This window comes from Pseudomonas sp. SMN11 (genome assembly GCF_052041945.1).
Taxonomy (GTDB): Bacteria; Pseudomonadota; Gammaproteobacteria; order Pseudomonadales; family Pseudomonadaceae; genus Aquipseudomonas.
Genome location: NZ_JBKGGW010000002.1, coordinates 333,395 through 388,978 on the forward strand (window position 1 = coordinate 333,395; position 55,584 = coordinate 388,978).

Consider the following 55,584-nt stretch of genomic DNA (forward strand, 5'->3'; position numbering starts at 1 on the left):
GGACCGTGCTGCGCTGGCCGGCAATAGTCATCCTTATGATGGTCGCGGTGGCCTTGATCTATTACGTGATGCCGGACGTGAAGCAGAAGTTTCGCTTCATTACCCCCGGTTCGGTACTGGCGGTAGTAGTATGGATCATCGCCTCCCTGGGCTTTGCCTACTACGTCAAGACCTTTGCCGACTACAACGCCATGTATGGCAGCATCGGTGCGATCATCGTGCTACTGCTGTACTTCTATATTTCTGCCGCCGTGCTGTTGCTGGGGGCGGAAATGAATGCGGTGATCGAGCACATGTCGAGCGAGGGCAAGAACCCGGGCGAGAAGGATTTCGAGGGTGCCAAACCTCAGGAAACCATCACCGTGCTCGGCCATGAACACCCGGCCGAGCCTGAACCGACCGAGCCGAACCCGCGATGATCCGTGACATTCTCAAGATGGGCGACGAGCGCCTGCTGCGCATCGCGCCACCGGTGCCTGAACATCTGATCGGCAGCAGCGAACTGCAGCAGTTGATCGACGACATGTTCGAAACCATGCACCACGTGGGTGGCGTGGGGCTGGCCGCGCCGCAGATCGGCATCGACCTGCAGCTGGTGATCTTCGGCTTCGAGCGCAGCGAGCGCTACCCGGATGCCGAGCCGGTACCGCAGACGATCCTGCTCAACCCGGTAATCACCCCACTGACCACGGAAGTCGAGGACGGTTGGGAGGGCTGCCTGTCGGTGCCCGGCCTGCGTGGAGTGGTGCCGCGCTTCAAGCACATCAGCTACGAAGGCATCGACCCGCAGGGTAATCCGATCAACCGCTTTGCCGATGGCTTTCATGCGCGGGTGGTGCAGCACGAGTGCGACCACCTGATCGGCCGCTTGTACCCCTCGCGTATCCAGGACTTTGCCAGGTTCGGCTACACCGATGTGCTGTTCCCCGGGCTGGATGAAAGCGACGACTGAGCCCGCACCATGGCCAGCAGGCTTTTGCTGCGCTGGTAGCGTTGCAGGCGCGAGGCCAGGGCTTCTGGCAGACGCTCGGTGATGCTGAAGCCGAGGCGCTGGTAGTAGGTTATGAGGTCGGGGTGGCAGAACAGCCAGGTCGGGCCGCTGTGCCCGGCCAGTGCCGCCTCGACCAACTGCGCGGCCACGCCACGTTTGCGTTGCAATGGGGCGACGAACAGCCCGGTGAGCCAGTGCCCGTCAGCGACGGCACTGAGGCAAAGGCCGGCAACGATCCCGTCGCCGCGCGCCACCCACGATTCACCATCATTGGCTGCGCGCATGCGCGAACCTTGCTGTTTGTAGAAGTGTTCGAGCAATCGACGCTCGGGGCCCGTGAGCAGGGCACAGTGCAGGGCAGTCATGGGGTATACCTGGAACGGATGGCTCTAGCCCGGTGATTCCAGGCCATCGAGCCGTTTGGCTTTGTCGCAGATTGTTGCAAATCCTGCAAGGGTGAATGTCCGAGTTCAGGGTTCAACTATTCCCGGTCAGGAGTAGAATTTTACCTATTCCCACTGGCAGTAGACGAAGCGGGATCGGTACTTCGTGTCATCTTCACAGTCGATGACAACTTCTCCGCGCCATTGATGGCATCAGAAGTCACGCGATCAGCTGGATTGCTTTAAAGGCCAAACCCCATGAAACCATTACTGATTCTTGCACTGGTCGGTATGTCCTCGTTCGCCCTCGCCGATGAGGCCAAGCCGGTCTCCAGCGAGCCTGTGGCCCAGCAGTACGACTATTCCATGAACCTCGACATCAAACGGGTGATCAACCTGTCGACCATCCCCAATGTCTGCGAAGTGGTGCCTGCGACCATGACCTATGAAGACCATCATGGCCAGGTGCATACCATTCAGTACCGGGCAATGGGCGAAGGTTGCCAGCAGGGTTGATCGTCCTGCGTCAGCGGCCTCTTCGCGTTGAGCCGTAGCGAAGAAGCTGCTTTCGTCCCTGGTTCATCGGCCCGATAGTACCTTTTGTACCACCTCCAGGCCTTGTTTCAGTTCAGCTCGGCTCCCTGCCGCCGACAGGCTGATGCGCACGGCCTGCACCTCGATCGCGCCAATGGCAAACACACTGGCCGGGACGATTTCCACACCTTGCTCACGACATTGCCTGACCACCGCCTCGGCCCCCTGCGGCGTGCCCAGCCACGCGTGGGGCGAAGGTTGCCCGGTATTGTGCAGCCCATCACCCAGCAGTCTGCGTGCCAGGCGCCATCGTTCGGTAATTTCCGTTTTCTGCCAGGCTAGCCGCCGCGCAGCGGTGCCGTCTTCGATCCATTGGCAAGCGATATCCAGGCTCAATGGCGACACCGACCAGTGGCTGGCCTGGGCATGCGGGTCAACCTGCGCCAGCAGCTTCGGGCTGGCCGCTATCCATCCCAATCGCAGGCCAGCGGCCACCGTCTTGGACAGGCTATTGATGTAAATCCCTTGATCGCCCAGTAGTGGATAGAGCGGCGCTTGGTCACTGAGTGCGCCATACACATCATCCTCGATCAGCAACAGCCCCAGGCGTTTGACTACCTCGGCAATGGCCGCGCGGCGAGTATCCGTCATGCAGGCGCCCGTGGGGTTGTGCAGGGTCGGCGTGGTCACCAGCACGCGGGCACCGCTGGCGCGCGCCACTCGATCCAGATCATCGGGCCGCAGGCCTTGGTCGTCCAGTGCCACACCATGCACGGGCAGGCGCAGTTGCCGACAGGCCGCCTTGATGCCCGGTGCGGTCAGGGCCTCGAGCATGACCGGCTCGCCAGCCTGGCAGAACGATTGCAGCACCAGTGTCAGCGCTTGCTGGGCTGCGCCACACAGCAACAGCTCGTCCGCTGAAAGGGCCAGGCCGCGGTTTGTCATCCACTGGGCGCCGCGAATCCGCCCTAGCAGCAGCTGCTCGGGGCCCAGGTAATGATCGAGCAAGTTGCTATCGGGGCCTTTCAGCAGGCTGCGCAAGCTGTCTTGCAAGTCATGGTTGTGCGGATCGGCTACCGGGACGTTGGTCGACAGGTCGATCAGCGGTCGTTGCCCGTCGTGGTGCTTGATGCGAAACAAGGTCGCTTCCTTGCTGCCCGCCAGCACGTAAGTGCCGCGGCCCACTTCGCCAGCCACCAGGTGGCGCGCGGCAGCTTCGCGGTAGGCCTGCTGGGTGGTACTGGGGTTGAGGCCAAGTTTCCAGGCCAGCCGGCGTTGCGGGGGCAGGCGGTCACCCACCTTGAGGGTGCCGCTTTCGATGGCGTGGGCAATCGCATCGACCAAGGCGAGATATCGGGGTTGGTCATCGTCGACCAGCTGCGGGATCCACACGAAATTGCTACCCATGCAATATAAGGTTGTACCCATACAATGCCCGGCGCTTAGGATCGGATCAACCACCTACCGAAGAGGGATGATCGCCATGTTCGACCTTGTTGCCCTGCGCGAAGCCGCCGATTTCGTTCACCAGCACGTTCCGCCGACACCTCAGCGCGCCTGGCCGCTGCTGGCCGAGCGGGTGGGTTGCACGCTGTGGGTCAAGCACGAAAACCACGCCCCCACCGGCGCCTTCAAGGTACGCGGCGGGTTGGTGTATGTGCGCTCGCTGCTGGCTGCCGGCAAGCCACCGCGGGGCCTGGTTACCGCCACCCGTGGCAACCACGGCCAGAGCATGGCGCTGGCCGCGACCCAGGCCGGCGTGCCGCTGGTGATCGTGGTGCCCGAGGGCAACTCGAAAGAGAAGAACGCCGCCATGCGCGCACTGGGCGCCGAGCTGGTGGAGCACGGTGTCGACTTCGACGTGGCCCGCGAAGAGGCGGCCCGCCTGGCAGACCAGTTGGGCTACGACATGGTGCCGTCGTTCCACCCTGAGCTGGTGCGCGGCGTGGCCACCTACGCCCTGGAGCTGTTCGAAGCCGTGGCCGACCTGGATTGCGTGTACGTGCCGATCGGCATGGGCTCGGGCATATGCGGGTTGATCCAGGCGCGCAACCTGCTGGGGCTGAAAACCGAAATCGTCGGCGTGGTGTCCAGTGCGGCCGATGCCTATGCGCAGAGTTTCGAGCAGGGCCGCATCGTCACCACGGCCACCGCCGATACCTTTGCCGATGGCATGGCTTGCCGGGTGCCGCACCCGGATGCCTTTGCCCTTGTTCGCGAGCATGCTGCACGTATCGTGCGGGTCACCGACAGCGAAGTGGCAGCGGCCATGCGCATCTATCACGAAACCACCCACAACACCGCTGAAGGTGCCGGTGCTGCGGCACTGGCGGCGTTGCTGCAGGAGCGCGAGCATCAGGCCGGCAAGCGCGTGGCCGTGGTGCTGAGCGGAGCCAATGTGGATCGCGAGCGTTATGCGCAGGTGCTGGCGGGTACTGAAAAATCCTGAATGGATATCGGGGAAAAAGTGCTATCTTAATTTGATAGCATTTTCCGATGAACACTCGATACCGAAAAATCTACGACGCTATCTTCAGGACGCCCACCACGGCCTCATTGGCGTTTGCCGAGGTTGAAGCGCTGGTGCTCCACCTCGGCGGGCAAGTGCTGGAGCGGCAAGGCTCCAGGGTCAAGCTGGTGCTAGGCGGCCGCTGGAGGTGCCATCGCCCCCATCCCGGCAAGGAAGCCAAACGGTATCAGATTGAAGAGCCCGCGAATTCTTGCTGCGGGCAGGAGTCAGCCTATGAGTTGCATGCGCTACAAGGGCTATGCCGCCCGTATCGAATACGATGAGCGTGACGACATTTTTGTGGGTCGCGTGCTGGGCATGCGCGACATCATCAGTTTTCACGCAAGCTCGGTGCCCGAACTTCATGAGGCCTTCCGTGGGGCGCTGGAGGATTACCTGGCCGATTGCGCCGAGCAGGGCATCACCCCGGAGAAACCCGCGTCAGGCAAGGTCATGCTGCGTATTCGCCCAGAGGTGCATGCGGCTGCCAGTGTTGCCGCCCGCACTGCCGGCAAAAGCCTTAACCAGTGGGCCGATGAGGTATTCGAGCAGGCGGCTCTGGCTTGATCGAACACCCTTCCATCCCATGACCGCTCGTGGCAGGCTCTACGGCGCCTGATTGCCCTGACATCGAGTCTTCAATGCCATTTTCCAACGGTTTCCTCCTCAGCCTGTCGTTGTGCCTCGATATCGGCGTGGCCAACATCGCCATGATCACCCTGGCCATGCAGCGTGGCTTTTTCCAGGGTTTCTGGCTCGGCCTCGGGACCTGCGTGGGCGACCTGATCTATGCCATTGCGGCGCTCGCCGGCATGACCGTGCTGCTGCAGTTCGACAGCGTGCGCTGGACCTTGTGGCTTGGCGGTTCGGTGTTGCTGGTGTGGTTCGCCATCAAGATGCTGCTGGCTGCCTGGCGTGGCGGGCATATGGAGGCCAGTGCGCAGGTGGTGGTGGAGTCGGGCTGGCGCGAGTTTCTGCGGGGCATCTTTCTGGCCATGTCGTCGCCCAGCGCCATCCTTTGGTTCGCCGCGGTCGGCGGCGTACTGATAGCCCGCTCCGGCGGTGGCAGCCTGCTGGACGCTGGGCTGTTTCTTGGGGGCTTCTTCGCTGCCGGGATGGTCTGGTGCATGGGCATTTGTGGCATCGCCAGCCATGGCGGGCGTTTGCTGGGGGACCGCCTGCTGACCTGGTCGTACCTGCTGTCGGCGGCGATTTTCTGCTATTTCGCGGTGTATGTGATCATCTCGGGCTACCGTGAATTCATTCTCGCCAGCCCACCGCTTACCTGAGGCAACGGACATGACGCTGCAACCCATCTCCCCAGCGCGCTACGAAGACGGCCGTCAGCTGAACCTGGCCGGTTTTGCCGAACGTTTCAGCATGAGCGACCTGAGCGGGTTGCCATTGCTCTGGCAACGCTTCGCACCGCACCTTGGGCATGTGCCCGGGCAGCGCGATCATGACAGTTATGGGGTCTGCTACAACCCCGACGAGCAGGGCGGGTTCGACTACCTGGCAGCTGTGGAAGTCAATGCCGGCCAAGCCATGCCCGACGGGTTCAGTACCTTGACGCTGGCCCCGCAGCATTACGCAGTGTTCGAGCATCATGGCAGCTTGCAATGCCTGAAGGCGACCTTTGATGGCATCTTCCAGTGGCTGCCACAGTCAGGTGAACAGCAGGCCGATGCGGCCCTGTTCGAGCGCTACCCGGCCGGGTTCGATCCAGCCGACCCTCAGGCAGTCATGGAGATCTGGATTCCCCTGCTGCGGAAATAATTACGGCAGCCTGTCGATCTTGGCGACTACCGTTCGACCATGAGCTGAAGGTACAAGACATCCTTGTGCCGAAACGCTCATGAACGATCGGAGGAACACCCGATGAACACGGCAGCCGAAAACGAAATCCGTCAGCTTATCGAACGCTGGATGCAGGCCGTGCGTGACCGTGACATCCCCGCCATCACCGCGCCCTACGCCGACGACATCGTCGCCTTCGATGCCATCCAGTCATTGCAGTTCAAAGGCAAGGCCGCCTACCAGGCCCATTGGGAAATGTGCATGAGCCTGTGTCCCGGGCCCATGGTCTTCGAGCTTGCCCAACTGACCGTGCACGCTGACGGTGACCTGGGCCTGGCTCACTGGCTGAATCGCTGCGGCCCAGGGGATGACGAGAGCCAGTGCGGCTTCATGCGTGCCACCGTCGGTTACCGCAAGGTTGGCGGCCAGTGGCAGGTGATCCACGAACACTGGTCCGCGCCGTTCGACATGGAAACCCAGAAAGCACTGTTCGATCTCAAGCCTTGATCGGCTATCGCCAAATGCACGTTGCCAACGCCTGGAGACGACCATGAAATACCTGTGCCTGGTCTATTGTGACGAAGGGCTGTTGCAGCCTGCCCGACAGCCCGGAAGACGCCGAATGCACGGCCTACGCCGAATCGCTGCAGAGCTCCGGGCGCATCATCGCGGCCGAGGCGCTGAAAACCGTGCAGACCGCCACCACCGTGCGCATGCGCGCTGGGCGAATGAGCATCACCGATGGCCCGTTCGCCGAAACCAAAGAGCAGCTCGCCGGCTTTTACCTGGTCGATGCCCGTGACCTCAACGAGGCGCTGAACATCGCCAAGGGCATTCCGGCGGCGCGGGTCGGCAGTGTGGAAGTGCGGCCGGTGCGCGAACTGCAACCCTGACAGCAACGGAGAACAACAAGCATGACCCTTGCCCAACCCGCGTCTGCGCAGCACGAGCTGTCCATCAGCCGCTTGATCGATGCCCCGCCTGCCAAGGTGTTCCGTGCCTGGACCGAGCCCGAATGGCTGATGCAGTGGTGGGGGCCGCACGGTATGACCACCCCGGAATGCGAGATGCAGCTCTGGGTCGGCGGCCTTTTCCGTACCCTCATGCGCGCCCCGGATGGCTCCGAGTACCCGACCCAGGGTGTGTTCCTGGAAATTGCCGCCCCGCGCCGGCTGGTGTTCACCGATGCCTTCGGGCCGGGTTGGGTGCCATCGGACAAAGCCTTCATGACGGCGGTGATCAGCTTTGACGAAGAATACGGCAAGACCCGCTACACCGCCCGTGCCTGGCATTGGAATGCAGCCGACAGCCGCGCCCATGAAGAAATGGGTTTCCATCAGGGCTGGGGAGAGAGCCTGGACCGCCTGGTGGAGGTCGTGACCCAGCGGATGCCTGACTGATGGCGGAGCTGGCGCAGGTACGTGGTGAAGTCGAAGCGGTGTACCGACGAGATTCGCGGCGCATCCTGGCCACGCTGATCCGCCTGCTGGGGGATTTCGACCTGGCCGAGGAGGCCATGCACGATGCCTTCTTCATTGCAGTCGAGCGCTGGCAGCGCGATGGCATCCCGGACAACCCGCGGGCCTGGCTGGTCTCGACCGGGCGTTTCAAGGCCATTGACGCATTGCGCCGGCGTGTCCGCTTCGACCGCTCCCAGGCCGACCTGATCATGCTGATCGAGGGCCAGGGGCAGGACCCCAGCGAAGAGGAGCTACTGGCCGATGACCGCCTGCGGCTGATCTTCACCTGTTGCCACCCGGCCCTGGCGGCGGATGCCCAGGTGCCACTGACCCTGCGCGAAGTCTGCGACCTGACCACCGAGCAGATCGCCCGGGCCTTCCTGCAAAGCCCCGCGACCATCGCCCAGCGCATCGTCCGCGCCAAGGCCAAGATTCGCGATGCCGGCATTCCTTATCAGGTCCCGGAGCTGCATGAGCTGCCCGAGCGCCTTGAGAGCGTGCTGCGGGTGATCTATCTGGTGTTCAACGAAGGCTATTCGGCGTCCTCGGGCGAGGCGTTGCTGCAGCAGGAACTGAGTGACGAGGCAATCCGCCTCGGGCGCCTGCTGGTGCAACTGCTGCCAGACGCCGAGGCGGTGGGTTTGTTGGCGCTGATGCTGCTGCAGGCATCGCGGCAACGCGCGCGCAGCGATGCCGAGGGCAACCTGGTGCTGCTGGACCAGCAGGACCGTAGCCTGTGGGACCGTGAGCAGATCGCCGAAGGCTGCGAGCTGGTGCGCCTGGCCTTGGCCAGCCGGGCCTTTGGTGCCTATACCGTGCAGGCGGCGATCGCGGCCGTGCATGCCGAGGCGGTGACGGCTGAAGAGACTGATTGGGCGGAAATTGTCGGGCTGTACGATGTACTGCAACGGCACTGGCCGTCAGCCGTGGTGGCGCTCAATCGGGCAGTGGCACTGGCCAAGCGTGACGGGGCGCAGGCGGGGTTGGCCGCAGTGGAGGCGATTCTGGCAGCGGGGGAGTTGCGCGATTATCACCTGGCCCATGCGGCGCGGGCGGAGCTGCACCAGCAATTGGGGAATGTCGCAGAGGCGCGGGCAGCTTGGCAGCAGGCGCTGGAGTTGACCAGGCAGGCGCCGGAGCGGCGGCATATCGAGCGGCGTTTGGGCGAACTGATGTGAGTGCCTTGCTGGCCTCTTCGCGGGACAAGTCGGATCGCCGCACCGCCGCTCCTACAGGTAAAGCATCCGGGCGGTTGCTGTAGGAGCGGGCTTGCCCCGCGAAGCATCCATCACCGATATCAGCTGGCGACGAAGTTCGGCGGTGACACCAGCTCGACAGTCTGTTGCTTGCGCGGTGCCAGGATCTCGGCCACGCCTTCGACCACCAGTTCATCGTTCTGGTTGTACACGTTGGTGGCGATACGCACTTTGAACTTCGGCAGTTTCTCGAGGATTTCCAGGCGCACGGTCAGGGTGTCGCCGATCTTCACCGGCTTCTGGAAGCTCATCTGCTGGCCCAGGTAGATGGTGCCAGGGCCAGGCAGGGTGCAGGCCACTGCGGCGCTGATCAGGGCACCGCTGAACATGCCGTGGGCGATGCGCTCTTTGAACATGCTCTTGGCGGCGAATTCGGCATCCAGATGCACCGGGTTGTGGTCACCGGACATGGCGGCGAACAGCTGGATGTCACGTTCTTCGACGGACTTCTCGTAGGTGGCCTTCTGGCCGACTTCAAGGGCTTCGTAAGGCGTGTTGCTGACCTGGGTCATTGGGTTTCCTTAAGGGGCGGGCGAGGGCGCCTATCATTCACTGCGGGCAGGGCGGCCAAGGGCCAGCGCCTGCGCTAACCAAGCGAGGATATCAGCGGTGACCTCGTCGCGGTTGAGTTCGTTGAGTACTTCGTGCCGCGCCTCAGGATAGACGCGCAGCTGTATATGTCGATTGCCGGTCGCACGCAGGGCGTCGGCCAGATGGGTGAGACGCTTGCCGGCACTCACCGGATCACATTCGCCGCCAATCACCAGCATGGGCAGGTTCGGGTCGATCTGCGCGAGGTTGCGCGCCTGGCTGATCTGCGCCAGCCCATGTAGCAGGTCGAGCCACAGCTGGTTGCTGCAGCGAAAGCCGCACAGCGGATCGTTGACGTACTTGTCCACTTCCGCCGGGTCACGGCTAAGCCAGTCGAACGCCGTCCGGGTCGGCTTGAAGGCGTTGTTGAAAGAGCCGAACGACAGCCACTCGATCAGTGCGCTCTTGCCCTCTGGCCCCTGGCGCCAGGCTTCCAGCCGCGCAATCAGGCGCGCCGCCCGATACAACGTGGCGGGCTGGAAGTTGGAGCCGCTGAGGATTGCCCCGTGCAGGCTGGCGCTGTGGTGGGTGAGGTAGGCTTGGGCAATGTAGCTGCCCATGCTGTGGCCGAACAGGAACAGCGGCGTGCAAGGGAACTGCTGGCCGCTGTGCTGGGCCAGCAGGCCAAGGTCGTTGACCACGGCATTCCAGCCATGTTGCCGGGCGAACAGGCCGAGGCTGCCCTGCTCGGCGGTGCGCCCGTGGCCGCGCAGGTCCGGTGCCAGCAGGGCGTAGCCGGCATCGCAAAGGGCCTGGCCAAGCCGCTGGTAGCGCCCGCCATGCTCGGCCATGCCATGTGCCAGCAGCACCACGGCCTTGACCGGTGTGGCCGGCAGCCACTGGTGCACGTACAGCCTGCAATGCTCGCTGGCAGGCAGCCAGAAGGCGTCATGGGGCATGGCGAATCCTTTGCGCGAAGGTGACCCGCACAGTGTATGCACAACCGGCCGAATTGCAGGAAGGGCACAAATAAGATTCACAATGTTAATGGCGGCACTTGGCGTATATGCCACCTCGGGCTTACCTGCTAACGTCGGATCAACGCCTTTTTGCCATCAGGCATATGGGGTAAGGAATCCGTACGGGCTCAGGCAGAGGAACAATAATAAATGCAAGCCGACTTCTGGAATGACAAACGCCCCGAGGGCGTGCCTTCCACCATCGACCTTCACGCGTACGCTTCGGTCGTCGAGGTGTTCGAACGCTCCAGCAAGCGCTTTGCCGAGCGCCCGGCGTTCAGCAACCTGGGCTTGACCCTGAGCTACGCCGAGCTCGAACGCCATTCGGCAGCGTTCGCCGCCTGGCTGCAGCAGCACACCGACCTCAAACCGGGTGACCGCATCGCAGTGCAGATGCCCAACGTCCTGCAGTACCCCATCGCCGTGTTCGGCGCCCTGCGCGCCGGGCTGATCGTGGTCAACACCAACCCGCTGTACACCGAGCGCGAAATGCGTCACCAGTTCAAGGACGCTGGGGCCCGGGCGCTGGTCTACCTGAACATGTTCGGCAAGCGCGTGCAGGAGGTGCTGCCCGACACCGGCATCGAGTACCTGATCGAGGCGAAGATGGGCGACCTGCTGCCTGTGGCCAAGGGTTGGCTGGTCAATACCGTGGTCGACAAGGTCAAGAAGATGGTCCCGGCCTATCATCTGCCCCAGGCCATTTCGTTCAAGCAGATACTGCGCGAAGGCCGCGGCTTGGCGCACAAGCCGGTGCCGCTGTCGCTCGATGACATTGCCGTGCTGCAGTACACCGGCGGTACCACGGGCCTGGCCAAGGGGGCCATGCTCACCCACGGCAATCTGGTGGCCAACATGCTCCAGGTGCTGGCCTGCTTCTCCCAGCATGGCCCGGACGGGCAGCGGCTGATCAAGGAAGGCCAGGAGGTGATGATTGCACCGCTGCCGCTGTACCACATCTATGCCTTCACCGCGAACTGCATGTGCATGATGGTGACCGGCAACCACAACGTGCTCATCACCAACCCGCGTGATATCCCCGGCTTCATCAAGGAGCTGGGCAAGTGGCGTTTTTCGGCGCTTCTGGGGTTGAACACCTTGTTCGTCGCGCTGATGGACCATCCGGGGTTCCGCCAGCTGGACTTCTCCGCCTTGAAAGTCACCAACTCCGGGGGCACCGCGCTGGTCAAAGCCACCGCAGAACGCTGGGAAGAGCTCACGGGCTGCCGCATCGTCGAGGGCTATGGCCTGACCGAAACCTCGCCGGTGGCCAGCACCAACCCCTACGGCCAGCTGGCGCGGCTGGGTACCGTGGGCATTCCGGTGGCGGGCACGGCATTCAAGGTCATCGACGATGACGGCAATGAACTGCCGCTGGGTGAGCGCGGCGAGCTGTGCATCAAGGGCCCGCAAGTGATGAAGGGCTACTGGCAGCAACCGGAGGCCACGGCGCAGGCGCTGGATGCCGAGGGCTGGTTCAAGACCGGCGATATCGCGGTGATCGACCCGGACGGCTTCACCCGCATCGTCGACCGCAAGAAGGACATGATCATCGTCTCCGGCTTTAATGTGTACCCGAACGAGATCGAAGATGTGGTGATGGGCCATCCGCAGGTGGCCAACTGCGCGGCCATCGGCGTGCCGGACGAGCGTTCGGGCGAGGCGGTGAAGCTATTCGTGGTTGCGCGGGAGGGTGGGGTGAGTGTCGAAGACCTGAAAGCTTACTGCAAGGCCAACTTCACCGGCTACAAGGTGCCCAAGCACATCGTGGTGCGCGAGTCGCTACCGATGACACCGGTGGGCAAGATCCTGCGCAGGGAGTTACGCGACATCGCTTGATACCGGCGTTACCCGGCGAAGGCTGTAAGGTGCTCTGGCATGCGCCTTACAGCCCGATTTGCGACATTTTGGTCAATTACTCTAAAAATGACTTGTATCGTTCATTGAGTCATTTTTGTGACCGCGAGGCCGGTCTTGGCCCCTAGGCGACCCCAATCAAAGCTGTTACTCTCGGCGCGCTTTCAGATGATTCGGTTTGCAACGAACCGCCATCGCATATCAATAATAAGCGCATCGACGCGCGAATCGAACTTCGCTGTTGCTGAAGGAGTGGGCTTCCATGATCGAAAATTTTTGGAAGGATAAATACCCAGCCGGGATTACGGCGGAAATCAATCCTGACGAATTCCCCAATATCCAGGCGGTACTCAAACAATCCTGCCAACGCTTTGCCAATAAACCGGCCTTTAGCAACTTGGGCAAGACCATCACCTACGGCGAGCTCTACGCGCTGTCAGGCGCTTTCGCGGCCTGGCTGCAGCAGCACACCGACCTCAAGCCGGGTGACCGCATTGCCGTCCAGCTGCCCAATGTCCTGCAATACCCGGTAGCGGTATTCGGTGCCATGCGCGCCGGCCTGATCGTGGTCAACACCAACCCGCTGTACACAGTGCGGGAAATGGAGCACCAGTTCAACGACTCCGGTGCCAAGGCCCTGGTGTGCCTGGCCAACATGGCGCACCTGGCCGAAAAGGTGGTGCCCAAGACCCAGGTCAAGCACGTCATCGTCACCGAAGTGGCCGACCTGCTACCGCCGCTCAAGCGCCTGCTGATCAACAGTGTGATCAAGTACGTGAAGAAGATGGTGCCGGCCTACAACCTGCCGAATGCCGTACGCTTCAACGATACCCTGGCGTTGGGCAAGGGCCAGCCGGTCACCGAAGCCAACCCGCAAGCCAACGACGTGGCGGTGCTGCAGTATACCGGCGGTACCACCGGCGTGGCCAAGGGCGCGATGCTGACCCACCGCAATCTGGTGGCCAACATGCTGCAGTGCCGGGCGCTGATGGGCTCCAACCTGCACGAAGGCTGCGAGATCCTCATCACCCCGCTGCCGCTTTACCACATCTATGCCTTTACCTTCCACTGCATGGCGATGATGCTGATCGGCAACCACAACGTGCTGATCAGCAACCCCCGCGACCTGCCAGCCATGGTCAAGGAGCTGGGCAAGTGGAAGTTCAGCGGTTTCGTCGGCCTCAACACGCTGTTCGTTGCTTTGTGCAACAACGAGGCATTTCGCGCCCTGGACTTCTCGGCACTGAAGATCACCCTGTCCGGGGGCATGGCCCTGCAACTGAGCGTGGCCGAGCGCTGGAAGAGCGTCACCGGCTGCGCCATCTGTGAAGGCTACGGCATGACCGAAACCAGCCCGGTGGCGGCGGTGAACCCGGCCGAGGCCAACCAGGTGGGCACCATCGGCATCCCGGTGCCATCGACGCTGTGCAAGGTCATCGACGACGCCGGCAACGAGCTGCCACTGGGTGAAACCGGCGAGCTGTGCGTCAAGGGCCCGCAGGTCATGAAGGGCTACTGGCAGCGCGAAGACGCCACCACCGAGATCCTCGACAGCGAAGGCTGGCTGAAGACCGGCGACATCGCGCTGATCCAGCCGGATGGCTACATGCGCATCGTCGATCGCAAGAAGGACATGATCCTGGTCTCGGGCTTCAACGTGTACCCCAACGAGCTGGAAGACGTGCTCGCCGCCTTGCCGGGCGTGCTGCAGTGCGCGGCCATCGGTGTGCCGGACGAGAAGTCGGGTGAAGTGATCAAGGTGTTCATCGTGGTCAAGCCTGGCATGACCGTGACCAAGGAGCAGGTGATGGAGCACATGCGCGCCAACGTCACCGGCTACAAGGTGCCGCGTTACATCGAGTTCCGCGATGCGTTGCCGACCACCAACGTCGGCAAGATTCTGCGTCGTGAACTGCGTGATGAAGAGCTGAAGAAGCAGGGCTTGAAGAAGATCGCCTGAACCTCAGGTTTGCACTGTCGTTGTAGGAGCGGCCTCGTGTCGCGAAAGGCCGCTCCTACAGAAACCGCGCAATCAGCGCAGTTTCTCAAGCATCTGGTAGTACCACATCCCCGCCGCCAGCAGCGGATTGCCCAGCAAGTCCCCCATTGGCACTCGCACGTGCTTGCACTGCGCGAAGGTGTCGAACTTCTCCAGCGTTCCAGTCAGTGCCTCGGCCATGATCTCGCCCATGATGTGGCTGGTGGCGATGCCGTGCCCGGAATAGCCCTGGCAGTACCATACGTTGTCCGACAGCTTGCCCAGTTGCGGGATACGGTTGACCACGATGCCCATCGCGCAACTCCACTGGAACTCGATCGGCACGCCCTTGAGCGCCGGGAAGGTGCGCTCGATGCACGGGCGCAGCTCGCCTTCGATATCACGCGAATCCTTGCCCGAATAGTTGGCGCCGCCGCCGAACAGCAAGCGCTTGTCGGCCGTCAGGCGGTAGTAGTCGAGGACGAAGCGGCAGTCGTATACCGCCAGGTCCTGTGGGTTGATCTGCTCCGCCAGTTCGCCCAGCGGGGCAGTGGTGACGATGCCGCCCATGGCCGGGAAGATCTTGCCCTTGAGCTGGCGCTTTTCCAGCTTGTGGTAGACGTCACCGGCGAGCATCACCTGGCGTGCTTCGACCCGGCCGTGGGCGGTGACGACTGCCGGGCGCGGGCCATGGACGATGTCCAGCACTTCGGAGTTCTCGAAGATCAGCGCGCCCAGGCTGTGGGCGGCACGGGCTTCGCCCAGGCACAGGTTGAGCGGGTGCAGGTGCAGGTTGCGCAGGTTTTTCAGCGCGCCCAGGTACAGCGGGCTCTGCAGGTGCTCGGCGACACCCTTGCGGTCGAGCAACTGTACCTGGTCGCCCATGCCACGGCGTTCGGCTTCGGCCTGGAGGCTGCGTAGCTCCTCCATGTGCGAAGGTTTCATCGCCGCGTGCAGGTGACCGCGCTTGAGGTCGCAGTCGATGCCGTAGCGAGCGACCCGCTGCTCGATCACCTGGTGGCCACGCCAGCGCAGGTGCCAGATGAAATCATCGACCTCGGTGCCCAGGTGGTTGCGCATCTGCGTGCGCATGGCCTCGTCACCCGACAGGCTGCCGGTGACCTGGCCGCCATTGCGTCCGCTGGCACCCCAGCCGATACGGTTGGTCTCGACGATCGCCACCTTCAGGCCGCGTTCGGCCAACTCCACCGCAGTGGCCACGCCGGTGAAGCCACCGCCGATGATCGCCACGTCGACCTGCACCGTGCCCTTGAGCTGCGGGTACTCGGTGTGATCGTTCAGCGAGGCGCTGTAATAGGACGGCGCGCGCTGGGCCGGGCCGTTGTTCAATGCTGCGTTCATGGGTGTTCCTTGTTCTGAATAGGGTAAGGCTCAGGCCTGGTGCAGGTACCAGCGCCAGTCCTGTTCACTGACTTCGGCCATGAACTGGCGGTACTCGGCGCGCTTGACCTTCAGGTAGACGCCGAGGAACGCCTCGCCGAGCGCTTCCCGCGCCCAATGCGAGCGCTCCAGTGCGTCGAGTGCGGTCAGCCAGTCGGTGGGCAGGTGCTCGGTGGCCTGGGCATAGCCGTTGCCTTCGACCGGCGCACCGGGGTCCAGCTGCTCGCGGATGCCACGATGGCAGGCGGCCAGAATGGCGGCGGCCGCCAGGTACGGGTTGGCATCGGCGCCACAGATGCGGTGCTCGACATGCCGGCTGTTGGCCGGGCCACCGGGCACGCGCAGGCTCACGGTACGGTTGTCCACGCCCCAGGTCGGCGCCAGCGGGGCATAGCTGTTGGCCTGGAAGCGGCGGAACGAGTTGGCGTTGGGGCAGAACAGCAACAGCGAGTCACGCAGGTGACGGAGCATACCGGCCACCGCCTGGCGCAGCAGTGGCGTGCCGGCTTTGTCTTCGCTGGCGAACAGGTTGTTGCCGGCGCTGTCGGCCAGGCTCAGGTGCATGTGCATGCCGGTGCCGGCCAGTTGCGCGAACGGCTTGGCCATGAAGCAAGCCTGCATGCCGTGGGCATGGGCCACGCCCTTGACCAGGCGTTTGTAGCGCACGGCCTGGTCCATTGCTTCGAGGGCATCGCCATGCTCCAGGGTGATTTCCACCTGGCCCGGAGCGTACTCCGAGATCGCCGTGCGCGCCGGAATGCCCTGGGCCTTGCAGGCGGCATACAGGTCGGCGAGGAAAGGTTCGATCTGTTCCAGTTCGCGCAGGCCGTAGACCTGGGTCGTGCGCGGCCGGCCACCGTCATTGTCCAATGCCGGTTGCGGGCGGCCCTGGGCATCGCGTTGCTGGTCGAGTAGGTAGAACTCCAGCTCGCAGGCCATTACCGGGTGGTAACCGTCAGCCTTGAGCGCTTCGATGGTGCGCAGCAATACATGGCGCGGGTCGGCGACACTGGCGGGCAGGCCTTCGCTCGGGTGCATGCTGACCTGCACCGCGGCAGTCGGCACACGGCGCCAGGGCAGGCGCACCAGGCTGCCTTCCAGCGGGTAGGCGCGGCAGTCGATATCGCCGACATCCCAGACCAGGCCGGAGTTTTCCACGTCGTCGCCATTGAGCGTCAGGCCGAGGATGGTGCTGGGTAGCGGACGGCCGCTTTGGTACACCGCCAGCAGTTCCTCGCGGTGCAGCAGCTTGCCGCGTGGTACACCGTTGGCGTCGAGGATGAACAGCTCGAACAGTTCGATATCAGGGTTTTCTGCCAGGAAACGGCTGGCGTGCTCTACAGGTGCAAAGTGCATGATGGATTCGCTCACAGGCGCACGGGACCGGCGCAGAGGCGCGGTCCAGCTGAGACAGACGGCCGTACGGCGGCCGGGTTTGGTCACAAAGGCGTGAGCGAAGCATCCGGTGGGCGTGCGTGGCGGCAATGCCACAGGGCCCAGAAGGCGAGAATGATGTGGACCAGCGGATTTTCACCGGCGCGGGACCGGGCCTTCGCTAGCGAAGGGCAGGACGACGGTGGGGCGATGGTCTGGACGGGAGTCATGCCTTTGATACTCACATGCGGCGTAAGGTTGATTAAAGCAGTGAATAGCAACCTTTACATCGCACTTGGCTAAACATTCGTCCAGCCAGCAGAGAACCCGCAAATCTGCGACAATCGCGCATCTTTCGAATGCCGATCATGAAAAAGCAGGCCCACCTGCATCACTAAAAAGCCCCATGACTGACCAAGCCATCGACAAACTGCTGCAAAACCTCGACCACGCCATGATTGCCGAGCGCCATCGCCTGCGCCGGCAACTGCATGAGCTGCGCAAGCGCCCTGACGAGGCGAAGCTGGCGCAATGGGTGGAAAAGGTCCAGGCATCCTGTGCCCAGGTCACCGCACGCCAGAACAGCGTGCCGCAGATCCGCTACGACGACAGCCTGCCGATCGCCGCCAAGCGTGACGAGATCAAGAAAGCCCTGGCCGAAAACCAGGTACTGGTGATCGCCGGCGAAACCGGTTCGGGCAAGACCACTCAGTTGCCGAAGATCTGCCTGGAACTGGGCCGCGGCAGCCATGGCCTGATCGCCCATACCCAGCCACGGCGAATCGCCGCCCGCAGCGTCGCCGCCCGGGTTGCCGAAGAACTCGGCACGCCGCTGGGCGGGCTGGTCGGTTACCAGGTGCGTTTCGAAGACCAGAGCGATGCCAACACCCTGGTCAAGCTGATGACCGACGGCATCCTGCTGGCCGAAACCCAGCACGACCGCTTCCTCGAACGCTACGATACGATCATCGTCGACGAAGCCCACGAGCGCAGCCTGAACATCGATTTCCTGCTCGGCTACCTGAAGACCCTGCTGCACCGCCGCCCGGACCTGAAGCTGATCATCACCTCGGCGACCATCGACCTGGAGCGCTTTTCCAAGCACTTCGACAATGCGCCGATCATCGAGGTCTCCGGGCGTACCTTCCCGGTGGAAACCTGGTACCGCCCGCTGACCAGCGAGCAGGACGAGGAGGGCAACCAAGTCGAGGATGACCTGACCGTCGACCAGGCGATCCTCGCCTCCCTCGACGAGATCGCCCAGCATGAGCGCAGCGTAGGCAAAGGCCCCGGCGATGTGCTGGTGTTCCTCCCGGGCGAGCGGGAAATCCGCGATGCCGCGGAGATCCTGCGCAAGGCGCAACTGCGTCACACCGAGATCCTGCCGCTGTATGCGCGCCTGTCGCCGGCCGAACAGCAGCGCATCTTCCAGTCGCACACGGGGCGCCGCGTGGTGCTCGCCACCAACGTTGCGGAAACCTCGCTGACCGTACCGGGCATCCGTTATGTGATCGACACCGGTACCGCGCGCATCAGCCGTTACAGCTACCGCGCCAAGGTCCAGCGCCTGCCGATCGAAGCCGTGTCCCAGGCCAGTGCCAATCAGCGCAAGGGCCGCTGCGGCCGGGTCGAGCCGGGTATCTGCATTCGGCTGTACAGCGAAGAAGACTTCAATGGCCGCCCGGCCTTCACCGACCCTGAGATCCTGCGCACCAACCTGGCGGCGGTGATCCTGCAGATGCTGCATCTGCGCCTGGGCTCGATCGACGCCTTCCCGTTCATCGAGCCGCCGGATGGCAAAGCCATCAGCGACGGCTTCAACCTGTTGCAGGAACTCTCGGCGGTCAACCGTGAGAACCAGCTGACGCCGATCGGCCGCCAGCTGGCGCGCCTGCCGATCGACCCGCGGCTGGGCCGCATGCTGCTCGAGGGCGCCCGCCAGGGCAGCCTGCAGGAGGTGCTGATCGTCACCAGTGCGCTGTCGGTGCAGGACCCACGCGAGCGCCCGCCGGAGCGCCAGCAGGCCGCCGACCAGGCCCATGCGCAGTGGAAGGATGCCGATACCGACTTCGCCGCGCTGGTCAACCTGTGGCGGGGCTTCGAAGAGCAGCGCCAGGCGCTGACGGCCAGCCCGCTGCGCAACTGGTGTCGCAAGAATTTCCTGAACTACCTTCGCCTGCGCGAGTGGCGCGATGCCCATCGCCAGTTGTCGCTGATCTGCCGCGAGCTGCAACTGACGGTCAACAAAGAGCCGTCCGACTATCAGAAAGTGCACAAGGCAATCCTCAGCGGCCTGCTCAGCCAGATCGGCCAGAAGACCGAGGAAGGCGATTACCAGGGGGCCCGCCAGCGACGCTTCTGGGTGCATCCCTCTTCGGGCATTGGCCGCAAGCGCCCGCAGTGGGTGATGGCCGCGGAGTTGGTGGAAACCACCAAGCTGTATGCGCGCATGGTCGCCAAGATCGAGCCTGACTGGATCGAGCCGCTGGCGACCCACCTGATCAAGAAGAACCACTTCGAGCCGCACTGGGAGAAGAAGCGCGGACAAGTGGTGGCCTATGAGCAGATCACCCTGTACGGCCTGATCCTGGTTGGCCGCCGCCCGGTGCACTTTGGCCCGATCGACCCGGTCACCTCGCGTGAGCTGTTCATTCGCGAAGGCCTGGTCGGCGGTGAAATCCAGTCGCGGGCCAAGTGCCTGGCCGCGAACAAGCGCCTGCTCGAAGAGCTCGACGAACTGGAGGCCAAGGCCCGTCGGCGCGACATTCTCGCTGATGAAGAAACCCTGTACGCCTTCTACGAAGCACGCTTGCCGGCGGAGATCCATCAGACCGCGACCTTCGACGCCTGGTACCGAATGACCAGCCAGAAGGACCCGAACCTGCTGATCATGCGCGAGGAAGACGTGTTGGCCCGCGAAGCCAACGAAGTCACTGCCGCGCAGTACCCGGACAGCATGCAGGTAGGTGAACTGCGCCTGCCGCTGACCTACCACTTCGAACCGGGCCACCCGCGTGACGGCGTGACCGTGCGGGTGCCGGCGCCGCTGTTGCCAAACCTGCCTGGCGAGCGCCTGGAATGGCTGGTGCCGGGCCTGCTGGAGGCCAAGTGCGTAGCCCTGGTACGCAACCTGCCCAAGGCGCTGCGCAAGAACTTCGTGCCGGTGCCGGACTTCGTCAAGGCCTCGCTGGCGCGCATGACCTTCGGCCAGGGCGCGCTGCCCCAGGCCCTGGGCCAAGAGTTGCTGCGCATGACCGGCGCGCGGGTTTCCGATGAGGCCTGGGCCGAGTCGGTCAACCTGGTCGAAGGCCACCTGCGCATGAACATCGAAGTGGTCGATGGCCAGGGCAAGTTTCTCGGCGAAGGCCGCGACCTGGCCGAGCTGACTGCCCGCTTTGCCGCTGCCAGCCAGGCGGCGTTGGCCGTGCCGCGCACCGAGAAGAGCGAGCAGCCGGTGCAGGCCAAGGCCTTCAGCGAGATCAAGCAGACTGCCCAGCAGAAGATCGCTGGCCTGTCGATGACCGTGTACCCGGCGCTGGTGGAAGAAAACGGCACCGTGCGCGAAGGGCGTTTCTCGACCCAGGCCGAAGCCGAGTTCCAGCACCGTCGCGCCTTGCAGCGCCTGTTGCTGCAGCAGTTGGCGGAGCCCGCCAAGTTCCTGCGTGGCAAGCTGCCGGGCTTGACCGAGCTGGGCCTGCTGTACCGCGAGCTGGGCCGGATCGAAGCACTGGTCGAGGACATCCTGCTGGCCAGCCTGGACAGCTGCATCCTCGACGGCGAAGCCACGTTGCCGCGTGACGGTGCAGCCCTGGCCGGGTTGGCCGAGCGCAAGCGTGGCAGCTGGGCCGAGCATGCCGAACGTCTGGCCCGCCAGACCCTGGAAGTGCTGAAGCTGTGGCACGGTCTGCAGAAGCGCTTCAAGGGCAAGATCGACCTGAGCCAGGCGGTGGCGCTGAACGACGTCAAGCAGCAGCTGGCCAACCTGGTCTATCCGGGCTTCGTGCGCGAAACCCCTGCCGTGTGGTTCAAGGAGTTGCCACGCTACCTCAAGGCGGTGGAGTTGCGCCTCGAGAAGCTGGGCGCCCAAGTGCAGAAGGACCGTGTGTGGAGCGGCGAGCTGGGCAACCTGTGGGCGCAGTACAAGGCGCGGGCCGACAAGCATGCCCAGGAAGGCAAGCGCGATGAGCAGCTGACCTTGTACCGCTGGTTGCTGGAGGAGTATCGGGTGTCGCTGTTTGCCCAGCAGTTGGGCACCAAGATGCCGATTTCCGACAAGAGATTGAGCAAGCAGTGGAGCCAGGTGGAAGGATAAACTTCCGCAGATGTGGCAATATTGATGCAATTTGGGCCGCTTTGCGGCCCATCGCGGGTAAACCCGCTCCTACAGGGATTGCGCACGCCTGTGGGAGCGGGTTTAGCCGCGATCGAGGGCACAGCCCTCGCCGTGAAGTTGGTACTAAAGTGCCATTATTCTGTCATATTCCCAGCCAGCGCCCCGTAGCGATGGCCTTTGAGCAGAGGATCGATCGTGCATAACGTCGTGATCAGCGGCACCGGCCTGTATACCCCGGCCCAGAGCATTTCCAACGAAGAACTGGTGGCCTCCTTCAACGCCTGGTCACAGCAGTACAACCAGGACAACGCCGCCGCCATCGAGCGTGGCGAGCTCGAGGCGGCACCGTTGTCCGACGCCGCCTTCATCGAAAAGGCCTCGGGCATCAAGAGCCGCTTCGTCATGGACAAGGCCGGCATCCTCGACCCGCAGCGCATGAAGCCGCGCCTGCCCGAGCGTTCCAACGACGAGCCGTCGATCCTCTGCGAAATGGGCGTTGCCGCTGCGCGCCAGGCGCTGGAACGCGCCGGTCGTACCCCGGCGGATGTCGACGGGGTGATCGTCGCCTGCTCCAACCTGCAACGCCCTTACCCGGCCATCGCCATCGAAGTGCAGCAGGCGCTGGGTATCGACGGCTTCGCCTTCGACATGAACGTGGCCTGTTCGTCGGCCACCTTCGGCATCCAGACCGCTGCCAACAGCGTGCAACTGGGGCAGGCCCGTGCACTGCTGGTGGTTAGCCCGGAAATCTGCACCGGGCACCTGAATTTCCGCGATCGCGACAGCCACTTCATCTTTGGTGACGCCGCCACGGCGGTACTGGTCGAGCGAGCCGACAAAGCCACGTCGGCGCACCAGTTCGACATCGTCGGCACCAAGTTGCAGACCGCGTTCTCCAACAACATCCGCAACAATTTCGGCTTCCTCAACCGCGCGGCGGAAGAGGGGATCGGCGCGCCGGACAAACTGTTCGTGCAGGAAGGGCGCAAGGTATTCCGCGAAGTCTGCCCGATGGTCGCCGAGCTGATCGGCAAGCACCTGGGCGAGAACAACCTGCAGCCATCCGACGTCAAGCGCTTCTGGCTGCACCAGGCCAACCTGAGCATGAACCACCTGATCGTCAAGAAGCTGATGGGGCGTGAGGTGAGCGAGGAAGAGGCACCGGTGATTCTCGACCGATATGCCAACACCAGTTCGGCGGGATCGGTGATTGCCTTCCACCTGTACCAGGATGACCTGGCGCCAGGGGCGTTGGGCGTGCTGAGCTCGTTCGGCGCGGGGTATTCGATTGGCAGCGTGATTCTGCGCAAGCGTTGATTGTCGCGTTAGATGCCAGATCGAGGGGGCCGCTTTGCGGCCCCCTCTTTTTTGCAGGCAAAAAAAGGCGGGAAATGCCGGATGGGGTCGGCATTTCCCGCCTCAGAGTGAAGCAGAGGAGTGTGTCGCTTAGAACTTGGCTTCCAGGTCCACCTGCAGGGTGTCTACGCTGGCGTCGCTGTTCGGCAGGTTGGAGTAGTCGGTCTTGGCCATCATGTAGGCCGCGCCGAGGTTGAAGTTCTTGTCGATTTCGTAACCGACCTTGAACTTGTGGCCGCGCGAACCGGTGAAGCCGTTACCGAAGTCAGAGTCGGTGAACAGGCTGACTACGCCGTTACGCTGCACGTCGCGGTAGTTGTAGTCCAGGCTCCAGGCGCCGATCTTGGACTTCAGGCCGGCCAGCCAGGCAGTGTCCATGCCGTCGGTGCTTTCGGTGTTCTTGACGTACTGGCCGTAAGCCGACAGTGGGATGGCGAAGCCGGTGAAGTCGACTTGGCCGAAACCTTCAACCAGATTGAACTCGTCGGTGGTGTTACCCAGCGAACGCAGCAGAGCCGAGGCCTTGTCGTTGTCGTAGCCGTAGAGGCTGGCACCGACGGTGACCTTGACGGTGTCAGCCGCGTTGAACTTGGTACCCAGCTGGGCCGCGTACAGCTGTGCGTCGTGCTTGTACTGCACGCCGTCGCCGTCGACGTTGTCTTTCAGGTTGTAGTGGCCAATGCTGCCGAACACTTCGGCCGGGCCGGCGTTGGTCTTGTAGGTGACGGCCACGCCTTCCGGGTTGATGTCGCTATCCCAGATGATGTCGCCCATGCTCACCCATGGCTGCAGCATCTTGCCGCCGATCAGGTGCAGGTTCGGGACGGCAGTCGGGTGCCAGTCGAGGTAGGCCAGGTCGACCCACAGGGCTTTCTTCTCGAAGTAGTTGTCCAGGCTCTGGTTGGTCGAGCGGGCATCGGCGCTGCTGCCGGTGGCCACACGCACGCCAGCATCGACCTGCGGGTTGATCTCGCTGTAGAAGCCGACACGGGCACGCACGCGCTCGCGATCCTGGTTGGGGCTGCGGGAGATCGGGTTGTCGACGTTGACGTCTTCGTAACGCAGGCGTACATCACCCTTGATCTGGGTCTTGGCGGCCCATGCCACTTTTTGTTCGAAGGAGCTCATCCGGTCGGACTGAGCTTTCTGAGCGGCCTTTTCCTTGGTTTCCTGAGCCAGGTCGCCCTGCAGTTCGTTGTACTGCGCCTGGTTGATCGAGCCATTGGCGCGGAGCATTTCGAGCAGCTTGGCGTCGACGGCAGCACTGGCCGGAGCACTCAGAGCCAGCATCATGCCGGTGAGGCTCACTCCGGTAAGTGTAGAAACAAGACGCATAAGGTTCTCCCTACTTAAAAGATTTGGGGAGGCTCAGCGCCCGCCCCCATGTTGGCATGTCTTCGGAAAGGGCCTGACTAGACAGGTTCTGGGGTTCCGGAAAACAGGCGCAAGTATTGCGGGGGCCAATGACAGAATAATGTCTAATTAGTGGCACTGCTGTTAAGTAATTGAGAATGAAAGGCGAAACGGGCCGATCCTCATTTGAGTGACGGGCCTCTGTTCGCCGATACTGATGGCCTTAAACAGCGAGTCGAAAACGTGACCAGTCTCTACAGCCTTGCCCACTTGCGTGACCTGCCAGCGGCGACCTGGGATGCCCTGGTCCCCCCTGGCCAACCGTTCCTGCGCCACGCTTTTCTCAGCGCCATGGAAGACAGCGGCAGTGTTGCCCGCAACACCGGCTGGGCAGCCGAACACCTGGTGCTGGAGCGCGACGGGCAGGTGCGTGCGCTGCTGCCGGCGTACCGCAAATGGCATTCGTATGGCGAGTACGTGTTCGACCACGGTTGGGCCGATGCCTGCGAGCGTGCCGGCATCGCCTACTACCCCAAGCTGCTCGGTGCCGTGCCGTTCAGCCCGGTCAGCGGGCCGCGCCTGCTGGCGGCCGACCCTGCCGATGGCCTGCTGGTGCTGCAGGCATTGCCCGAATATCTGGGCAAAGCCGGGCTGTCCGGGGCGCACATCAATTTCACCGACCCGCAGCTGGATGCGCAGATGGCGGGTTTGCCGGGCTGGATGGAGCGGCTGGGTTGTCAGTTCCACTGGCGTAATCACGGTTATAGCGATTTCCAGGACTTTCTCGACAGCCTCAGCTCACGCAAGCGCAAGCAGATGCGCAAGGAGCGTGAGCAGGTGGCCGGGCAGGGCATCGATTTTCGCTGGTATCGCGGCGATGAGCTGGACGAGGCGCAGTGGGATTTTGTTTTCCTCTGCTATGCCAACACCTATGCGGTGCGCAGGCGTTCTCCCTATCTGACCCGGGAATTCTTCAGCCTGTTGGCCGAGCGTATGCACGAGGCCGTGCGGGTGGTGATGGCGCGCCAGGGCGGGCGTGATGTGGCCATGGCCTTGAGCCTGGTCGGTGGCGACAGCCTGTTTGGCCGCTACTGGGGCTGCCTCGATGAGTTCGACCGGTTGCATTTCGAGACCTGCTTCTACCAGGGCATGGACTTTGCGATTGCCGAAGGGCTGCAGCGTTTCGATGCCGGGGCGCAGGGCGAACACAAGCTGATTCGCGGGTTCGAACCGGTGCTCACGCGCTCGTGGCATTACCTGCTGCATCCCGGGTTGAGGCGGGCGGTGGAGGATTTTCTGCAGCAGGAGCGGGAAGGGGTGCGGGGGTATGCCGAGGAGGCCAAAGGGATGCTGCCTTACCGCAAGGATTGAGGTCTCCAATACCTGTTCCGACCTCTTCGCGGGTAAACCCGCTCCCACAGGGACCGCACAGGCCTCAAGGGCTGTGGTGAGCCTGTGGGAGCGGGTTTACCCGCGAAGAGGCCGGAACAGGACTCAGTCGACCCCGACAAAGCCCCCGGTCTGGTGGTGCCACAACCGGGCATACAGCCCCCGCTGTTCCAGCAGCTCGCTGTGGCTGCCACTCTCGACGATCCGCCCCTTGTCCAGAACCACCAGGCGGTCCATCCGGGCAATGGTCGACAGCCGGTGAGCGATGGCGATCACCGTCTTGCCCTGCATCAAGGTCTCCAGGCTTTCCTGAATGGCCGCCTCGACCTCCGAGTCCAGCGCCGACGTGGCTTCGTCCATGATCAGGATCGGCGCATTTTTGAGCAGCACCCGGGCAATCGCGATGCGCTGGCGCTGCCCGCCCGACAGCTTCACGCCACGCTCGCCCACATGGGCATCGAAGCCGGTGCGGCCCTGGGCATCCGACAACTGCGGGATGAACTCATCGGCCCGCGCCCGGCGCACGGCTTCGTGCAGCGCCGCGTCACTGGCGTCGGGGCGGCCATACAGCAGGTTGTCGCGGATCGAGCGGTGCAGCAGCGAGGTGTCCTGGGTGATCATGCCGATCTGCGCACGCAGGCTGGCTTGGCTGACCTCGGCGATGTCCTGGCCGTCGATCAGGATGCGCCCGCCCTGCACGTCGTACAGGCGCAGCAGCAGGTTGACCAGGGTCGACTTGCCGGCGCCGGACGGGCCGATCAGGCCGATCTTCTCGCCCGGGCGGATGTCCAGGTTGAGCCCTTCGATCACGTTGGCGGCCTTGCCATAGTGGAAGTCCACGTCATCAAAGCGCACCGCGCCGCGGCTGACCTTGAGGGGCGGCGCCTGGGCCTTGTCGGTAACGGTGACCGGTTGGGCAATGGTCTGCAGGCCGTCCTGGACCATGCCGATGTTTTCGAAGATGCCGTTGACCACCCACATGATCCAGCCCGACATGTTGACGATGCGGATCACCAGGCCGGTGGCCAGGGCGATGGCACCGACGGTGATCAGCGACTGGCTCCACAGCCACAGCGCAAGGCCCGTGGTGGTGACCACCAACAGGCCGTTGAGGGTGGTGATGACCACGTCCATGCTGGTGACCACGCGCGAGGCCAGCTGGGTTTTCTCAGTCTGTTCGCGGATCGCTTCTCGGGCGTACTGCTGTTCATGGTCGGTGTGGGCGAACAGCTTGAGGGTGGCGATGTTGGTGTAGCCATCGACGATCCGCCCCATCAGCTTGGAGCGGGCGTCGGAGGAAACCACCGAGCGCTCCTTCACCCGCGGCACGAAGTAGTACAGCGCAACGATGTAGCCGACGATCCACACCAGCAGCGGCAGCATCAGGCGCCAGTCGGCCTCGGCGAACAGCACCAGCGAGGTGATGGCGTAGATCAGCACATGCCACAGCGCATCCACCGCCTGCACGGCAGAGTCGCGCAGCGAGTTGCCTGTTTGCATGATGCGCTGGGCGATGCGCCCGGCGAAGTCGCTCTGGAAGAAATTCAGGCTCTGCTTGAGCACATAGGTGTGATTCTGCCAGCGGATCAGGCTGGTCATGCCGGGGTTGATGGTCTGGTGCACCAGCAGGTCGTGCAGGCCGAAGAACACCGGCCGCAGCAGCAGGATCACCACCAGCATCCAGATCAGCTCGCCGCTGTGCTCGCTGAAGAAGTTGACATTGGGCGTGCCCTGGGCCAGGTCGATGATGCGGCTCAGGTAGCTGAACATCGCCACCTCGATCAGCGAGGCGAACAGGCCCACCACCAGCAGGGCGAGAAAACTCGGCCAGACCTGGCGCAGGTAGTACAGGTAGAACGGCCAGACCTGGCCGGGCGGCGACTCGCTGGGCGCGTCGCGGAAGATGTCGATCAGTTGCTCGAAACGGCGGTACAGCATGGGTGACAAGACTCCTGTGCTACCCGACCCCGGAAGGTTTCACGTCCCTGTGAAACCGGCGGTCAGTCGATGCGTTTGGCGGACTTGATGTACACCGGGTCGGCCGGGACATCGCGCATGCCTTTTTTCACCGTGGTTGGCGAGTTGACGATCTGGTCGACCACTTCCATGCCCTGGGTCACCTTGCCGAACACGGCGTAACCGGCGTCGCGGCCCGGGTTGAGGAAGTCGTTGTCGGCGACGTTGATGAAGAACTGGCTGGTGGCCGAGTTCGGGTTGGAGGTGCGTGCCATCGACAGGGTGCCACGGGTGTTCTGCAGGCCGTTGCTGGCCTCGTTCTTGATCGGGTCCTTGGTGTCTTTCTGCACCATCTGGTCAGTGAAGCCGCCGCCCTGGACCATGAAGCCCGGGATCACGCGGTGGAAAATGGTGTTGTTGTAGAAACCGCTGTCGACGTAGGCCAGGAAATTCTTGGTACTGATCGGCGCTTTTTCTGCATTGAGCTCGATGGTGACCTGGCCGAAGCTGGTGTCCAGCTGAACGTGCGGGGTCTTGTCGGAAGCCATGACGCTGGTGGCGAAGGCGACCGAGCAGGCGGTGAGCAGGAGTTTTTTCAGCATGGGCTCAATGATCCTTGAGAGGTGGAAGCGGCTGCGAGGAACTGCAGCAGGGTCTGGTTGAAGACCTCGGGTTGATCGAGGGGTGTAGCGTGTCGGGAATCGTCGATGACCACCAGCCTGGCGTGGGGCATCAGGGCCACGTAGCGCTCTTTAAGGTGTATCGGGGTGTAATCGTGGTCGGCGGCAATCACCAGCGTGGGACAGCGGATCTGCGCGATGCGTTCCTGCACGCCCCAGTCGACGATGGCGTCGAAGCTCTTGAGGTAGGCGCGCTTGTCGTTGCGTGCCCAGCGTTCGGCCATCTTCTTGCGCAGTTCGGCCTGCTCCGGCTTGGGGAACAGCCGCGCGGCCAGGCCCTGGCCGACCGTCTCGACGCTGAGGATGCGCGCCAGGCCCCAGCGCTTGAGCCACCATAGCCAGTCGCTGCGGGTGCGGCGCTTGACCTCGGGGGCGCTGTTGACGATGCACAGGCTGCGCAGCCATTGCGGGTGGTCCACGGCGAACTGGAACCCGACCATGCCGCCCATGGACAGGCCGACGAAGTGCACCGGGCCGGTCTGCAGGTGCTCGAGCAGGGCCAGCAGGTCTTCGCTGAAGGTGGCGATCTGGTAACCGTCGCGGGGCTTGTCGGAGCGGCCGTGGCCGCGGATGTCCATGAGGATCACCCGGTAGTGGCGGCTCAGCTCGGGTACCTGCAGCTCCCAGTCCTGGCTGCTGGAGCCCAGGCCGTGCAGCAGCACCAGGGGTTCGCCCTGGCCATATTCCTGATAATGCAGCGAGCATCCTTCATGTTCGAAATAGGCCATGGGCGCGGTCCTCTCAGGCTTGTGGGGGGGCTGCGAAGGGCACGTCCAGCGGCGCGGTGTCGAAATTGCGCAGCAGGTCGATGAGAATCTGCGTGGCCGGGCCCAGGGTCTTCTCTTTGCTCGAATAAAGGTAGAACAGTGGGTGGCGGCTGCCACCCTGATCGAGCGGCAATGGCTTCAGTACGCCGTCGAGCAGCTCACGCTCGATCATGTGCCGTGGCAACCAGGCAAAGCCCAGGCCGCTGCCGACGAAGGTGGCGGCGGTGCCCAGGCTGCCGACCGTCCAGCGCTGCTCGGCGCCGAGCCAGCCGACATCGCGTGGCTGGGCGCGGCCGGAGTCGCGGATCACCACCTGCAGCTGGCTTTCCAGGTCCTGGAAGGTGATTTCCCGGCCCAGGCGGTGCAGGCTGTGTTCCGGGTGGGCAACGGCGACGAACTCCACCGAACTCAGCTCGGTGCCCAGGTAGCCGCCGATGCTGTAGCTGCTGATGGCAAGGTCGGCGATGCCTTCGTGCATCACTTCCTCGACGCCCGACAGCACCTCTTCACGCAGACGCACCCGGCAACCGCGGCTCTGTGGCATGAACGCAGCCAGGGCGCGCACCAGGCGGGCACTGGGGTAGGCGGCATCGACCACCAGGCGTACCTCGGCCTCCCAGCCTTGCTCCATGTGGTGCGCCAGGTCTTCCAACTGGCTGGCCTGCTTGACCAGGTGCCGCGAACGGCGCAGCAGCACGTTGCCGGCCTCGGTCAGCACGGCTTTGCGGCCATCGATGCGCAGCAGCGGCACGCCCAGCTGTTCCTGCATGCGTGCCACGGTGTAGCTGACCGAAGACTGCGAACGGTGCAGGGCTTCGGCGGCCTGGGCAAACCCGCCATGGTCGACCACTGCTTGCAGGGTTCGCCATTGATCCAGGGTCACGCGCGGCGCTTTCATGTTTGGCTCCTGTTGTCCTAAGCTGCGCTCTTTCAAGGAGAGCGCCCCATGAAGAAATGTTGTGCGGCAATTTTGATGTGCCTGCCCCTTGGGGCAATGGCTTACCCCATCGACGTGGAGAAGGACCTGACCGGGGTCAAGCTGGACTACACCACCTATGACACGGCCTACGACATCGGGTCCATTACCCTGAACAACTATGGGCAAGTGCCGGCAGCCTGCAAGGTGACCTTCCGCAACGGGCCCGAGGCACCGCGGGTGCGCCGGGTCAACGTACCGGCTGGCAAGAGCGTCGATGTGACGGCCAATTTCAATCGGCAGATCATCAAGCTGCGCATCGCGCTGGACTGCAAAGCGCAATAAAACGGATTAATCGATAGATTGCACCCACTTTTTACGCTTTTTTATCGATAGGTCAAGCCTTAATCTCACCTCCATCGAATCGCAACCCTTTTTGCCGATGGAGGCACCCATGTCCCGCGTACTGATCATCGAAAGCAGCGCCCGCCAGCAGGATTCCGTTTCCCGTCAACTGACCCGTGACTTCATCGAGCAGTGGCAGGCGGCGCACCCAGCCGACGCGATCACCGTGCGTGACCTGGCGGTAAACCCGGTGCCGCACCTGGATGCCAACCTGCTCGGAGGCTGGATGAAGCCTGAAGAACAGCGCAGCGCCGCCGAACTGGAGGCCCTGACCCGCTCCAACGAGCTGACCGATGAAGTGCTGGCTGCCGATGTGCTGGTGATGGCCGCGCCGATGTACAACTTCACCATCCCCAGCACCCTCAAGGCCTGGCTGGACCACGTGCTGCGCGCCGGGATCACCTTCAAGTACACCCCGACCGGCCCGCAAGGCCTGCTCACCGGCAAGCGCGCCATCGTCCTGACTGCCCGTGGCGGCATCCATGCCGGTGCTACCAGCGACCACCAGGAACCTTACCTGCGCCAGGTGATGGCCTTCATCGGTATTCACGATGTTGACTTCATCCATGCCGAAGGCCTGAACATGAGCGGCGAGTTCCACGAGAAGGGCCTGAACCAGGCCAAGGCCAAGCTGGCCGCAGTGGCCTGAGGTCAACGAATTCCCATCCCTGACACCTGTTGTAGCTCCTTTGGGTGTACCTGCCCGGCCTGATGGCCGGGCTTTTTTATGTGCGGTGCACGCGGTCTGCTTTTGCTTTGTGTGGGAGCGGCCTTGTGTCGCGAAAGGGCTGCAGAGCAGCCCCAGCAATATGTGCAGCTGTGCTGAGATCCGGGGGCGCTTCGCACCCCTTTCGCGACACAAGGCCGCTCCCACAAAGACCGAGTATCCAGCCACCCCCACATTCCTCATGGTTGAACCCAAAGGCCGCAACCCGCTAAGGTCGCGCCCTTGATCCACGAGAGGCAACCATGGGCTACCTGATAATCGTCGCGCTGATCCAGGCGTTTTCCTTCAACGTGATCGGCGAGTACCTGGCCGGGCACGTCGACAGCTATTTCGCCGTGCTCGCGCGCGTGGTGCTGGCCGGCCTGGTGTTCCTGCCGCTGACCCACTGGCGCCAGGTCGAACCGCGCTTCCTGCGCTCGATGCTGCTGATTGGCGCGCTGCAATACGGCATCACCTACGTCTGCCTGTACCTGAGCTTCCGCGTGCTGACCGTGCCGGAAGTGCTGCTGTTCACCATCCTTACGCCACTGCACGTGACCCTGATCGAGGACGCCCTGAACCGGCGCTTCAACCCCTGGGCATTGCTCGCGGCCTTGGTTGCCGTGGCGGGGGCGGGAGTGATCCGCTTCGACAGCATCAGCGGCGACTTCTTCATCGGCTTCCTGCTACTGCAACTGGCCAACTTCACCTACGCCGCCGGCCAGGTGCTGTATCGCCACTTGGTCGCCCGTAACCCTAGCGACCTGCCGCACTACAAGCGTTTCGGCTACTTCTACCTGGGCGCGCTGATCGTGGTGTTGCCGGCGTTCCTGCTGTTCGGCAATGCCCAGCACCTGCCGATCACCAACGTGCAGTGGCTGGTGCTGCTGTTCCTCGGCCTGTGCCCGACGGCCCTGGGCCTGTACTGGTGGAACAAGGGCGCCTGCCTGGTCTCCGGCGGAACGCTGGCGGTGATGAACAACCTGCATGTGCCGGTGGGGCTGCTGCTGAACCTGCTGATCTGGAACCGCGACGAGCCGCTTGGCCGGTTGTTGCTCGGTGGCGCGATCATCCTGGCGTCGGTATGGCTGAGCCGTCTGGGCAACCGTGCGCAGTCGCCTGTGACGGGCAAGGCCTGACATGCACACCATCTTCGTCATCGTTGCTCCGATCTTCGCCCTGATCCTGGTCGGCTTCCTGTGCCGCAAGACCAACAAGCTCGGTGACAAGGCTGCCGCCGAGATCAACAAGATGGTGGTCTGGCTGTGCCTGCCAGCGCTGCTGTTCAAGGTCACCGCCACGGCGACCTGGAGCGAGATCTGGCACCCAGGGTTCATCGTCGCCTTCGGTGCGGGGGCATTGGCGATGTTCGTCGTGACCCTGGCCTGGCGCCTGTACAGCGGCCACGGCCTGGTGGCAGCGAGCATCGACGGGCTCAGTGCCGGCTATGCCAATACCGGCTACATCGGCATTCCGTTGTGCCTGCTGCTGTTCGGCCAGCCAGGCCTGCAGCCAGCGTTGATTTCGTCGCTGATCGTGGTCTGCCTGGTGTTCGCGATTTCCCTGACGCTGATCGAAATCGGCCTGCAGGAGGAGCGGCAGATCGGCCGTGCGATCCTGCTGGTGAGCAAGGCGCTGGCGAAGAATCCGCTGGTGATTTCGCCGCTGGCGGGAGCGGGCTGGGCCATGGGTGGCCTGGGGCTGGCCGAGCCGGTGATGCATTTTCTCGACATGCTGGCGTTGGCGACCACGCCTTGCGCATTGATCTCGCTGGGCGCGTTCCTGGCCGAGAAACGCACCGGTTCGCAGGCCAGCCCGTGGCCGTTGGTGGCGCTGAAGCTCGTCGGTCAGCCGGCGCTGACCTGGGTGCTGGCGTTCAAGGTGTTCAGCCTGCCGACCATGTGGGCGGCCTCGGCCGTGCTGCTGGCGGCGCTGCCGACCGGGACTGGGCCGTTCATGCTGGCGGAGTACTACAACCGCGAAGCGGGGCTGATTTCGCGGACGATCCTGTTGTCGACCGTGGCCTCATTGGTGACCCTGACCGGGCTGCTATACCTGCTGGGTTATGCGGGGTAGCTGAGGGTCTCTTCGCGGGTAAACCCGCTCCCACAGGTATGGCACAGCTCTCAAAACTTGCTGTGTACCTGTGGGAGCCGCGCTTGCCGGCGATGGGCTGCAGAGCAGCCCCGGCAATCTCAAGCTTCACTCACCTCTTCCAACCGCCGCGAAACGGGCTCCACAACCCGCCCAGCCAACCCCACCCGCATGTCATTGCCACTCGGCTGCTGATACAGACTCAACCCAAACTCCGGCAACACCGCCAGCAGGTAATCAAAGATATCCCCCTGAATCCGCTCGTACTCCGCCCACACCGTGGTGGTGGTAAAGCAGTAGATCTCCAGCGGCACACCCTCGGCCGTGGTCTGCATCTGCCGCACCATGCAGGTCATGTTCGGGTGCACGTTCGGGTGGTTTCTCAGGTAAGCCAGGGCAAACGCCCGGAATGTCCCGATATTGGTCAGCTTGCGGCGGTTGGCCGAAAGCTCTGGCACCGGCCCCAGCGCCTCGTTCCAGGCCAGCAGTTCCTGGCGCTTGCTGGCCAGGTAGTCGCCCAGCAGGCTCACCTGAGTCAGGCGCTGCTCTTCGTCCGGGGTAAGGAAGCGCACGCCGGCAGCATCGATGAACAGGCTGCGCTTGATCCGCCGCCCGCCAGACTGCTGCATGCCGCGGTAGTTGCGGAACGACTCGCTCATCAGGCGCCAGGTCGGAATCGAGACGATGGTCTTATCAAAATTCTGCACTTTCACGGTATGCAGGGTGATATCGACCACATCACCATCGGCACCCACCTGCGGCATCTCGATCCAGTCGCCCACATGCAGCATGTCGTTGCTGGTCAGCTGCACACTGGCGACGAACGACAGCAGCGTGTCCTTGTACACCAACAGCAGCACCGCCGACATCGCACCCAGGCCCGACAGCAGCAACAGCGGCGAGCGGTCGATCAGGGTGGCGACGATGACGATCGAGGCGAAGATCCACAGCATCATCTTGGCGAGCTGCACGTAGCCCTTGATCGAGCGGGTGCGGGCGTGCTCGGTGCGAGCGTAGATGTCCAGCAGGGCATCGAGCAGGCACGACAGGGCCATGGTCATGAACAGAAGGGTGAAGGCCAGGGCGACGTTGCCGAGGAAGTGCTGAGCAGTGTCGGACAGCTCGGGCACCAGTTTCAGGCCGAACTGGATCACCAGCGACGGGATGGTCTGGGCCAGGCGGTGGAACACCTTGTTGTGGCGCAGGTCGTCGAGCCACTTCAGCGCCGACTGCCGGGCCAGCAGGCGGGCGCTGTGCAGCACCAGGAAGCGCGCCAGGCGCCCGAGTACCAGGGAAATCAGCAGCAGCACCGCCAGGCCGATAGCGGCGTGGAGCAGTGGATGTTGGTCGAGGGTGCCCCACAGGTCGAGGCTGTCACGCCAGATGCGTTGGATGTCCATAAGCTTGAAACCGGTCTTTTACAGCGAAACGAAGCGCCATTAGAGCGCGGAAGCCGACAAAGTTGCCAAAAGAAATTCGGCTAAGGCGGCAGAAAACGTTACCCTATGCAACTGAATTTCCCGCACTTGCCTGAGGTTACCTCCGTGTTCTCCCAATTCGCCCTGCATGAACGCCTGCTGAAAGCCGTGGCCGAGCTTAAATTCGTCGAGCCGACCCCGGTGCAGGCCGCGGCCATCCCCCTGGCCCTGCAAGGGCGCGACCTGCGTGTGACCGCGCAGACCGGCAGCGGCAAGACCGCCGCGTTCGTCCTGCCGCTGCTCAACCGCCTGGTTGACCTGAAGGGCGGGCGCGTCGAGATCCGCTCGCTGATCCTGCTGCCGACCCGCGAGCTGGCCCAGCAGACCCTCAAGCAAGTGCAGCTGTTCTCGCAGTTCACCTACATCAAGGCGGGCCTGGTCACCGGCGGTGAAGACTTCAAGGAACAGGCCGCCATGCTGCGCAAGGTGCCGGACGTGCTGATCGGCACCCCGGGCCGCCTGCTCGAGCACCTCAATGCCGGCAACCTCGACCTGTCCCACGTGCAGGTGATGATCCTCGACGAAGCCGACCGCATGCTCGACATGGGCTTCGCCGAAGACATGGAGCGCCTGTGCAAGGAGTGCGAGAACCGCGAGCAGACCCTGCTGTTCTCGGCCACCACTGGCGGCGCGGCCCTGCGCGACATCATCGGCAAGGTCCTGAAAGATCCAGAGCACCTGATGCTCAACAGCGTCTCGCAGCTGGCCGAAGGCACCCGCCAGCAGATCATCACCGCCGACCACGACCAGCACAAGGAAGCCATCGTGCAGTGGCTGCTGGCCAACGAGACCTTCGACAAGGCGATCATCTTCACCAACACCCGCGCCCTGGCCGACCGCATCTACGGCCACCTGGTGGCCAAGGACGTGAAAGCCTTCGTGCTGCACGGCGAGAAGGACCAGAAGGACCGCAAGCTGGCTATCGAACGCTTCAAGCAGGGCAGCTCCAAGGTGCTGGTGGCCACCGACGTGGCGGCCCGTGGCCTGGACATCGACGGCCTGGACCTGGTGATCAACTTCGACATGCCGCGCAGCGGCGACGAGTACGTGCACCGTGTGGGCCGCACCGGCCGTGCCGGTGGCGAAGGCCTGGCGATTTCGCTGATCACCCACAATGACTGGAACCTGATGTCCAGCATCGAGCGCTACCTCAAGCAGCAGTTCGAGCGCCGGGTGATCAAGGAAGTGAAGGGCACCTACAACGGGCCGAAAAAGGTCAAGGCTTCGGGCAAGGCGGTGGGTGCCAAGAAGAAGAAGGTCGACAAGAAGACTGGCGAGAAGAAGGCTGCTGCCAAGCGCAAGCCGACCGCCAAGCCACGGCCGAATGCGCCACTGGCCAGCTCCGACGGCCTGGCGCCGCTGAAGAAGCGCAAGCCGGCTGCTGAATAAGCTTGACGCAGATCCTGTAGGAGCGGCCTTGTGTCGCGAAAGGGCCGCAAAGCGGCCCCCTGCCAGATGTGCCATTGCGAATATCCCGGGGCTGCTTTGCAGCCCTTTCGCGACACAAGGTCGCTCCTACAAGGCGAGCGCCAGCGCGAAGTAAATCACTCAGCCTTTTTCTCTGCTTCCTTCAACTCCTTGATCCGCTTGTCGATCAACTGACATTTATCGGGCAAGTCCTTGCTCGCCGTCCCCAGCTCCATCCCCTGGAGCTCATCATTGATCTCCTTGGCCTTCTGCGGGTTCTGCTCGGTCAGTTGACTGACCAGCCCGGCCAGCTCCTCACGTTTCTGTGTCGCTTCCTCCGGTGTGCAGGCCCATGCGGGCAGGGCACAGCACAGGGCGGTGGCACAGGCGATGCGCAGCAGCGGTTTCATCCTTTCTACCTCCGGCGGTGGTGATGCCCGGTGGAGACGCGCGTGCGGCGGTTGGTTCAGCGCCTGCGACCGGCGGCTATACCCCTGGGTATATTTACCGCAGCCATCCTCGGCTCTAGTTTGAGGCCACAACCACAACAACCGAGGAACACACCCATGGATCGATTGAAAGGCAAGGTGGCACTGATTACCGGCGGCGCGGGCGGTTGTGGCCTGGCCGCGTCGGAGCTGTTCGCCGCCGAGGGCGCCAAGGTGGTGATCCTCGACTTGCCGACCAGCCAGGGCGAAGCGGTGGCGGCACGCATCAATGCCGAAGGCGGGAAGGCGCTGTTCGTCGCCGCCGATGTGTCGCAGGCCGACCAGGTGCAGCGTGCCGTGGCCCAGGGCCAGGCGCATTTCGGCCCGATCACCGTGCTGATGAACCACGCCGGGATCATCGCCGCCGGGCCGTTCCTGGAAACCAGCGAGGCCGACTGGGACCGGCTGATGAGCATCAACGTCAAAAGCATGTTCCTGGTCACCAAGGCGGTACTGCCGGGCATGCTCGCTGCGGGCGGCGGCAGCGTGATCTGCACTTCGTCGATTTCCGCCGTGGTCGGCACGCCGATGGAGGTGCTGTATTGCACCACCAAAGGCGCGTGCCACATGTTCGCCCGCGCCCTGGCCGTGGAATACCGCGACCAGAACATCCGCAGCAACGCCATTTGCCCGGGTTTCATCGGCACTGCCCATGGTCGCCGCGAGCTCGACCTGCTGCGCGGTTATGGCGTGGATGCTTCCGACGAGGCGATCAAGACCATGCAGGGGCGCCTGTGCGATCCAAGCGAGGTGGCTAATGCCGCGCTGTTCCTGGCCAGCGACGAGTCGAGCTTCGTCAGTGGTTCGCACCTGTTCGTCGACAACGCCTACACCGCCATGTGATGCCTGGCCGGCAGCCCGCTGCCGGCCTTCAACAAGAACGAAAAGCAGCACCCTTCAATTCTGCCCCCAAGCCAATTCCAACAAGACAGAGGCAGCAGATGGAAAACATAGGCACTTACGTCATCTACGTGATCATGGTGTGCGCCGTGATCGGCGCGATCGCCTCGATCGTCAATGCAGAATCCGAGCTGGCCAAGGAATTCACGGCCGGCCTGCACAGCATCGGCCCGATCTTCATCCCGGTGGCCGGGATCATGGCCGCCATCCCGTTCATTTCCAGCTTCATCAGCCACGTCATCGGCCCGCTGTTCCTGGCCATGGGTGCGGATGCTGGCATCGCCGGGCCGATCTTCATCGCTTCGGACCTGGGCGGTTACCAGTTGGCCCAGGCGCTGTCGCACAGTCCGGAAGGCTGGATCCTCGGCCTGATCACCGGCTTCCAGTGCGGCTCGACGGTGATCTTCGTCATCCCGGTGGGCCTGGCCATGCTCAACAAGGCCGACCACAAGTACATGGCCCTGGGCATCATGGCCGGGTTGCTGAGCATCCCGATCAGCATCGTGTTCATCGCCATGGGCATGCAGGCCATGGGCCTGGGTGTGCGCCCGGATATCGCCACGGCAGGCGCCGCGACCCAGGCGCTGCACTTCACCTTGCCGACCCTGTTGCGCAACTTGTCGCCGCTGATCCTGTTCTGCGTGGCACTGGCGGCGGCCCTGCGCTACTTGCCCAACCTGATGGTCAGCCTGTTCCTCAAGCTGGGGCAGCTGATGTACGCGGCAGTGACCCTGGTGCTGGTGGCCTCGATCGTCGAGTACTTCACCGGTGGTTTCACCTCGCTGTTCGGTGGCTGGGGCTTTGCGCCGATCATCGCCGACAAGGCCGACCAGTTCCGCGCCCTGGAGATCGCAGGCTACGTGGGCATCATGCTCTGCGGTGCGTTCCCGATGGTCTACCTGATCAAGCGCTGTCTGTCGCGGCCGATCGAGAAAGTGGCCTCGAAGCTGGGCCTGTCACCGGTGGGCGCCGCCGGCATCCTCGCGGCCTCGGCCAACATCCTGGCGATGTTCCGCCTGGTGGTCGACATGCCACCGAAGGACAAGGTGCTGGTGATCGCCTTCGCCGTTTGCGCGGCCTTTACCTTCGGTGACCATCTGGCCTATTCGGCCAACTTCCAGCCGACGCTGATCGGGCCGCTGATCATCGGCAAGCTCGCCGGTGGCCTGCTGGGCATGGGCCTGGCTTACTGGCTTGCGGTGCCCAAGGCGCTGGAGCTGGGCCGCCAGGAAGAAGACGCCGGCCTGCTGCCTGCCAGCCCAGCGTTGCACTGACAGGGCCTGGCATCGTTCAATGCCGCTCGGGCTTCTACAGCCGGGCGGCATTCGCGTTTTCTTCATTCACCGCACAGGCCATCGCCATGAACAGCGACAACGCCGACCGCCTGGGCGCGGTCATCCGCAGCATCGGCAGCGACACCCTGGGCCCGGCCCTCGATACCGCGCTCAAGGGCGTGGTCGATTTCGACATGAGCTGCGCCTACCTGTTCCGCTTCAACCAGCCGGCGCTGCTGATCCACGATGGCTACAACCAGCGCGTGGCCGAGCGCACGCTCAAGGCCTACTTGCGCGGCGGCTACCTGCTCGACCCGTTCTACGTCGCCTGTACCAATAACCACCCATCTGGCCTGTGGCGCATGAGCGAACTGGCCCCGGACAGCTTCTTCGCCTCGGGCTTCTCTATCTCTCACGACATCCACCCCTGTGTTTCCTCGCACCACGGCAGCCTGATCGATGAAATCGGCTTCATCGTCCCGGTGCGGCCACGGACCGCGCTGGTGTACTCGCTGATGCGTGGCTTGGACAAGGGCGCGTTCGCGGTTGAGGAAGCACAGCGGCTGGCAGCACTGACGCCGGTGATCGATGCCATTTTCAGCCAGCACCTGCGCCTGGCCCACGCCGATGACCTGGCCGATCCGCAGGAGTCGGACAGCCAGCTGGAAGATGCCTTCGTCGATATCCTTCAGGGCCAGCTGACCGAGACCCAGCGGCATGTGGCCAAGCTGATCCTGCAGGGGCACAGCAGCCAGTCGATCTCCCGTGAGCTGGGGATTTCGGAGGGGACAGTGAAGGTACACCGGCACAATATCTGGCAGCGGTTGGGAATTGCTGGGAATGCGGAGTTGTTCAGGTTGTTCATCAATTACCTGGTCAAGCAGTGACTGAACCCCTCTAGCCTGCTGGTCAGGCTGCTTCGCTTCATGTCGTAGTCCTTTTCCCAAAGCCTCCTGGCGCAATTGAAGAGCGAGTGATTGCCCTCTAGTCTCGCCCTCAAACAGGAGGTATCGTATGTACACATGTAAATACAGAGCGTCCCATGTTCTTTGAATGGGACGATGCGAAGAACCAGGCCAACATCCGCAAGCATGGTATCGACTTCAGCGATGTTCCAGATATGTTCAATCATCCCTTGCTGACTCGCCGGGATCGTTGCCTGGATTATTGCGAGGAGCGTTGGGTCAGCCTCGGTTGGCTGAAGTCCTTGCTGGGTGTGGTCGTGTATACGGAGCGGGAGGGTGATGTCATCCGCATCATCTCCGCACGCAGAGCCACCAGGTGGGAGGCCAAGCTTTATGACCAAAGCATCGAAAACTGATTGGAGCCGGTTGGCTCAAATGGACGACAAGGACATTGATACCTCGGATATTCCGGAGCTGGGAGAGGACTTTTTCCGCGAGGCCGAATTACGGGTTCCAGCAAAGCAGACGGTGACCATACGCCTGGACTCGGATGTTCTTTCCTGGTTCAAGGAGCAGGGCGCGGGTTACCAGACGCGGATCAACCAGTTGCTGCGGCAATACATGCAAGCGCAACAACGCCAGCGCTGAGTTCTTTCTGAACGCTCGATACTTTAAGCGGGTCCCAACCTGTGTACCCCCTTCGTCCACAGCAGGAGGCCATCTCCATGAGCAGCACCTACGACTGGGACCTGATCGAGCGTTTGCTGCACGAGGTGCAGAACAGTGCCGGTCACAGCTTCACGCCACGCCCCTATGCCGAACAGCACGCTGCGGCGCTGGCCGCCGAAGGGCAGCCGGTGGGTGACATCGACCACCTGAAAACCCGCGCCTGCGAGTACGAAAAGCTGCTGTTCGAGCGCGGCTTCATCGAAAGCCGGGAACCGGAGGAGGGCGGCAATGGCGAAAACTTCGTGCTCACCGAGCGCGGCTCGCGCTTGCTCAGCCTGATCGACAGCAGCATCCCGGGCTTCGAGCACCCGCGTCAGGTACTGGATGAGCAGGAAGATGCGCTGGACGAAACCACCTTCGAGCAGGTGTCGGCCAAGGCACAGATCGCTTGAGGTCGTTTTGAGGGTGGCAAGGGCGGGCGGGGAAACCCGATAATCGGTGTTCCTTGACCACTGCCGAGCCTTTGCCGATGCCCTCGACCACTCAAAAGGCCCGCCCATGAGCGCGGCCCGCAAGAACCCCGACGCCTTTGCCTTCCAGGTGATGTTGGGCCTGTGCCTGATCTGGGGCTGCCAGCAGGTGCTGATCAAGACCGCGGCGGTGGATATCGCGCCGGTGATGCAGGCAGCCCTGCGCAACTGCATCGCTGCTGTGCTGGTGGGGTTGATGATCTGCTGGCGTGGTGGCTGGGAACAGGTGGGCAACACCTGGCGGGCCGGGCTCGTGGCCGGCGGGTTGTTCGGGCTGGAATTCCTGTTCATCGCCGAGGGCCTGAAGCTGACCTCGGCGGCGCACATGTCGGTGTTCCTCTACACGGCGCCGGTGTTCACCGCACTTGGCCTGCACTTCATGCTCCCCAGCGAACGGCTGCGGTTGCTGCAGTGGCTGGGGATCTTGCTGGCTTTTGCCGGGATTGCGTTGGCATTCGCGGGAGGCATGTCATTCGCCGAGATGGATGGGCGCATGCTGCTAGGCGATGCCTTCGGCGTGCTCGCCGGGCTGGCCTGGGGCGCGACCACGGTGGTGGTACGTGGCTCGCGCCTTTCCGAAGCACCGGCGACCCTGACCTTGTTCTATCAACTGGCGGTGGGGTTTGCCGGGTTGCTGTTGATCGCCCTGCTCAGCGGGCAGATCGTCGATGTGACCTTGACGCCGCTGGCGGTGGGTAGCGTGCTGTTCCAGGGCATCGTGGTCTCGTTCATCAGTTACCTGACCTGGTTCTGGTTGTTGCGCAAGTACCTGGCCTCCAACCTGGCGGTGTTTTCGTTCATCACGCCGCTGTTCGGGGTGACGTTCGGCGTGGTGTTGCTGGGTGAGCCGTTGAGTGCGAATTTCGTGATCGGTGCATTGATGGTATTGCTCGGCGTGATTCTGGTAAGTGCCGAGCCCTGGGTGAAGCAGCAACTGCGCAAGTGGGTAGGTTAAGCGGTGGTCTGAGGTGCAGCCTGGCAACCCTGAAGGCTGCGCCCGCCGATCAGCACAAGCATGCCCGCCACTCCCAGGCCGATGGCAGCCAGCACCAGTGCGGGTTGCAAACTCCCGCTGTAATGGTTGCTCAGCGCCGCCAGCAATGGCCCACTCAGCTGCCCCAGGGCAAAGCATGCGGTCAGCAGCCCGGCATTGCGCTGTGTGGCGTGCGGCGCCAGTTCCCTTGAGCGCTGCATCACCAGTTGCATGCACGCCAGGAATGGCCCGCCGCACAGCACCACGCCCAGTGCCAGGCCTACGCCACCGCCCATCAGGCAGGCCAGTACCCCCAAGCCTTGCAACCACAGGGTGACCATCAGCCAGGCCGAAGTACGGCCTGCCCGACGCAGGCTCACCAGCACCACACCGAGCGCCGCCGCCAGACCGAACGCCGGCCAGAACAGGTCGGCCATCCAGTTGCCGTGAAACTGCTGGTTGGCCATCTGCGACAGGAAGGTGGCCGGCAGGATGTAGCCCACGCCGTACAGGGCATAGACCAGGCCCAGTCGAGCAATGCCGACGCTGCGGGTCGGGCCCGGCTGCGCGGCGGCGGGCACCACTGCAGGTTGCAGGGCGCGAGGCAGCCAGGGGCGCACGGCCAGCAGCATGACCAGGGCCGCAACGGCATAGACCAGCCAGAGTGCCGCCGAACCCAGCCCCAGCAGATGCGCAGCCAATGCCAGCAAACCAGTCAGCGCAATACCCAGCCCGGGCCCGGCAAACACCATAGCCCCAAGGCGCTGGCGGTTGCGGGCATTGGCCACTTGCTGGCTGAGGCTGGTGATCATTACCAGCACCCAGGCACTGGCCACACCGGTCCCGAAGCGCAGCAGCAAATGGCTCCAGAAGCCGTCCGCAGCCCAGGAGGCCAAGGTCAGCAGCACGCACAACCACAGGCCCCCGTGCAGGCGCAGTTTCACCTGGTTCGGCCGACGGGCGCACATGGCGTCCACGGCGCCGAGTAAGTAGCCCAGGTAGTTGGCTGCCGCCACCAGCCCGGCGGCGGTCAGGTCGAACTGGCCTTCGGCGATCACTTGCGGCAGTTGCGGGGTAAGGGCGAAGCGGCCAATGCCCATGGCCATCATCAGGGCTAAGGCGCTGGCCAGCAATTGAGCGAACGGCGACATGAAGACTCTCCTGCGCGAATCAATGCGATGGATGGCAGGTTATGGTGAGTTGACTTTCAATAAAATTGAATAATGATGATCAAGTTGTTCTGTTTTGGAGAATGTCATGGAGTTCAGTCAACTGCGCATCTTCCAGGCGGTCGCCGAGGAGGGCTCGGTAACCCGCGCCGCCGAGCGGCTGCACCGGGTGCCGTCGAACCTGTCGACGCGCCTGCGTCAGCTCGAGGAGCAGCTTGGGGTGGAGCTGTTCCTGCGTGAACGTCAGCGCCTGCAGCTGTCACCCGCCGGCAAGGTGCTGCTGGATTACGCCAGCCGCCTTTCGGCCCTGCGTGACGAAGCCGTGGCGGCGGTGCAGGGCGGCCAGCCGGCGGGCGATTTCGCGCTGGGCACCATGTACAGCACTGCCGCGATCCACTTGCCGGCGCTGCTGGCGCGCTATCACCAGCAATACCCGGCGGTGAACCTGCAGGTACAGGCGGCCCCCAGCGGCGACCTGCTCGAAGGCCTGCTCAGCCATCGCCTGGATGCGGCACTGGTGGATGGCCCACCAAGCCTGGCCGGGCTGGATGGTGTGCCGCTGTGCGATGAAGTGCTGGTCTTGATCACCAGCCCGGAGCACCCGGCGGTGCGCAGTGCCAGGGACGTGGCGGGCAAAGCAGTATTCACCTTTCGCCAGGGCTGTTCATACCGGATGCGTCTGGAGGCCTGGTATGCCCATGACCACACGCCGATGGGGCGAGTGATGGAGATCGAGTCGTACCAGAGCATGCTGGCCTGCGTGATTGCCGGAGCGGGGGTGGCCTTGATGGCGCAATCGATGCTCGACAGCCTGCCCGGGCGTGACCGCGTGCACGCCCATCGCTTGCAGGCGCCATTCGATCACGCAGAAACCTGGCTGATGTGGCGCCAGGGCATGCGCGGGGCGAATTTGCAGGCCTGGATCGACATGCAACAAAGCGAAACGATTAACCAGTCGTCGGAATACGCCGTTTCCGCTTGATCCGGGTCAAACTAGCCCATATCTGTAGGAACAAGAGCATGCGTAGTACAGGACATCGGACTATGATCTGTATGAAACATCGCAGGATTGAATTGCCGTGAGGCTGACCCGTCAAGGGGGCATTATGAAAAACCAAATGTTCAACTGGCTCCACGACCTGGCGGTCGCTTTGGGGCTGATTCCACCACCCTTGCAGCCGGTGCCGATCCCGACTGATGAAGAGCAGCGCAAGCGCCAGCCGCGTCGTCGCTGAAATGCAAAAGGCCGCAGCATCTGTCAGATGCTGCGGCCTTTTTGTTTCTGCTCTTGTGGCCTGATCAGGCCAGCTTCACTTCACCCACCGGCTTGCGCGACATCACGCTCACCAGCACGAAGCTCACCAGGCCAACCGCCAGGCTGTAGTAGATCGGCGTGTTGGCATCCAGCCCGTCCTTGAACATGAAGAACAGTGCGGTGGCAAAGCCCAGCGACATGCTGGCGATGGCGCCTGCGGTGGTGGCGCGCTTCCAGAAGATCGCACCGATCAGCGGGATCAGCATGCCGCCAACCAGCAGGTTGTAGGCCAGGGTCAGGGCACTGATCACATCGTTCACCGCCAGGGCGATGCCCAGCACTACCAAGCCGGTGATCAGGGTGAACAGGCGGCTGACGCCCAGGCTCGACTGCTTGCCGCCACGCAGCTTGGGCAGCAGGTCTTCGGTCAGGGTGGTCGAGGCCGCCAGCAGGCCGGCACTGGCAGTCGACATCATGGCCGCCAGGGCTGCCGCCATCAGCAGGCCACGAATGCCTTCCGGCAGCTGGCCTTTGATCATCTCGGCAAAGGCATTGTTCGGGTTGGCCAGGTCCGGCATCAGGACATGGGCGGACATGCCGATCAGCGCGCACGCCAGGCCGTACAGCACGCAGTACACACCTGCGGTGGTGCCGGCGCGCTGGCAGACCTTCTCGTCACGGGCAGTGAAAACCCGCTGCCAGATGTCCTGGCCGATCAGGATGCCGAAGAAGTAGATCAGGAAGTAGGTGATGATGGTGTCCCAGCCGATGGTGGTCCAGCTGAAGCTGGCCGCCGGCAGCTTGGCTACCAAGGTGTCCCAGCCACCGGCCTTGTACAGGCACACCGGCAGCAGGATGAACATCAGGCCAACGGTCTTGATGACGAACTGGACGATGTCGGTCAGGGTCAGCGACCACATGCCGCCGATGGTCGAATAGACCACCACCACTCCGCCGCCGAGCAGCAGCGACGCCCAGAACGGCAGGTCGAGCAGTACTTGCAGGACGGTGGCCATGGCCAGGGTGGAGGTCACGCCGATCATCAGCGCATAGGCCAGCATGATGGCCGCGCTGGCCTGACGGGCCATCGGGTTGTAACGACGTTCCAGCACCTGGGTGACGGTGAAGATCTTCAGGCGCAGCAGCGGCTTGGCGAGGAACAGGTTGAGGGCGATGATGCCCAGGCCCAGGGCGGCACAGAGCCAGAAACCGGAGATGCCGTGGACGTAGCCCAGGCGTACGGTGCCGACGGTGGAGGCGCCGCCGAGCACGGTGGTGGCCATGGTGCCCATATACAGGGTCGGGCCAAGGTTGCGCCCGGCTACCAGGTAGTCTTCCTGGGTTTTCGCGCGCCGCATGCCATACCAGCCCAGCCCTAGCATGCCGACGGTATAGATCATTACAACAATGATGTCCAAGGCCATTGGGGGTCTCCCGATTATCTTTATTATGGCGAGATCGACCGCGCAGGCGTGTTCACGGCGCCCGGCGGTCTTGTCTTGTGTTGGCGGGCCTCTATGGCCCTCCCTCATGGCTCCTGCCGGGGTCTGTAGGAGCGGCCTTGCGTCGCGAAAGGGCCGCGCAGCGGCCCCAGCAATCTATGCGGTGCCGCCAAAATCCGGGGGCCGCTTTGCGGCCCTTTCGCGACACAAGGCCGCTCCTACAAGGGTGTTGCAAATGCCGGCGGTCAGCGACGCACGACGCCCGGTAGCACGCAGAGCATCTCGAACAACAGGTTGGCGCCGAGCAGCGAAGTGTTGCCGGTGGTGTCGTAAGGCGGGGAGACTTCAACCAGGTCACAGCCGATCAGGTCCAGGCCGTGGCAGCCGCGAATGATCTCCATCGCCTGGATGGTGGTCAAGCCGCCAATTTCCGGGGTGCCTGTGCCTGGGGCCCAGGCCGGGTCGATACCGTCGATGTCGAACGACAGGTACACCGGGCCACCGCCGACCTTTTCACGCACTTCGGCCATCAGCGGTTCCAGCGACTTGTGCCAGCACTCTTCGGCCTGGACCACGCGGAAGCCCTGACGGCGGCTCCAGTTGAAGTCATCGGCGGTGTAGCCCTGGGCGCGCAGGCCGATCTGCACCACGCGGTCGCAATCGAGCAGGCCTTCTTCCACGGCGCGGCGGAAGGTGGTGCCGTGGGCGATCTTCTCGCCGAACATGTGGTCGTTGACGTCGGCGTGGGCATCGATGTGCACCAGGCCGATCTTGCCGTGCTTCTTGTGCAGGGCACGCAGGATCGGCAGGGTGATGGTGTGGTCGCCACCCAAGGTCATCGGGATGACATTGTGCTCGACGATCTCGTCGTAGGCTTCTTCGATGATGCGCACGGCGTCAAGCAGGTTGAAGGTGTTGATCGCCACGTCACCGATGTCGGCCACCGACAGCGAGTCGAACGGGGCGGCACCGGTGGCCATGTTGTAGGGGCGGATCATCACTGATTCGGCGCGGATCTGGCGCGGGCCGAAACGGGTGCCGGAGCGCAGCGAGGTGCCGATGTCCAGCGGTACGCCGATGAACGCGGCGTCCAGGCCTTGGGCACTTTGCAGGTGGGGGAGACGGAGCATGGTGGCGATGCCGCCGAAACGCGGCATTTCGTTGCCGCCCAGTGGTTGGTGGAGAACTTTGTCCACGGTGGGCCTCATCAGTCGGTCGATTGTTTTGTTTGTTCGAACCTGTGCCGCCGCACGCCTATCAAGTCTGGATCGCTGGCGGGCAGGGTCATTTCGGCCAAGTCTGCGCAAGGTAGTGCGTGGGAAAAATCGCTACCGGCAAATACTTACTTCAGGAATTTCTGAACTAAGGCCGCAGGAGCGGTTAGACTGCGCGCAAATACCCCTGTGGACCCCTTGCACCATGGCCTCGACCTTGCCCGACCTGAAACTGCTGCGCATCTTCGTCAGCGTGGTGCGCCACCAGGGGTTCGCCAATGCCCAGCGCGAGCTCAACCTGTCGACCTCGGCCATCAGTACCTACATGAGCCAGCTCGAAGGTGCCTTGGGTATCGTCTTGTGCCACCGCGGCCGCGGCGGCTTCAGCCTGACCAGCAAGGGCGAGCTGTTCCACCAGGAGACACTGCGCCTGCTGGCCGAGCTGGATGGTTTCGAACAGTACGCCGCAGCGCTCAAGGGCGAGCTGCGCGGCACCCTCAACCTCGGCGTGATCGACTCCACCGTAGGCGATCGCGCACTGCCACTGGCTGAAGTGATCGGCGCCTACAGCCAGGAGCACCCGGCCGTGCACCTGCATCTGTCGGTGTCCAGCCCTTACGAACTGCAGCTGGGTGTGCAGGACAACCGCCTGGACTTGGCCATCGGCGCGTTCTCCTCGCGCATGAGCGGCCTGCTGTATCAGCCGTTGTACCGTGAGCAGCACTGGCTGTACTGCAGCAGCCGCCACCCGCTGTTCGCCGAAAGGCGCATCCCTGAGCAGGTGGTGACCCAGCAGCGCATGGTCGGGCGCGGTTACTGGAGCCAGGCCGAGCTGGCCCGGCATGGCTTCAAGCACAGCGCGGCGACGGTGGAGAGCATGGAGGCGCAGCTGATCCTGATCCTCTCTGGCGCCTATATCGGCTATCTGCCCGAACATTATGCCCAGGCGTGGGCCGACAAGGGCGACCTACGCGTGCTATCGCCGGCCACTTTCGGCTATCAGGCACCATTCTCGCTGATCATTCGCAGGGGGCGGAGCCGGGAGCCGTTGCTACAAACATTCCGGGACCTGCTCAAGAGCCAACTGTATGTCGGTTGATGGTTTGTAAATTGTCGGACAATCCGACGGTGCACGCTAAATTTATCGGCAACATGGCCGCTAACTCCTCCACGCTCTGCTAGATATTTAGTTGCGCTGTTCCCTTACTCCCATCTTCGAAGGACCGTTCAAGATGCGCATGAACTTGCCCGTCACTGAGCACGAAAGAACCTTTTCCAGCGATCAGCGCCTTATCTCCACCACGGACCTGAACAGCCGTATCACCTACTGCAACGATGCCTTCGTGGCGATTAGCGGCTTCACCTACGAGGAGTTGGTGGGCCAGCCGCACAATCTGGTGCGTCATCCCGACATGCCGCCAGCGGTTTTCGGGCATATGTGGGAGACTATCAAGCAAGGCAAGCCCTGGATGGGCGTGGTCAAGAACCGCGCCAAGAACGGCGATTACTACTGGGTCAGCGCCTATGTCACGGCGATCTACGAAAATGGCCGCGTCAGTGGCTACGAGTCGGTGCGTTCGGTGCCGACCTGCGAGCAGATTCGCCGTGCCGAAGCCCTTTACGCGCGGCTTCGCGCAGGCAAGTCAGCCGTGCCGTGGGCGGCCCGGCTCGCTCGTGGCCTGGGCCACAGCTGGCCATTGATCGGCGCAGGTCTGCTGTCGGCTGCCGGTTACCTCTGGCTGCCACCCTACGCGGCGCTGGGCATGTTGATGGCCAGCTTGCTGGTGGCCTGGTACCTGATCGAACATCAGCAAGACCAGGCAATCCGCCGCACGCTCGCGGAACACCCCAAGGCGTTCACCAGCCCCCTGGTGGCCCTGACCTACAGTGACAACCCCGGCCTGCAGGGCCAGCTCGACCTGGCCATCATCAGCGAAGAGGCGCGCCTGCAGACCGCGCTGACCCGACTGGTGGATGCCGGCGTCGGGGTGAAGTCGCGTGCCGCGCAATCGGCCGACCTGTCCGATGCCCAGGCACAGATGCTCGACCGCCAGCGCAGCGAGACCGACCAGTCGGCCACGGCCATCGCGCAGATGGCCGCGACCATCCAGGAGGTCACCCACAACGTACAAAGCACCGCCCATGCCGCCGGTGACGCCGATCAGCTGGCCCAGCACGGCAGCGAGCTGGCGCAGCAGAGCTTGAAAGCCATGGGCAGCATGAGCGAGGCGGTCAGTGACATCGGCCAGGCGGTCAATGCCCTGGCCGAGCAGACCCAGTCGATCGGCAGTGTGGTCGACGTGATCACCTCGATTGCCGAGCAGACCAACCTGCTGGCGCTCAACGCCGCGATCGAGGCAGCCCGGGCTGGTGAGCAGGGCAGGGGCTTTGCCGTGGTCGCCGACGAGGTGCGCTCACTGGCCCGGCGCACGCGCGACTCCACCGACGAGATTCACCAGATCATCGCCTCGCTGCGTGCCGGCGCCGAGCGGGCGGTGAGCACCGCCAGCCGCGGCGAGCAGATTTCGCGAGACAGCGTGCACAGTGTCGAGGCGGTGCAGGCGGCGCTGGCCGGGATCGCCCAGGCGGTCAGCCGCATTACCGGCATGAGCCAACAGATGGCCACGGCCTCGGAGCAGCAGAGCCATGTGGCCGAGGACATCAACCAGCAGATCGTGCGCATTGCCCAGCTGTGCGACCAGAGCGCAGGGCAGGCCAAGCAGGGGGCCGAGATCAGCCAAGACCTGGAGCGGATGGCCGAATACCTGCATAGCCTGGCGGAGCGGTTCAACCGATAGATTTACGCTTGCAGGCCCATTCGCGGGCTAGACCCGCGAAAGGCCCGCAAAGCGGGCCCTAAATATCAGCCTGTGGCAAAATACTCCGCCAACGGAGATCCTCATGCCCAGACCCCGCTGCGAACGCTGCCAGCGCCCGCTCGACCATTGCCTCTGCCCGGTGATTCCCAGCCTCGACAGCCGTACCCGGGTGATCCTGCTGCAGCACCCCAGTGAAACCGCCCATGCGCTGAACACTGCCCGCCTCGCTGCCCTCGGTCTGGTCAATGCCGAACTGCGGGTCGGCGAAGTCTTCGCTGATCTTGCCGAATTGTTGGCGACCCCAGGTTATCGCCCCGTGCTGCTGTTCCCCGGTGAGCAGGCGCAAGCGCTGACAGCCTACGGCGAAGCGGACGACAGGCCGTTCATGTTGATCGTCCCCGACGGCACCTGGCGCAAGGCACGCAAGCTGCTGTACCTGAACCCGCTGCTGGAGGCGCTTCCCAAGGTGACGCTGGCACAAGTGGCACCTTCACGCTACCGCCTGCGCAAGGCGCCGGAGCCGGGAGCGGTGTCGACCATCGAGGCGGTGGTGCAAGCGTTGAACGTGCTGGAGCAACCATCGAACTTCGATGATCTGCTGAAGCCGTTCGAGGTGTTGATCGAAGGGCAGATCAAGGCCATGGGCGCCGAGACCTTCAACCGAAATCATGGAAAAGGCTAAGGCCAGCTAGGGATACTCACCTTTCCCGTAACGCCTCGGTCCGGGCCTTGAGCACCGGCTTGAGCAGATAATCCAGCACACTTTTCTGCCCGGTGATGATATCCACCGTGGCTACCATCCCGGGGATGATCAGCAGCGGCTTGTTGTCCCCGCCCAGATGGTTTTTCTCGGTCCGCACCTGGATCAGGTAGAACGCATTGCCCTTGTCGTCGGTGACGGTGTCGGCGCTGATCAGCTCCAGCTTGGCCTTGAGCCCGCCGTAGATGGTGTAGTCGTAGGCACTGAACTTGACCATCGCCGGTTGCCCCGGGTGCAGGAAGGCCACGTCTTGCGGGCGCACCTTGGCCTCGATCAGCAGGTTGTCCTCGATCGGCACGATTTCCACCAGATCGCTGCCCGGCTGCACCACGCCGCCGATGGTGTTGACCTTGAGCAGCTTGACGATGCCGCGCACCGGCGAAACCACGGTGGTGCGGTTGACCCGGTCATCAATGGCGATGCTGGTGGCGGTGATTTTGGACAGCTCGGTGCGCTTGTCATTCAGCTCCTTGGCTGCGTCAGAGCGGAAGCTGGCGTCGGACTCTTCAATCTTGCTTTTGATCTCGGCGATCGCCGCCTCGGCGCGGGGTATGGCCAGGCTGGTGGCATTGAGCTGGCCGCGGGCTTCCACGGTGCGTTGCTTGAGGCGCAGGATCTCCACCGGGGAAATGGCGCCTTTGCTCACCAGCGGCGCCGACATGTCTGTCTCCTGTTGCAACAGCGCCACGGCCGAGCGGTACTGATCGACTTTGGAGCGGAACTCGGCCAGCTCCTGGTTTTTCTGCCGCAGCTGTTCGTTGAGGGTCTGTTTTTCGCTGGCCAGGCGCCGTTGGCGCGAGCCGTACAGGGCCGTCTCGTCTTCGGCGACCTGGGGCGCCTTGTTGCGTACTTCGTCCGAGAGCACGAACGGGCGGCCTTCGGCTTCCGCCGACAGGCGTTCGACCTGGGCGGTCAGGGCATAACGGTCGGCTTCGCTTTCGCCTTTGTTGGACTTGAACCGGGTGTCGTCCAGGCGTAGCAGGGTAGCGCCTTTCTCGACCATCTGGCCTTCACGCACGAAGATCTCGGTGACAATACCGCCTTCGAGGTTCTGCACCACTTGTACCTTGCTCGACGGGATCGCCTTGCCTTCGCCAACCGTCACTTCGTCGAGCACCGCCAGGCTGGCCCAGACCAGTGCCACCAGCAACAGCGCGGCGGCCAGCCACACGGTCAGGCGCGACAGGCGTGGCGAGTCCTGCAGGGTGGCGCCGGCCAGTTCCGGCATGTAGTCGCGTTCGGCCCGTTTGTCGGTGCCATGGCTGCTGCGTACGTTTTGCATGAGAGGCATGGTGAGCTCCTACAGGGCCGAGCCGATACGGCCCTTGCGCAGGGCGTCGACAACCGCATCCTTCGGCCCGTCGGCGACGATCTTGCCGTTGTCGAGCACTACCAGCCGGTCGACCAGGCTGAGCATCGAGGTGCGGTGGGTGACCAGCAGCACGGTCTTGCCCGGCACCCAACTCAGCAGGCGCTGGCGCAGTTGCTCTTCGCTGCTGTTGTCCATGTGGCTGGTGGGTTCGTCGAGGATCAGGATCGGCGGCTCCAGCAGCAGCGCACGGGCCAGCAGCACCGCCTGGCGCTGGCCGCCGGAGAGCAGCTGGCCGCGTTCGCCCACCGGGCGGTCGAAGCCGTTCGGGTGATGCCGGGCCAGCTCGCTGACGCCGGTCAGTTCGGCCACTTCGAGCATGCGCGCATCGCTGATGTGGCGCGCGCCCAGGGTCAGATTGTCGCGCAGGCTGCCGGCCAGTAGCGGCAGGTCGTGGGCTACGTAGCCGATCTGGCTGCGCAGGTCGGCGATGTCCAGCTGGCGCAGGTCGAGGTTGTCGAGCAGCACCTGGCCTTCGTCGGGGTGATGGAAGCCCATCAGCTGGCGCCCGAGGGTGCTCTTGCCCGAGCCGCTGCGGCCGATGATGCCTATGCGTTCGCCGGGGGTGATGGTCAGGTTCACATCGTGCAGTGCCGGGCTCACTTGCCCTGGGTAACGGAAGGTGATGTGGCTCAGCGCCAGGCCACCCTTGAGCGTGGTGTGCTCCAGGGCCTGCTGGTCGAGCTGTCGTTCCTGGGGCAGGGCCATCAGCGCGTCGGTACTGCGCATGGTCAGCTGTGCCTGCTGGTAGCGGGTGATCAGCCCGGCGATCTGGCCGAGCGGGGCGAGCACCCGACTGCCGAGCATGTAGCTGGCGACCAGGGCGCCGACGCTGAGGTTGCCGGCGATGATGCTGTACACCCCGGCAACGATGGTCGCCATGCCGCAGAACTGCTGGATGAACAGCGTGCCGTTGCTGGCCAGCGACGACAGGTTGCGGGCATGGGCGTCGAGGCGGGCGATGGCGGCGTTGGTGTGCTCCCACTGGTACTGGCGTTCGCTTTCGGCGCCGCAGGCCTTGAGGGTTTCCAGGCCGCCCAAAGTTTCGATCAGCAGGGCCTGGCGCACGGCACCGAGGCTCAGGCTTTTCTGCACGGTGTCGCGCAGGCGGGCCTGGATGATCAGGGCAAAACCCACCGCCAGCGGGAAGGCGATCAGCGGGATCAGTACCAGCCAGCCACCGAGCAGGCCGATCACCAGCAGCATCAGGGCCACGAAGGGCAGGTCGATGATGCTGGTCAGGGTGACCGCAGTGAGAAATTCACGCAGGCCCTGGAAGTCATGAATGCTCTGGGCGAAACCACCGATGGTGGCGGGCTTGGCCTTCATGGCCATGCCGGTGATGCGCTCGAACAGGGTGGCGGAGAGGATCAGGTCGGTCTTCTTGCCGGCCTGGTCCAACAGGTGGGCGCGGACCATGCGCAGCACCAGTTCGAAGGCGGTGCCGATGAACAGGCCGGCAACTAGCACCCACAAGGTCGACAGCGCCTGGTTGGGCACCACGCGGTCGTAGGTCTGCATGACGAACAGTGGCACCATCAGACCGAGCAGGTTGATCAGCAGGCTGGCCAGCAGGGCGTCGCCGTACAGCCAGCGGGAATGGCGCAGGGTGTCGCGGAACCAGGCGTTGACCCGCGGTAGCAGCGGTGAGCGCACGTCTTCCAGGGTATGGCGTGGGCGTGCGAACAGGGCGTTGCCGCTGTAGGCCTGTTGCAGCGCTACACGTTCGACCCATTGCTCGCCGCCTTCAGCTTCGCAGGGCAGGATCAGCGCGCGGCCGTCATCGCCCCAGCGTTGCAATACCGCGCTGCGGCCATTGTCGAGCAACAGCAGCACGGGCAGGTTGAGCGCCGAGATGTCATCAAGCGCTCGCTCCAGCACCCGCGCTTGCAGGCCGGCACGCGCCGCAGCCCGCGGCAGCAAGTCTACGCCCAGGCGCTGCTGGGCCAGGGGCAGGCCGCTGCACAGGCTGGCTCGGCTGGCCGGGCGACCGTGCAGCCGGCACAGGATCAGCAAGCCATCGAGCAGTGGGTCATCGACATCCGGACGCGGTTGCGCGCTTTGCATACTGGTCACGATGGCCTACTCCCGCCAGGGTGGATGGGTTGCTGTGCAGGCGATCCGTGCCAGTGCGTGCGACGCTTAGCGCATCTCGGGCAATCTGGCTTCGGTCCGGACCTCGTTGTTGGCGATAGCCTCTGGTGGCAGTGAAATGCGTTGCTTGCTCAGCAGTTCACCCATGGTCGCCAGTACCCGGTACATCGAAAACTCTTCGGTGTAACGCACTTCGGTGTAACGGCGGTTGGCGTTGTACAGCTCGTTTTCGCTGTCGAGCACGTCGAGCAGGGTACGCTGGCCCAGGCCGAACTGGTCCTGATAGGCCGCGCGCACGCGTTGGGTGGTTTCGGCGTACTCACGGGCGGTCGGGGTCTGTTTGCGGGCGTTGTTCATGGCGTTCCAGGACAGGCTGAGGTTTTCGGTCAGCTCGCGCAGGGCATTGTTGCGGATGTCCAGGGCCTGGTTGATCTTGTGCGCGTCGGATTGCAGCCGGGCCTTGTCGCTGCCGCCGCGGAACAAGTTGTAGTTGAGTTCGACGCCGGCCTGCCAGTCGTTGTTGCTATGGCCCTTTTCGCCGCCGATGTTGTTGTTGGCACCGGTAGCCAGCACTGCGTCCAGTCGCGGATAGAACGGTGATTTGGCGACTTCGTACTGCTGTTCTGCGGCATTGACGTCGGCCTGGGCCGATTTCAGGTAAGGGTTGTTCTGACGCATGCCTTCGCGGGCTTCGTCGAGCGTGCCGGGTACTTCGACCTTGATCGACTGTGGGCCTTCCAGCTCGTCAGGCACGCGGCCGACCACGCTGTAGAAGTTGGCTTCGGCATCGGCGAGGTCGACTTCGGCGGTATCCAGGTTGTTTTCCGCCAGGGCGCGACGGGCGCGGGACTGGTCGAGGTCGGCGGTGCTCCCCACGCCGCGCTCGCTGCGCAGGCCGATCTGGTCGTTGACGCGCAGGTGCGCCTGCAGGTTGTTCTTGGCCAGGGTTACCAGTTCGCGGCGCTTGAGCACCTCCAGATACACCTCCACGGCGCGCAAGGCGACATCCTGGGCGACGCCCTGGGTGTAGTAGGCGCGGGAGGTTGCCACTGCCTCGGTGCGGCCCACTTCATTGGCGGTGTTGAAGCCGTCGAAGATCATCTGCCGCAACCGTAGTTCGGACTGTGTGTAATTGAGCGTTTCCTTTCTGTGGTCGCTGGTACCGTCCGGGTTGAGACCGCGGGTGTTCAGGTTGTCGGAGCGCTGGCGCCCATAACCAGCCACCAGGTCCACTGTCGGGTAGTAGCCACCACGGGCGAATTTCACGTCCTCGTCGGCCGAAAGCTTGCTGTTGCGGTTGGAACTGATCTCTGGGTGGTAATCCACGGCACTCTGGACGGCTTCGTTGAGGGACATGGCCTCAACGCTCGTACATGCCATGGCTACCAGCATTGCGCTGGCGAGGGGTGTTAGAACGCGCATGGGGCTACTTCTCCCTGGGTCACAAAAAATTCCTGCATTCGCCAATAAAATGACGATATTTATAGTTCAAACCGTTTCATGTTTGTAACAACAGAGCTAAGAACATTTAACGCGCGAGCTAAGAATATTTTTTCATAACGCCTATGCGAAAAAAAACTTATGCGGTCTATGCAAAGCAAGACATTGTTTCATTCAAGTGGATTTGCGAGTCGCTGCAAGGCGCGGCTTACAGGCACTTCAGGAAATTCCAGATTTTTTACAGCTAAGGACATGGATCGGATAGGTGAAAGCAGTATTTGGCGACAAAAAATTGGCATGCATTAACGGCCAACTTAAATAACTCCTATCGCCAAAGTAGAGCCTGAGAGAAC

At 63.3% G+C, this 55,584-nt stretch carries 52 protein-coding genes and 1 pseudogene (1 of these 53 running past the window's edge); 34 read left to right on the top strand and 19 right to left on the bottom strand.

Annotated elements, in window-relative coordinates:
* Both ACLEJU_RS03785 and def read left to right on the top strand, forming a co-directional pair.
* Positions 1-419, top strand: partial view of a YihY/virulence factor BrkB family protein gene (locus ACLEJU_RS03785; RefSeq protein WP_435423244.1) — the final stretch only. Its footprint begins 535 nt before the window's first position; 419 of the gene's 954 nt are visible here — the last part of the coding sequence; the start codon falls outside the window, past its left edge; it ends in the stop codon at positions 417-419.
* Complete coding sequence (gene def, locus ACLEJU_RS03790) at positions 416-952, top strand: peptide deformylase (RefSeq protein WP_435423243.1); 537 nt, start codon at positions 416-418, stop codon at positions 950-952. Before ACLEJU_RS03785 ends, def begins: the two co-directional genes overlap by 4 nt.
* Here def and ACLEJU_RS03795 read toward each other — a convergent pair.
* Positions 907-1,356: a GNAT family N-acetyltransferase gene (locus ACLEJU_RS03795; protein WP_435423242.1), complete on the bottom strand. Its 450-nt coding sequence runs from the start codon at positions 1,354-1,356 to the stop codon at positions 907-909. The two genes, def and ACLEJU_RS03795, sit on opposite strands and share 46 nt — an antisense overlap.
* 276 nt (positions 1,357-1,632) lie before the next feature.
* Here ACLEJU_RS03795 and ACLEJU_RS03800 point away from each other — a divergent pair, with 276 nt between their 5' ends.
* Positions 1,633-1,890 (top strand): DUF2790 domain-containing protein, encoded by a 258-nt coding sequence (locus tag ACLEJU_RS03800; RefSeq protein WP_054885703.1) that lies wholly within the window; start codon positions 1,633-1,635, stop codon positions 1,888-1,890.
* Positions 1,891-1,953: 63 nt separating this feature from the next.
* On the opposite strand, the gene ACLEJU_RS03805 is transcribed toward ACLEJU_RS03800, so the two are convergent.
* The gene (locus ACLEJU_RS03805; protein ID WP_435423241.1) at positions 1,954-3,315 is read right to left on the bottom strand and encodes a PLP-dependent aminotransferase family protein; all 1,362 of its coding nucleotides are present in this window, start codon (positions 3,313-3,315) and stop codon (positions 1,954-1,956) included.
* Between the two features lie 76 nt (positions 3,316-3,391).
* On the opposite strand from ACLEJU_RS03805, the gene ACLEJU_RS03810 reads away from it, so the two are divergent.
* The 9 genes and pseudogenes from ACLEJU_RS03810 (at position 3,392) to ACLEJU_RS03850 (ending at position 8,852) form a co-directional block, all read left to right on the top strand.
* The gene (locus ACLEJU_RS03810; protein ID WP_435423240.1) at positions 3,392-4,357 is read left to right on the top strand and encodes a threonine dehydratase; all 966 of its coding nucleotides are present in this window, start codon (positions 3,392-3,394) and stop codon (positions 4,355-4,357) included.
* Positions 4,358-4,404: 47 nt separating this feature from the next.
* Entirely contained in the window at positions 4,405-4,701 is a 297-nt protein-coding gene (locus ACLEJU_RS03815; protein ID WP_435423239.1) for a type II toxin-antitoxin system HicA family toxin, read from the top strand.
* On the top strand, positions 4,652-4,984 hold the full coding sequence (locus ACLEJU_RS03820) for a type II toxin-antitoxin system HicB family antitoxin (RefSeq protein WP_435423238.1): 333 nt from the start codon (positions 4,652-4,654) through the stop codon (positions 4,982-4,984). The genes ACLEJU_RS03815 and ACLEJU_RS03820 overlap by 50 nt, the downstream gene beginning before the upstream one ends.
* A 74-nt stretch (positions 4,985-5,058) precedes the next feature.
* Positions 5,059-5,706: a LysE family translocator gene (locus ACLEJU_RS03825; RefSeq protein ID WP_435423237.1), complete on the top strand. Its 648-nt coding sequence runs from the start codon at positions 5,059-5,061 to the stop codon at positions 5,704-5,706.
* Between the two features lie 10 nt (positions 5,707-5,716).
* Positions 5,717-6,193 (top strand): GyrI-like domain-containing protein, encoded by a 477-nt coding sequence (locus ACLEJU_RS03830; protein WP_435423236.1) that lies wholly within the window; start codon positions 5,717-5,719, stop codon positions 6,191-6,193.
* A 102-nt stretch (positions 6,194-6,295) separates the two neighbouring features.
* Positions 6,296-6,721 (top strand): YybH family protein, encoded by a 426-nt coding sequence (locus ACLEJU_RS03835; protein ID WP_435423235.1) that lies wholly within the window; start codon positions 6,296-6,298, stop codon positions 6,719-6,721.
* A 43-nt stretch (positions 6,722-6,764) separates the two neighbouring features.
* Positions 6,765-7,107, top strand: a pseudogene (locus ACLEJU_RS03840) (YciI family protein).
* Positions 7,108-7,128: 21 nt separating this feature from the next.
* A complete protein-coding gene (locus ACLEJU_RS03845) occupies positions 7,129-7,614 on the top strand; it encodes an SRPBCC family protein (protein WP_435423234.1) in 486 nt (161 codons plus the stop codon).
* Positions 7,614-8,852 (top strand): RNA polymerase sigma factor, encoded by a 1,239-nt coding sequence (locus tag ACLEJU_RS03850; protein ID WP_435423233.1) that lies wholly within the window; start codon positions 7,614-7,616, stop codon positions 8,850-8,852. Before ACLEJU_RS03845 ends, ACLEJU_RS03850 begins: the two co-directional genes overlap by 1 nt.
* 119 nt (positions 8,853-8,971) lie before the next feature.
* Here the strand turns inward: ACLEJU_RS03850 and ACLEJU_RS03855 are convergent, their stop codons facing one another.
* Positions 8,972-9,442 carry a MaoC family dehydratase gene (locus ACLEJU_RS03855; protein ID WP_435423232.1) on the bottom strand — a complete coding sequence of 157 codons (471 nt, stop codon included), beginning with the start codon at positions 9,440-9,442 and terminating at the stop codon, positions 8,972-8,974.
* 33 nt (positions 9,443-9,475) lie between these two features.
* A complete protein-coding gene (locus tag ACLEJU_RS03860; protein ID WP_435423231.1) occupies positions 9,476-10,420 on the bottom strand; it encodes a lysophospholipase in 945 nt (314 codons plus the stop codon).
* Positions 10,421-10,630: 210 nt separating this feature from the next.
* On the opposite strand from ACLEJU_RS03860, the gene fadD2 reads away from it, so the two are divergent.
* Both fadD2 and fadD1 read left to right on the top strand, forming a co-directional pair.
* The gene (gene fadD2 / locus ACLEJU_RS03865) at positions 10,631-12,319 is read left to right on the top strand and encodes a long-chain-fatty-acid--CoA ligase FadD2 (RefSeq protein WP_435423230.1); all 1,689 of its coding nucleotides are present in this window, start codon (positions 10,631-10,633) and stop codon (positions 12,317-12,319) included.
* A 280-nt stretch (positions 12,320-12,599) separates the two neighbouring features.
* Positions 12,600-14,297 carry a long-chain-fatty-acid--CoA ligase FadD1 gene (gene fadD1 / locus ACLEJU_RS03870; protein ID WP_435423229.1) on the top strand — a complete coding sequence of 566 codons (1,698 nt, stop codon included), beginning with the start codon at positions 12,600-12,602 and terminating at the stop codon, positions 14,295-14,297.
* A gap of 72 nt (positions 14,298-14,369) precedes the next feature.
* Here the strand turns inward: fadD1 and ACLEJU_RS03875 are convergent, their stop codons facing one another.
* Both ACLEJU_RS03875 and ACLEJU_RS03880 read right to left on the bottom strand, forming a co-directional pair.
* Positions 14,370-15,677, bottom strand: a complete 1,308-nt coding sequence (locus tag ACLEJU_RS03875) for an NAD(P)/FAD-dependent oxidoreductase (protein WP_435423228.1) — start codon at positions 15,675-15,677, stop codon at positions 14,370-14,372.
* Positions 15,678-15,707: 30 nt separating this feature from the next.
* Positions 15,708-17,072 carry a glutamine synthetase family protein gene (locus ACLEJU_RS03880; protein ID WP_435423227.1) on the bottom strand — a complete coding sequence of 455 codons (1,365 nt, stop codon included), beginning with the start codon at positions 17,070-17,072 and terminating at the stop codon, positions 15,708-15,710.
* Between the two features lie 424 nt (positions 17,073-17,496).
* On the opposite strand from ACLEJU_RS03880, the gene hrpA reads away from it, so the two are divergent.
* Both hrpA and ACLEJU_RS03890 read left to right on the top strand, forming a co-directional pair.
* Complete coding sequence (gene hrpA / locus ACLEJU_RS03885; RefSeq protein ID WP_435423226.1) at positions 17,497-21,402, top strand: ATP-dependent RNA helicase HrpA; 3,906 nt, start codon at positions 17,497-17,499, stop codon at positions 21,400-21,402.
* Positions 21,403-21,618: 216 nt separating this feature from the next.
* Positions 21,619-22,740 (top strand): beta-ketoacyl-ACP synthase III, encoded by a 1,122-nt coding sequence (locus ACLEJU_RS03890; protein WP_435423225.1) that lies wholly within the window; start codon positions 21,619-21,621, stop codon positions 22,738-22,740.
* A gap of 129 nt (positions 22,741-22,869) precedes the next feature.
* Here the strand turns inward: ACLEJU_RS03890 and ACLEJU_RS03895 are convergent, their stop codons facing one another.
* Positions 22,870-24,114, bottom strand: coding sequence for a putative porin (locus tag ACLEJU_RS03895; protein ID WP_435423224.1), 1,245 nt, complete (start codon positions 24,112-24,114; stop codon positions 22,870-22,872).
* A 261-nt stretch (positions 24,115-24,375) separates the two neighbouring features.
* Here ACLEJU_RS03895 and ACLEJU_RS03900 point away from each other — a divergent pair, with 261 nt between their 5' ends.
* Complete coding sequence (locus tag ACLEJU_RS03900; protein ID WP_435423223.1) at positions 24,376-25,503, top strand: GNAT family N-acetyltransferase; 1,128 nt, start codon at positions 24,376-24,378, stop codon at positions 25,501-25,503.
* A gap of 123 nt (positions 25,504-25,626) precedes the next feature.
* Here the strand turns inward: ACLEJU_RS03900 and ACLEJU_RS03905 are convergent, their stop codons facing one another.
* From ACLEJU_RS03905 to ACLEJU_RS03920, 4 genes are all read right to left on the bottom strand, one after another.
* Complete coding sequence (locus ACLEJU_RS03905; protein ID WP_435425490.1) at positions 25,627-27,459, bottom strand: ABC transporter ATP-binding protein; 1,833 nt, start codon at positions 27,457-27,459, stop codon at positions 25,627-25,629.
* A gap of 62 nt (positions 27,460-27,521) precedes the next feature.
* Positions 27,522-28,079, bottom strand: coding sequence for a peptidylprolyl isomerase (locus ACLEJU_RS03910; RefSeq protein ID WP_110636955.1), 558 nt, complete (start codon positions 28,077-28,079; stop codon positions 27,522-27,524).
* Positions 28,073-28,885, bottom strand: a complete 813-nt coding sequence (locus ACLEJU_RS03915; RefSeq protein ID WP_435425489.1) for an alpha/beta fold hydrolase — start codon at positions 28,883-28,885, stop codon at positions 28,073-28,075. The genes ACLEJU_RS03910 and ACLEJU_RS03915 overlap by 7 nt, the downstream gene beginning before the upstream one ends.
* Positions 28,886-28,898: 13 nt before the next feature.
* On the bottom strand, positions 28,899-29,822 hold the full coding sequence (locus ACLEJU_RS03920) for a LysR family transcriptional regulator (protein WP_159411623.1): 924 nt from the start codon (positions 29,820-29,822) through the stop codon (positions 28,899-28,901).
* A gap of 48 nt (positions 29,823-29,870) precedes the next feature.
* Here ACLEJU_RS03920 and ACLEJU_RS03925 point away from each other — a divergent pair, with 48 nt between their 5' ends.
* The 4 genes from ACLEJU_RS03925 (at position 29,871) to ACLEJU_RS03940 (ending at position 33,027) form a co-directional block, all read left to right on the top strand.
* Positions 29,871-30,185 (top strand): 3-phosphoglycerate kinase, encoded by a 315-nt coding sequence (locus tag ACLEJU_RS03925; protein WP_152953954.1) that lies wholly within the window; start codon positions 29,871-29,873, stop codon positions 30,183-30,185.
* A 109-nt stretch (positions 30,186-30,294) separates the two neighbouring features.
* Positions 30,295-30,894 carry an FMN-dependent NADH-azoreductase gene (locus ACLEJU_RS03930; protein ID WP_435425488.1) on the top strand — a complete coding sequence of 200 codons (600 nt, stop codon included), beginning with the start codon at positions 30,295-30,297 and terminating at the stop codon, positions 30,892-30,894.
* Positions 30,895-31,214: 320 nt separating this feature from the next.
* Positions 31,215-32,090: a carboxylate/amino acid/amine transporter gene (locus ACLEJU_RS03935; RefSeq protein ID WP_435425487.1), complete on the top strand. Its 876-nt coding sequence runs from the start codon at positions 31,215-31,217 to the stop codon at positions 32,088-32,090.
* Between the two features lies 1 nt (position 32,091).
* Positions 32,092-33,027 (top strand): AEC family transporter, encoded by a 936-nt coding sequence (locus ACLEJU_RS03940; protein ID WP_435425486.1) that lies wholly within the window; start codon positions 32,092-32,094, stop codon positions 33,025-33,027.
* A gap of 119 nt (positions 33,028-33,146) precedes the next feature.
* Here the strand turns inward: ACLEJU_RS03940 and ACLEJU_RS03945 are convergent, their stop codons facing one another.
* Positions 33,147-34,445, bottom strand: coding sequence for a mechanosensitive ion channel family protein (locus ACLEJU_RS03945; protein WP_435425485.1), 1,299 nt, complete (start codon positions 34,443-34,445; stop codon positions 33,147-33,149).
* A 105-nt stretch (positions 34,446-34,550) separates the two neighbouring features.
* Here ACLEJU_RS03945 and ACLEJU_RS03950 point away from each other — a divergent pair, with 105 nt between their 5' ends.
* Entirely contained in the window at positions 34,551-35,912 is a 1,362-nt protein-coding gene (locus tag ACLEJU_RS03950; protein ID WP_079229245.1) for a DEAD/DEAH box helicase, read from the top strand.
* Positions 35,913-36,067: 155 nt separating this feature from the next.
* Here the strand turns inward: ACLEJU_RS03950 and ACLEJU_RS03955 are convergent, their stop codons facing one another.
* On the bottom strand, positions 36,068-36,340 hold the full coding sequence (locus ACLEJU_RS03955; protein ID WP_159411613.1) for a hypothetical protein: 273 nt from the start codon (positions 36,338-36,340) through the stop codon (positions 36,068-36,070).
* A gap of 156 nt (positions 36,341-36,496) precedes the next feature.
* Here ACLEJU_RS03955 and ACLEJU_RS03960 point away from each other — a divergent pair, with 156 nt between their 5' ends.
* From ACLEJU_RS03960 to ACLEJU_RS03990, 7 genes are all read left to right on the top strand, one after another.
* Entirely contained in the window at positions 36,497-37,261 is a 765-nt protein-coding gene (locus ACLEJU_RS03960) for an SDR family NAD(P)-dependent oxidoreductase (protein ID WP_435425500.1), read from the top strand.
* A 98-nt stretch (positions 37,262-37,359) separates the two neighbouring features.
* Positions 37,360-38,592: an ethanolamine utilization protein EutH gene (eutH, locus tag ACLEJU_RS03965; RefSeq protein WP_435425499.1), complete on the top strand. Its 1,233-nt coding sequence runs from the start codon at positions 37,360-37,362 to the stop codon at positions 38,590-38,592.
* A gap of 86 nt (positions 38,593-38,678) precedes the next feature.
* Entirely contained in the window at positions 38,679-39,479 is an 801-nt protein-coding gene (locus tag ACLEJU_RS03970) for a helix-turn-helix transcriptional regulator (RefSeq protein ID WP_435425498.1), read from the top strand.
* A 155-nt stretch (positions 39,480-39,634) separates the two neighbouring features.
* The gene (locus ACLEJU_RS03975) at positions 39,635-39,913 is read left to right on the top strand and encodes a BrnT family toxin (RefSeq protein ID WP_435425497.1); all 279 of its coding nucleotides are present in this window, start codon (positions 39,635-39,637) and stop codon (positions 39,911-39,913) included.
* Positions 39,891-40,145, top strand: a complete 255-nt coding sequence (locus ACLEJU_RS03980; RefSeq protein WP_435425496.1) for a BrnA antitoxin family protein — start codon at positions 39,891-39,893, stop codon at positions 40,143-40,145. Before ACLEJU_RS03975 ends, ACLEJU_RS03980 begins: the two co-directional genes overlap by 23 nt.
* A 77-nt stretch (positions 40,146-40,222) precedes the next feature.
* A complete protein-coding gene (locus tag ACLEJU_RS03985) occupies positions 40,223-40,618 on the top strand; it encodes a transcriptional regulator (protein ID WP_435425495.1) in 396 nt (131 codons plus the stop codon).
* Between the two features lie 106 nt (positions 40,619-40,724).
* Complete coding sequence (locus ACLEJU_RS03990) at positions 40,725-41,651, top strand: DMT family transporter (RefSeq protein WP_435425494.1); 927 nt, start codon at positions 40,725-40,727, stop codon at positions 41,649-41,651.
* Here ACLEJU_RS03990 and ACLEJU_RS03995 read toward each other — a convergent pair.
* Positions 41,648-42,820, bottom strand: a complete 1,173-nt coding sequence (locus tag ACLEJU_RS03995; protein ID WP_435425493.1) for an MFS transporter — start codon at positions 42,818-42,820, stop codon at positions 41,648-41,650. The genes ACLEJU_RS03990 and ACLEJU_RS03995 overlap by 4 nt on opposite strands.
* 106 nt (positions 42,821-42,926) lie before the next feature.
* Here ACLEJU_RS03995 and ptrR point away from each other — a divergent pair, with 106 nt between their 5' ends.
* The gene (ptrR, locus tag ACLEJU_RS04000) at positions 42,927-43,820 is read left to right on the top strand and encodes a putrescine utilization regulator PtrR (RefSeq protein ID WP_435425492.1); all 894 of its coding nucleotides are present in this window, start codon (positions 42,927-42,929) and stop codon (positions 43,818-43,820) included.
* A gap of 124 nt (positions 43,821-43,944) precedes the next feature.
* On the top strand, positions 43,945-44,073 hold the full coding sequence (locus tag ACLEJU_RS04005; RefSeq protein ID WP_256215799.1) for a PA1414 family protein: 129 nt from the start codon (positions 43,945-43,947) through the stop codon (positions 44,071-44,073).
* A 64-nt stretch (positions 44,074-44,137) separates the two neighbouring features.
* Here ACLEJU_RS04005 and ACLEJU_RS04010 read toward each other — a convergent pair whose 3' ends face one another.
* Together ACLEJU_RS04010 and speB are read right to left on the bottom strand one after the other, a co-directional pair.
* The gene (locus tag ACLEJU_RS04010) at positions 44,138-45,517 is read right to left on the bottom strand and encodes a sodium:solute symporter (protein ID WP_435425491.1); all 1,380 of its coding nucleotides are present in this window, start codon (positions 45,515-45,517) and stop codon (positions 44,138-44,140) included.
* A 263-nt stretch (positions 45,518-45,780) separates the two neighbouring features.
* Complete coding sequence (gene speB, locus ACLEJU_RS04015) at positions 45,781-46,731, bottom strand: agmatinase (RefSeq protein WP_008090804.1); 951 nt, start codon at positions 46,729-46,731, stop codon at positions 45,781-45,783.
* 223 nt (positions 46,732-46,954) lie between these two features.
* Between speB and ACLEJU_RS04020 the strand changes: the two genes are divergently transcribed.
* From ACLEJU_RS04020 to ACLEJU_RS04030, 3 genes are all read left to right on the top strand, one after another.
* Positions 46,955-47,848, top strand: a complete 894-nt coding sequence (locus ACLEJU_RS04020; RefSeq protein ID WP_294341111.1) for a LysR family transcriptional regulator — start codon at positions 46,955-46,957, stop codon at positions 47,846-47,848.
* Between the two features lie 133 nt (positions 47,849-47,981).
* Positions 47,982-49,547, top strand: coding sequence for a methyl-accepting chemotaxis protein (locus ACLEJU_RS04025; protein ID WP_435425402.1), 1,566 nt, complete (start codon positions 47,982-47,984; stop codon positions 49,545-49,547).
* Between the two features lie 103 nt (positions 49,548-49,650).
* Positions 49,651-50,250 (top strand): tRNA-uridine aminocarboxypropyltransferase, encoded by a 600-nt coding sequence (locus ACLEJU_RS04030; RefSeq protein WP_435425403.1) that lies wholly within the window; start codon positions 49,651-49,653, stop codon positions 50,248-50,250.
* A gap of 16 nt (positions 50,251-50,266) precedes the next feature.
* Here ACLEJU_RS04030 and ACLEJU_RS04035 read toward each other — a convergent pair whose 3' ends face one another.
* The 3 genes from ACLEJU_RS04035 to ACLEJU_RS04045 all read right to left on the bottom strand — a co-directional run bounded on the left by ACLEJU_RS04035 (position 50,267) and on the right by ACLEJU_RS04045 (position 55,213).
* On the bottom strand, positions 50,267-51,619 hold the full coding sequence (locus ACLEJU_RS04035; RefSeq protein WP_435425404.1) for an HlyD family type I secretion periplasmic adaptor subunit: 1,353 nt from the start codon (positions 51,617-51,619) through the stop codon (positions 50,267-50,269).
* A gap of 9 nt (positions 51,620-51,628) precedes the next feature.
* Positions 51,629-53,764, bottom strand: coding sequence for a type I secretion system permease/ATPase (locus ACLEJU_RS04040; RefSeq protein ID WP_435425407.1), 2,136 nt, complete (start codon positions 53,762-53,764; stop codon positions 51,629-51,631).
* Between the two features lie 75 nt (positions 53,765-53,839).
* Positions 53,840-55,213: a TolC family outer membrane protein gene (locus ACLEJU_RS04045; RefSeq protein WP_435425405.1), complete on the bottom strand. Its 1,374-nt coding sequence runs from the start codon at positions 55,211-55,213 to the stop codon at positions 53,840-53,842.
* Between the last annotated feature and the right edge of the window lie 371 nt (positions 55,214-55,584).

Bases quoted from the DNA above. Each gene is read 5' to 3' on its own strand.
- ACLEJU_RS03835 (WP_435423235.1), top strand. From the start codon at position 6,296: ATGAACACGGCAGCCGAAAACGAAATCCGTCAGCTTATCGAACGCTGG.
- def (WP_435423243.1), top strand. From the start codon at position 416: ATGATCCGTGACATTCTCAAGATGGGCGACGAGCGCCTGCTGCGCATC.
- ACLEJU_RS03940 (WP_435425486.1), top strand. From the start codon at position 32,092: ATGCACACCATCTTCGTCATCGTTGCTCCGATCTTCGCCCTGATCCTG.
- ACLEJU_RS03960 (WP_435425500.1), top strand. From the start codon at position 36,497: ATGGATCGATTGAAAGGCAAGGTGGCACTGATTACCGGCGGCGCGGGC.
- fadD2 (WP_435423230.1), top strand. From the start codon at position 10,631: ATGCAAGCCGACTTCTGGAATGACAAACGCCCCGAGGGCGTGCCTTCC.
- ACLEJU_RS03985 (WP_435425495.1), top strand. From the start codon at position 40,223: ATGAGCAGCACCTACGACTGGGACCTGATCGAGCGTTTGCTGCACGAG.
- ACLEJU_RS03800 (WP_054885703.1), top strand. From the start codon at position 1,633: ATGAAACCATTACTGATTCTTGCACTGGTCGGTATGTCCTCGTTCGCC.
- ACLEJU_RS03995 (WP_435425493.1), bottom strand. From the start codon at position 42,820: ATGTCGCCGTTCGCTCAATTGCTGGCCAGCGCCTTAGCCCTGATGATG.
- ACLEJU_RS03825 (WP_435423237.1), top strand. From the start codon at position 5,059: ATGCCATTTTCCAACGGTTTCCTCCTCAGCCTGTCGTTGTGCCTCGAT.
- ACLEJU_RS03820 (WP_435423238.1), top strand. From the start codon at position 4,652: ATGAGTTGCATGCGCTACAAGGGCTATGCCGCCCGTATCGAATACGAT.
- fadD1 (WP_435423229.1), top strand. From the start codon at position 12,600: ATGATCGAAAATTTTTGGAAGGATAAATACCCAGCCGGGATTACGGCG.
- ACLEJU_RS03970 (WP_435425498.1), top strand. From the start codon at position 38,679: ATGAACAGCGACAACGCCGACCGCCTGGGCGCGGTCATCCGCAGCATC.
- ACLEJU_RS03895 (WP_435423224.1), bottom strand. From the start codon at position 24,114: ATGCGTCTTGTTTCTACACTTACCGGAGTGAGCCTCACCGGCATGATG.
- ACLEJU_RS03860 (WP_435423231.1), bottom strand. From the start codon at position 10,420: ATGCCCCATGACGCCTTCTGGCTGCCTGCCAGCGAGCATTGCAGGCTG.
- eutH (WP_435425499.1), top strand. From the start codon at position 37,360: ATGGAAAACATAGGCACTTACGTCATCTACGTGATCATGGTGTGCGCC.
- ACLEJU_RS03805 (WP_435423241.1), bottom strand. From the start codon at position 3,315: ATGGGTAGCAATTTCGTGTGGATCCCGCAGCTGGTCGACGATGACCAA.
- ACLEJU_RS03925 (WP_152953954.1), top strand. From the start codon at position 29,871: ATGAAGAAATGTTGTGCGGCAATTTTGATGTGCCTGCCCCTTGGGGCA.
- ACLEJU_RS04020 (WP_294341111.1), top strand. From the start codon at position 46,955: ATGGCCTCGACCTTGCCCGACCTGAAACTGCTGCGCATCTTCGTCAGC.
- ACLEJU_RS03810 (WP_435423240.1), top strand. From the start codon at position 3,392: ATGTTCGACCTTGTTGCCCTGCGCGAAGCCGCCGATTTCGTTCACCAG.
- hrpA (WP_435423226.1), top strand. From the start codon at position 17,497: ATGACTGACCAAGCCATCGACAAACTGCTGCAAAACCTCGACCACGCC.
- ACLEJU_RS03945 (WP_435425485.1), bottom strand. From the start codon at position 34,445: ATGGACATCCAACGCATCTGGCGTGACAGCCTCGACCTGTGGGGCACC.
- ACLEJU_RS04035 (WP_435425404.1), bottom strand. From the start codon at position 51,619: ATGCCTCTCATGCAAAACGTACGCAGCAGCCATGGCACCGACAAACGG.
- ACLEJU_RS03975 (WP_435425497.1), top strand. From the start codon at position 39,635: ATGTTCTTTGAATGGGACGATGCGAAGAACCAGGCCAACATCCGCAAG.
- ACLEJU_RS03795 (WP_435423242.1), bottom strand. From the start codon at position 1,356: ATGACTGCCCTGCACTGTGCCCTGCTCACGGGCCCCGAGCGTCGATTG.
- ACLEJU_RS03980 (WP_435425496.1), top strand. From the start codon at position 39,891: ATGACCAAAGCATCGAAAACTGATTGGAGCCGGTTGGCTCAAATGGAC.
- ACLEJU_RS04005 (WP_256215799.1), top strand. From the start codon at position 43,945: ATGAAAAACCAAATGTTCAACTGGCTCCACGACCTGGCGGTCGCTTTG.
- ACLEJU_RS03915 (WP_435425489.1), bottom strand. From the start codon at position 28,885: ATGGCCTATTTCGAACATGAAGGATGCTCGCTGCATTATCAGGAATAT.
- ACLEJU_RS03855 (WP_435423232.1), bottom strand. From the start codon at position 9,442: ATGACCCAGGTCAGCAACACGCCTTACGAAGCCCTTGAAGTCGGCCAG.
- ptrR (WP_435425492.1), top strand. From the start codon at position 42,927: ATGGAGTTCAGTCAACTGCGCATCTTCCAGGCGGTCGCCGAGGAGGGC.
- ACLEJU_RS04010 (WP_435425491.1), bottom strand. From the start codon at position 45,517: ATGGCCTTGGACATCATTGTTGTAATGATCTATACCGTCGGCATGCTA.
- ACLEJU_RS03845 (WP_435423234.1), top strand. From the start codon at position 7,129: ATGACCCTTGCCCAACCCGCGTCTGCGCAGCACGAGCTGTCCATCAGC.
- ACLEJU_RS03815 (WP_435423239.1), top strand. From the start codon at position 4,405: ATGAACACTCGATACCGAAAAATCTACGACGCTATCTTCAGGACGCCC.
- ACLEJU_RS03875 (WP_435423228.1), bottom strand. From the start codon at position 15,677: ATGAACGCAGCATTGAACAACGGCCCGGCCCAGCGCGCGCCGTCCTAT.
- ACLEJU_RS03935 (WP_435425487.1), top strand. From the start codon at position 31,215: ATGGGCTACCTGATAATCGTCGCGCTGATCCAGGCGTTTTCCTTCAAC.
- ACLEJU_RS04030 (WP_435425403.1), top strand. From the start codon at position 49,651: ATGCCCAGACCCCGCTGCGAACGCTGCCAGCGCCCGCTCGACCATTGC.
- ACLEJU_RS03930 (WP_435425488.1), top strand. From the start codon at position 30,295: ATGTCCCGCGTACTGATCATCGAAAGCAGCGCCCGCCAGCAGGATTCC.
- ACLEJU_RS03955 (WP_159411613.1), bottom strand. From the start codon at position 36,340: ATGAAACCGCTGCTGCGCATCGCCTGTGCCACCGCCCTGTGCTGTGCC.
- ACLEJU_RS03910 (WP_110636955.1), bottom strand. From the start codon at position 28,079: ATGCTGAAAAAACTCCTGCTCACCGCCTGCTCGGTCGCCTTCGCCACC.
- ACLEJU_RS04040 (WP_435425407.1), bottom strand. From the start codon at position 53,764: ATGCAAAGCGCGCAACCGCGTCCGGATGTCGATGACCCACTGCTCGAT.
- ACLEJU_RS03880 (WP_435423227.1), bottom strand. From the start codon at position 17,072: ATGCACTTTGCACCTGTAGAGCACGCCAGCCGTTTCCTGGCAGAAAAC.
- ACLEJU_RS03920 (WP_159411623.1), bottom strand. From the start codon at position 29,822: ATGAAAGCGCCGCGCGTGACCCTGGATCAATGGCGAACCCTGCAAGCA.
- ACLEJU_RS04045 (WP_435425405.1), bottom strand. From the start codon at position 55,213: ATGCGCGTTCTAACACCCCTCGCCAGCGCAATGCTGGTAGCCATGGCA.
- ACLEJU_RS03850 (WP_435423233.1), top strand. From the start codon at position 7,614: ATGGCGGAGCTGGCGCAGGTACGTGGTGAAGTCGAAGCGGTGTACCGA.
- ACLEJU_RS03990 (WP_435425494.1), top strand. From the start codon at position 40,725: ATGAGCGCGGCCCGCAAGAACCCCGACGCCTTTGCCTTCCAGGTGATG.
- ACLEJU_RS04025 (WP_435425402.1), top strand. From the start codon at position 47,982: ATGCGCATGAACTTGCCCGTCACTGAGCACGAAAGAACCTTTTCCAGC.
- ACLEJU_RS03950 (WP_079229245.1), top strand. From the start codon at position 34,551: ATGCAACTGAATTTCCCGCACTTGCCTGAGGTTACCTCCGTGTTCTCC.
- ACLEJU_RS03905 (WP_435425490.1), bottom strand. From the start codon at position 27,459: ATGCTGTACCGCCGTTTCGAGCAACTGATCGACATCTTCCGCGACGCG.
- ACLEJU_RS03830 (WP_435423236.1), top strand. From the start codon at position 5,717: ATGACGCTGCAACCCATCTCCCCAGCGCGCTACGAAGACGGCCGTCAG.